We start from the raw sequence: 55,643 nt of genomic DNA, 5'->3' as shown, positions 1-55,643 counted from the left end.
ATTGGCGCCAACATCGCCGCGGAACTTGTAGCTCGGCTTGACGCCATTGACCCCGGCGGAGAACTGGAAGCCCGACAGCTGCGTCATGCCAGCCGGATTGAAGAAAATGGTACTGGCGTTGTCGGCCACCGCTGCCGAACCGGCATACGCCGTGCCCAGACCGCTGGCATTCTGCTCCCAGAGCTGAAAAGCCGAGGCCGAAGCGGCGCCGGAAAAGGCAATCAGCAACAGGGCCGGCACGGTACGCAACGTCATTTTCTTCATTACTTCACTCCCTCGAAGGCGGGCATATTGATTAACCGCCCGATTTTATTACATTTTCAAGCCTTTTCGGCTGGAAGCTGGCGCTTCTTGCCGGCGGCGTCGATCGCCACGTAGGTCAGCTCGGCTTCGGTCACCTTGACGACAACCGGATCGGCGTAATTGCGTTCGGCATAGACCTCAACCTTGACCGTGATCGAGGTCGCGCCAACCCGCACGATATCGGCATAAAGACTGACGATATCGCCGACCGAAACCGGCTGCTTGAACAGGAAGGAATTGACCGATACCGTCGCCACCCGACCGCGCGCCCGGCGCATGGCGGGAATCGCACCGGCTACGTCGACCTGGGCCATGACCCAGCCGCCGAAAACGTCGCCGTTCTGATTGAGATCGGCCGGCATCGGCACGACACGCAGCGTGGAATGCTTTTCCGGCAGGGTGAGACGGTCGACGTCCATGATTTGCCCAATTTCAAAATAAAAGCGGATTTTCGCGGAAAGCGGCCAGTTTTCATATACTGGCGAGTCGAGCAAATTCCAGCAAAGCAGATCCCCATGCGTCACAGCACCGCCCTCCCCAAGCCACCGGCTGGTCAGCCCCTGCCCGAGCGCCATGTCTGGCTGACCTTGCGCACGCTGTTCCCCTATCTCTGGCGCTATCGCCTGCGCGTTCTCGCCGCGCTCGGCTGCCTGGTCGGCGCCAAGGTCGCCAATGTCGGCGTACCGATGATCTTCAAGGAGATGATCGATGGCCTCTCCGGCCAGCAACAGCTGCTCGCGCTGCCCGCCCTGCTGCTGGCGCTGTACGGCCTGCTACGCTTCTCCACGGCAATGTTCACCGAGCTGCGCGAAATCCTCTTTGCCCGCGTCACCCAGCGCGCCGTCCGCCAGGTTTCGCTGGAAGTGTTCGGCCATTTGCACTCGCTGAGCCTGCGCTTTCATCTCGAGCGCCAGACCGGCGGCGTGTCGCGTGACATCGAGCGCGGCTCGCGCTCGATCTCCAGCCTGATTTCCTACACGCTGTATTCCATCCTGCCGACCCTGGTCGAAATCGGCCTCGTGCTCGGCATCCTGTTCGTCAAGTACGACATCGGCTACGTGCTGATCACGCTCGTTTCGCTGCTCGCCTACATCGTGTTCACGGTCAGGGTCAGCAACTGGCGCATCGACATCCGGCGTGCCGTTAATGAAAACGACTCGGCCGCCAACAGCCGGGCGGTCGACAGCCTGCTCAACTACGAAACGGTCAAGTACTTCAACAACGAAGCCTGGGAAGCCCGCCGTTACGACGAGCAACTGCTCAAATGGGAAGACGCGGCAACCCGCAGCCAGACCACGCTCGCCTTCCTCAATCTCGGCCAGCAGGCGATCATCGCGCTCGGCGTCACCGCCATGATGTGGCGCGCTGCGAGCGGCGTCGTCGCCGGCACGATGACGATCGGCGACCTTGTACTGGTCAATGCCTTCCTGATCCAGCTCTACATGCCGCTCAATTTCCTCGGCATCGTCTACCGCGAAATCCGCCAGGCGCTGACCGACATCGAGCGCATGTTCAACCTGCTCAAGACCGATCGTGAAATCGCCGACGCCCCGGATGCGCGAGAGCTGCCGGGCGGCCCGCTGCAGATCAATTTCGATGCGGTCGACTTCGCCTACGAGCCGGAAAGGGCGATCCTGAAAAAGCTCAGTTTCGCCGTCGAGCCGGGCAGAACGGTGGCCGTGGTCGGTCACTCCGGGGCCGGCAAATCGACCCTGTCACGCCTGCTCTATCGCTTCTACGACGTCAGCGGCGGCGCCATCCGGATCAACGGGCTCGACCTGCGCAGTCTAAAACAGACCAGCCTGCGCGCCGCGATCGGCATCGTGCCGCAGGACACCGTGCTGTTCAACGACAGCATTTTCTACAACATCAACTATGGCCGCCCCGAGGCGAGCCGCGAGGAAGTCATCACCGCGGCGCGCGCGGCGCAACTGCACGACTTCATCGAGTCGCTGCCGCAGAAATACGAAACCAGGGTCGGCGAGCGTGGCCTCAAGCTTTCCGGCGGCGAAAAACAGCGCGTCGCGATTGCCCGCGCCCTGCTCAAGAATCCGCCCATCCTGATTTTCGACGAAGCCACCTCGGCCCTCGACTCAGCCACCGAGCGCGCCATCCAGGGCCAGCTCGAACTGGCCGCCGTCGGCCGGACGACCCTGACCATCGCGCACCGCCTGTCGACGGTGATGAACGCCCACGAAATCCTGGTCATGAGTGACGGCCGCATCATCGAGCGTGGCACGCACGCCGCCCTGCTCGAAGCGGGTGGCAGCTATGCCCGCATGTGGACCTTGCAGCAACAGGAAGACCAGACCACCCCGGACGCGCGATAATCGCCGTTTGAGAATTTCGGAAGCCGCCCCGTCAATGTCACGCCATCAAATTACCGCAACAAGTGATCGACGCAACGCGGCGCGCTGGTTGTGGTCATTGCTGGTTTTCGTACTACTGGCCGGCGCGACGCTGGCCGCCTGGCGCTGGCAGTCGGATATCGTCAACGCCGCGCGCGAGGAAAGCAACATCCGCGAAAGCGCGGCCCAAACCGCCGAAATCCGCAACCACCTGCGGCTGCAAGGCCAGTTCCTGCGCTCGCTGCAAGCCTTTGCAACCGCCAACGGCGGGCAGGATTCTGCTGCGTGGCAACGTTTCACCAAGGAAATCGACATTGCCCGCAATCTGACCGGGCTGTTTGCATTTGCCTATGCGCCAGCGGTCTACCCTGCTGAACGGGCAAAATTCCTTGCCGCCAAAGCAGCGGGCGGGCACCGCGATTTCCAGATTTATCCGCCCGCAGGCGATGAGCTTGCATTACCCGTCACTTTTATCGCGCCAGACAACCAGGATTTGCGATCGGCCATCGGCTTCAACCTGCTCTCCGAAAATATCCGGCGAGAAGCGATAGAACAGGCCATCGCCAGCCACGACATCATCCTGTCCGGCCCCATCACACTGATTATCGACCAGAAGGCTCAGCGCACCAGTTTTCAGCTGATTCAGGCGGTCTACCGTCCCGGCATGCCGCTCAACAACGTGGCTGAACGGCGCCTTGCCTTCAGTGGCGTCGTGCTTTGCGCCTACCATGTCGATGAGTTCATTGCCTCGCTTAGCCACAACCGGCACAGCCAGTTCGGCCTGAAAATATACGATGACGGCGGCAATTACCGCCCCGATCCGCCGGTTCCTCCGCAACTGATGTTCACTTCGCAAACCGCCAGCGAAGCGGAGACGAGCGAGCAGATCCTGCATCACGAGATCGATTTCGGCGGCCGCAACTGGATACTGCATTATGGCCAGGCTCGAATACAGGAAGCCGCGGGAGGATTCGATACGGCCAAGCTGATCCTCTACGGTGGCCTGCTCGCCAGCCTGTCGCTCGCCTTTCTGGTCTTCCATCAGGCCAGCCAACGCCAGCGAGCAGAACGCTATGCCCGGCGAATCACGGCCGATCTGAGACATTCGGAAGAGCGCCTTCGCCTGGCCAATGCCGGCTCCAATGACGGCTTGTGGGACCAGAACCTGCAGACCGGCGAAGACTACATGTCACCCCGCATGGCGGAAATATTCGGGTTTCCCGCCACCGCCATGCCGGATTCGGTGGCCGCCTACATCGAGCGCATTCATCCGGTCGATGCCGGCAAACGCCGACTTGCCCTGCGCCGTCACTTCCGCGAGCAGACCGCGTTCGATGTCGAACTGCGCATCATCAAGCCGCACAACGCGGAAGGCTGGGTACGAATCAGGGGCGAAGCGGTACGCGACAGCACCGGCAAGCCGATCCGGATTGCCGGATCGGTGTCCGACATTACCGAGCGCAAGGATTTCGAGGCGGCACTGCTCGCCGCCAATCTTCTGATGCAATCCGTTCTCGACGCCGCGACGGAAGTTGCCATCATTTCCTGCCAACCGGATGGCCTGATTACCGTATTCAACAAGGGAGCCGAAAAAATGCTCGGCTACTCCGCCACGGAGATGCTTGGCCAGCAAACACCGCTGATCATCCATGACCCGCAGGAGGTCGCCAGTCGCGCAACCGAGCTGAGCGAGGAACTCGGCGAGCCTGTTGCAGGCTTTGACGCTTTTGTCGCAGTCGCCCGACTGCACGAGTCGGAGCAGCGCGAATGGAGTTATATCCGCAAGGATGGCCGGCGCCTGAGCGTGGTCCTCGTGGTCACCACCCAGCGCAACATTTCTGGTGAAATCTGCGGCTATCTGGGTATTGCCGTCGACATTTCGGACCGCAAGGAGGCGCTACGCGAGCTGCAGCTACACCGCGACCACCTGCAGGAACGCGTTGCCGAACGGACAATCAGGCTCAATGAGGCGCTCCGCCAGGCGCAGGGTGCCAATATTGCCAAATCGGAGTTTCTCGCCAACATGTCCCACGAGTTGCGCACCCCGATGCACGCCATCCTGAGTTTTTCCGAGCTGGGCAAGGACAGGGCCGATGCCAGCAATCACGAAAAGCTCGCCCAGTATTTCAGTCGGATTGGCCAAAGCGCGCAGCGCCTGCTGGCACTCATCAATGAACTGCTCGATCTCTCCAAGCTGGAGGCCGGACGCACCAAGCTTGACCACAAGGCAACCGAGTTGCTTGCTTTGGTCAAACATGCCTGCGCCCAACTCGACTCGCTGTTGCAGACCCGCAAACTGACTCTGGCGATCGACTGCACAACGCTGCAAAGCGAAGTGATCTGTGACCCACTGCGCATCGAGCAGGTGATCCACAATCTGATGGCCAATGCGATCAAGTTTTCCCCCTCTGGAGGCCACATCGCAATACAACTGTTCGCGAGCCAGTTGCCCGACGGTCAACCCGATGAAAATGGCAAAATTCAGCCGGCACTAGGTATCCGTTTCATTGATCAGGGCCTGGGCATTCCGCCTGACGAACTGGAGAGCATTTTCGGCAAATTCGTCCAGAGCCGGCTTACCAAGACCGGAGCGGGTGGTACCGGCCTCGGGCTGGCGATCTGCCGGGAGATAGTTGTGCTGCACCGTGGTACGATTGTTGCCGGAAATAGCGCCGGGGGCGGAGCCTGTTTTACCGTTACCTTGCCACTCAATCCCTGGACAGATTAGTCGGGCCGACATGAACAAATCACGGGTACTGGTTGTAGACGACGAGGAGTTGAACCTCGAAATTCTTTGCGAATACTTCGACAGCGAGAACAATTTTTCCTTGCGCACCGCCGCTGATGGCGAGGCCGCCTGGCAGATCCTGCTTGATCCGGCCGAAAGCTTCGATGTCATCCTCCTTGACCGCATGATGCCGGGTCTGGATGGCATCGGCTTGCTGCGGCGCATCAAGGAAACACCACGTCTCGCCGACATTCCGGTCATCCTGCAAACAGCGGCCGACACCGCCAGCGAGATTCGCGAAGGGCTGGAAGCCGGGGCTTATTACTACCTGACGAAGCCTTACCGACGTGACGCACTGTTTGCGATCGTACATGCCGCACTGACTGACGCCAAAGCCCACGACTCCTTGCGCCGGCGGCTCAATGACCACATTAATTCGCTGCAATTCCTGACCCAGGGCGATTTTTCCATTCGCACCATCGAAGAGGCCGGCCAACTCGCTTCCTTCATCGCCCAGGCCTGCCCCGATGCCGACCGCGCCGTACTGGGCATCTCCGAACTGCTGATCAATGCGGTTGAACATGGCAACCTCGGCTTGAGTTACCAGGAAAAATCAACACTCAAACTCGAAGACTGCTGGCAAGCGGAAATCGATCGTCGCCTGGCGCTTCCCGACAATGTCGCCAAGCGGGTAAAAATCAATTTCATCCGTAGCACCAATGACATCACCCTGCGCATCACGGATCAAGGCAGCGGATTTGCCTGGCAGGACTTTCTCGAATTCTCGCCCGAACGTGCTTGCGACCCGAATGGCCGGGGGATTGCCCTCGCCCGCATGATGAGCTTTGCCAGCATCAGCTATGAAGGTTGCGGCAATATCGCGGTAGCCACCATTCCTTCCGACTCTCCAAAGAATTAGGATTTACTGCCGATCATGAGTCAGGTAATGAACAAGATGAAGGTGCTGGCGGTTGATGACAACCGGACCAACCTGCATATTCTTCAGGTCTTTCTGAAGAAACTGGGACACGATGTCATTCTTGCCGAAAACGGCGAGGAAGCCGTGCGCCGCTTTGAGGCCGATGCCCCCGATCTGGTCCTGCTCGACATCATGATGCCGATCATGGATGGCTTCGAAGCCGCACGCCGCATCAAGGGAATGACGCGTGAGCGGTGGACGCCCATCATCTTCCTGTCGGCCCTCAATCGTGATGAAAACCTGGTCGAAGGACTCGATGCCGGCGCGGACGACTATCTGACCAAGCCGATCAACTTCGTCGTACTTGAAGCCAAGTTGCGCTCGGTGCAACGCTCGCTCGGCATGCAACAGGAATCCATCGACTCACTGCGCCGCGTTCAGACCATTTCCGACAACGTTCTGGACACCATTATCACGGTCGATGAAAAAGGTACCATTGCGTCGGTCAACCGCTCCGCGACGCGCACTTTCGGCTGGCAGGTCAGCGAGTTGATCGGCCAGAACGTCAATATACTGCTGCCGGAACCTTATCGCAGCGAGCACGACGGCTATATGGCCCGCTATGCGGCCAAGGGGTTTGGCACCGTGATCGGTACTGAACGCGAACTCGAAGCCCTGCACAAGGATGGCCACCATTTTCCGGTAACTCTCGGGATCAACGAGATCATTCTCGATAACAAGAGAATGTTCATCGGCGTGATCCGGGACATTTCGGATCGCAAGATTGCCGAACAAAAGCTGCACGAAAATGCGCGCTTGCTGCAGGCCTACTACGACCAGACCCAGAATGAACAACATCTCGCCATGCGCCTGATGGAGAAGCAGTTGCATCGGCATGGGCTCACCGACGAGCGCCTCAAATACAAAGTGATTGCGGCCGAAAGCTTCAGTGGCGACATCGTGGCCGCAAGTCGCTCCCCGGAAGGGCGCTTTTACGCCCTCCTCGCCGATGCAACCGGTCATGGTCTGACGGCGGCCATCAGCGCGCTGCCTGTGCTGGCAATTTTTTATCGCCTTGCCCGACGCAACCATACCGTGCGCGAAATCATTCTCGAACTCAACCAGCAGTTGAAAGAATCGATGCCGGTTGGACGCTTCGTTGCAGCGACCCTGGTTTGTCTGGATGAAGAGGCTAGAACCGGCGAAATCTGGGTGGGCGGAACCCCGGAAGCTTTCCTGTTCGACCGCTGGGGGCGCTCCGAAAAAGTCTTCGCGCCAGCGAATTTGCCACTCGGCATTGTCAGCAATGAAGAGATGGATTGCCAACCGGTCAACTTTACCTGGAGCGCAGAAAGCCAGATCGTTCTTTGTTCGGATGGCCTGCTCGAAGCACGCAACCGGGAAGGCGCCCAATTCGAGGTTTCCGGAATCACCAACGCCGTCGCCAACACCTCGCCAAGTGCCCGCTTCGAACAAATCGACGCTGCGCTAACCAAGCACCTTGATGGAATGCTGGCGACCGATGACGTATCGCTGATGGTCATTGATTGCCCGTGACACGGGAAATGTGAACGAAAAAAAGGCCGGGAATTCCCGGCCTTTTCAATTTTGTCTGAAATGCTTATTCAGCAGTTTCATCCACTTCCACAGCCTCTGCAGGCTCCGGACGATCAAGCAGCTCGACAAAAGCCATCGGCGCATTGTCGCCAACGCGGAAGCCACACTTCAGGATGCGAAGGTAGCCACCCGGACGCGTTGCGTAACGCGGGCCGATTTCGGCGAACAGCTTGACCACGATTTCGCGGTCACGCAGACGGTCAAAGGCCAGACGCTTGTTAGCCAGCGTCGGCTTCTTGCCGAGGGTGATGATCGGTTCAACAACACGGCGCAGTTCCTTGGCCTTCGGCAACGTGGTCTTGATGGCCTCGTGCTTGAGCAGGGAAACAGTCATGTTGCGCAGCATCGCCAGGCGATGGCTGCTGGTACGGTTGAGTTTGCGAAGTCCCAAACGGTGACGCATGGTTAATCCTTTCTATGTTCTGCAGGCGTCCCTTGACGGCCCGAGCCGGAAAAGGTCCTTAGACCTTTTCCAGACCGGCGGGCGGCCAATTTTCCAATTTCATGCCTAGAGTCAAGCCACGTGCGGCGAGCACTTCCTTGATCTCGTTCAACGACTTGCGACCCAGATTCGGAGTCTTGAGAAGTTCATTCTCGGTACGCTGAATAAGATCGCCGATGTAGTAAATGTTCTCGGCCTTGAGACAGTTCGCAGAGCGAACGGTCAGTTCGAGATCATCAACCGGACGGAGCAGGACCGGATCAACCTGGGCCGGCTTGGAAGCCTCGGCCACAGGAGCGGTACCTTCCAGATCGGCGAAGACGGAGAGTTGTTCCATCAGCACGCGAGCAGCGTAGCGAATGGCCTCTTCCGGCTCGACAACACCGTTGGTTTCGATATCAACGATCAGCTTGTCCAGATCGGTACGCTGTTCGACGCGAGCGCTTTCAACAGCGTAGGCAACGCGACGGATCGGGCTGAACGAAGCGTCCAGCACGAGCTTGCCGATGGTCTTGGAATCGCCCAGATTACGAACGTTACCCGGGACATAGCCGCGACCCTTCTCGACCTTGATGTCCATGGTCAGCTTGCCGCCAGGAGAAAGGTGAGCGATCACGTGTTCCGGATTGATGATTTCGACGTCATGCGGCAATTCGATATCGCCGGCACGAACAGCGCCTTCACCTTCCTTGACCAGATTGAGCGTTACCACATCGCGGTTGTGCAACTTGAATACGATACCCTTGAGGTTCAGAAGGATGTCAACGACATCTTCCTGAACACCATCAACGGTGGAGTACTCGTGAAGCACACCCTCGATACCGACTTCGGTCGGTGCGTAACCCGGCATGGACGACAACAGGATGCGACGCAGGGCATTGCCCAGGGTGTGACCGTAGCCGCGTTCGAACGGCTCCATCACAACCTTGGCTTGCACCGGCGAAACGCTCTGCACATCGATAATGCGGGGTTTCAGAAGTCCACTGCTTTGCATGGGCTAAATTCCTCAGCTCAGTGATTACTTCGAGTAAAGTTCGATGACGAGACCTTCGTTCAGGGTCGACGGCAGCTCGGAGCGCTGCGGCATGGCCTTGAACGTTCCCTTGCCTTCCTTGACATCCACGGCAACCCATTCCGGGAAACCACGGGACTCGGCAGCTTCGAGAGCAGCCTTGCAACGCAGGGAAGCACGGGCACGGTCGGTCAGTTGCACCACGTCACCCGGTTTGACCAGGAACGACGGGATGTTGACGCGCTTGCCGTTAACCAGAACGCCGTTGTGACGAACGATCTGACGGGACTCGGTGCGCGAAGCACCAAAGCCCATGCGGTAAGCAACGGAGTCGAGACGAGCTTCGAGCAGTTGCAGAAGGTTTTCACCAGTCTGACCCTTGCGGCGATCAGCTTCGGCGAAAGTCCTGCGGAACTGGCCTTCCAGCACGCCGTAGACACGACGGATTTTTTGCTTTGCACGCAGGTGAACGCCGTAGTCAGACAGACGGGCACCAGACTTCTGGCCGTGTTGGCCAGGTGCATAAGAACGACGCTCAATGGCGCACTTGTCGGTGAAGCACTTTTCGCCCTTGAGGAAAAGCTTTTCGCCTTCGCGGCGGCACTGACGGCATTTCGGATCGAGATTACGAGCCACTTGTCTTTCTCCTTAAATGCGGCGCTTTTTGGGCGGACGGCAACCGTTGTGCGGCACCGGCGTCACGTCGGAAATGGAGGTGATTTTCATGCCCAGTGCGTTGAGCGCACGGACAGAGGATTCACGACCAGGACCGGGGCCCTTGATGCGAACTTCAACGTTCTTGACGCCACATTCCTGAGCAGCCTTACCGGCGGCTTCAGCAGCAACCTGAGCAGCGAACGGGGTCGACTTGCGCGAACCGCGGAAGCCGGCACCACCGGACGTTGCCCAAGACAGCGCATTGCCTTGACGGTCGGTAATGGTAATGATGGTGTTGTTGAAAGAGGCGTGGATGTGGGCAATGCCCTCGGCCACGTTCTTCTTAACTTTTTTGCGAACTTTGGTAGCAGTCTTAGCCATGTTCTGTCCCTATTACTTCTTGCCAGCGATGGCTTTGCGCGGGCCCTTGCGGGTACGTGCATTCGTACGGGTGCGCTGGCCACGGCAGGGCAAGCCCTTGCGATGGCGCAGACCACGGTAGCAACCGAGGTCCATCAGACGCTTGATGTTCATGGTGACTTCGCGGCGCAGATCACCTTCAACAGTGAACTTGCCTACTTCATCACGCAAACGATCCATGTCCGCATCGGACAGGTCTTTCATTTTGGTAGAACGAACGATACCGGCCGCGTCACAGATTTTTTGTGCGCGGGTACGGCCGATGCCAAAAATCGCAGTGAGAGCGATTTCTGCATGCTGATGGTTCGGAATGTTTACCCCTGCAATACGGGCCATTGAATCACTCCACTATTTCGAAAATTAACAAATGCCGGACAATGTCAGGGAATTAACCTTGACGCTGCTTATGACGCGGGTCCTTGCAAATGACACGTACGACACCCTTGCGACGGATGACTTTGCAGTTGCGGCATACGCGCTTCACTGAAGGTTGCACTTTCATGTTTCACTCCTCGTCTGCGGGGCTTGGAAGCAGCCGTGTTTCCTTACCCTGCGGTTTATTGCGTAGAGAATCTTTACTTGGCGCGGAAAACTATCCGCGCCTTGGTTAAATCGTAAGGCGTCAGTTGCACGGTAACCTTGTCACCGGGGAGGATGCGGATGTAGTGCATACGCATCTTCCCGGAGATAAAACCGTGCACGATATGGCCATTTTCCAGCTTCACCTTGAAGGTGGCATTCGGGAGGTTTTCTACGACCTCCCCCAGCATTTCAATGTAATCTTCCTTGGCCATACGTTTTTACTTGATCATTGGCGATCCCTTGAAATTGGCTTTCTTCAAGAGACTTTCATATTGGTGCGACATGACATAAGCCTGGACCTGGGACATGAAGTCCATGGTCACGACCACGATAATCAAAAGCGAAGTACCGCCGAAATAAAACGGAACGTTCCACTTCAGAATCAAAAATTCGGGCAACAAACAAACGACGGTAATGTATGCAGCACCAATCAGAGTCAGGCGCATCAAAATCTTGTCGATGTAGCGCGCAGTTTGCTCGCCCGGACGGATCCCGGGAACGAAAGCACCGCTCTTCTTCAGGTTGTCAGCGGTCTCTTTCGAATTGAAGACCAGCGCCGTGTAGAAAAAACAGAAGAAGACAATAGCGGCAGCGTACAGCATGACATAGATAGGCTGACCAGGGGAAAGCGTACCCGCGACGTCCTTCAACCAATGCATCGAATCGCTAGAACCGAACCAGCCAGCAACCGTTGCCGGGAAGAGAATGATCGACGAAGCAAAGATCGGCGGAATAACGCCTGACATGTTCAGTTTGAGCGGCAGATGCGAGCTCTGACCGCCATAAATCTTGTTGCCAACCTGGCGCTTGGCGTAATTGACCAGAATCTTGCGTTGACCGCGCTCGACAAACACCACGAAGGCAGTAACAACGACAACGAGCAAGCAGATGACCAGCGCAGTCAGCGGATGCATAGCACCGGTACGAACGAGTTCGAGCAGGCCGCCGATGGCATTTGGCAGGCCGGCGGCGATACCACCAAAGATGATGATCGAGATACCGTTACCCAAGCCACGCTCGGTAATTTGTTCTCCGAGCCACATGAGGAACATGGTTCCGGTAACCAGCGTGGTAACCGTCGTCAAGCGAAACAGGAAACCAGGATCGGAAACCAGCCCCGGCTGGGCCTCCAGTGCAACAGCAATACCCAAGCCCTGGAAAACGGCAAGAGCCAGCGTACCGTAACGAGTGTATTGCGTAATCTTGCGACGCCCGGCTTCACCTTCTTTTTTGAGAGCTTCCAGTTGCGGGCTGGCTACACTCATCAACTGCATGATGATCGAAGCCGAAATGTACGGCATGATCCCCAGCGCAAAGATGGTGAAACGCGACAGGGCACCCCCCGAGAACATGTTGAACATGCCCAGGATGCCGCCCTTCTGCGTATTGAAGAGATCGGAAAGAACGTTGGGATCAATCCCGGGAACCGGAATGTGCGCGCCAATGCGATACACAACCAGAGCACCGAGCAGGAACCAAAGGCGGCGCTTCAGATCGCCGAATTTACCGCCCTTGCCAACAGTATTGGGATTTGCTGCCAACGTTCTACCTCTTCGTCTTACTCAGCGACCGCGCCGCCGGCGGCTTCGATTGCAGCCTTGGCACCCTTGGTGGCACCAACGCCCTTGAGCGTCACCTTACGGGTGATAGCGCCCGACAGGATGACTTTGGCAGCCAGTGCATCACCAGGAACGATGCCGGCTGCTTGCAACGACAGCAGGTCGATTTCGTCGATCGGCAGGCGATCCAGGTCAGTCAGACGAACTTCGTAGTGACGGGCACGGGTCATGGAATTGAAACCGCGCTTCGGCAGACGACGTTGCAAAGGCATTTGACCGCCTTCGAAACCGACCTTGTGGAAACCGCCGGAACGGGATTTCTGGCCCTTGTGACCACGGCCACAAGTCTTGCCGAGGCCGGAACCGATGCCGCGACCAACGCGCTTGGCGGCCTTCTTGGAGCCTTCAGCGGGCTTGATGGTGTTCAGACGCATGGCTTAACCCTCAACCTTAACGAGATACTGAACCTTCTGGATCATGCCGCGGACAGCCGGCGTATCTTCCAGTTCAGCGGAACTGTTCAGCTTGCGCAGCCCCAGACCGCGCACGGTGGCGCGATGGTCCTGCTTGGTGCCGATGATGCTCTTGACGAGCGTCACTTTGATTTTCTTGTCAGCCATGCCTTACCCCTGGATCTGTTCGACCGAGAGACCGCGCTTGGCGGCGATTTCGGCCGGCGTGTTGACCTTCGACAAACCGTCGATGGTAGCGCGCACGATGTTGTAGGGATTGGTCGAGCCGTGGGCCTTGGCAACAACGTTGGTCACGCCAACGACTTCGAAGACAGCGCGCATTGCGCCGCCAGCGATGATGCCTGTACCTTCAGGAGCCGGCTGAATCATGACGGTGGTTGCACCGTGACGACCCATCACGGTGTGATGCACCGTACCGCTCTTCAGGCTGACTTTGGCCATCTTGCGACGCGCCTCTTCCATTGCCTTTTGCACGGCAACCGGCACTTCGCGGGACTTGCCCTTGCCCATGCCGATGCCACCGTCGCCGTCGCCGACCACCGTCAAAGCTGCGAAACCGAGGATGCGACCGCCCTTCACCACTTTGGTGACGCGGTTAACCGCAACCATCTTCTCGCGCATGCCGTCATCACGCTCTTCAGCTTGCTGCGGCTTCTTGTTTCTTTCAGGTTTAGCCATTTTCTAACCTTATCCTTTCGCGGCGATCAGAACTTCAGACCGGCTTCACGCGCAGCTTCCGCCAACGCTTGAACACGACCATGGTACTGAAGACCGGAACGATCAAAAGCCACCTGCTCAATACCAGCGGCCTTGGCGCGCTCGGCAATCAGCGTGCCAATCTTGGTGGCAGCAGCCTTGTTACCGCCGTTCGGGAGGTCCTTGCGAACATCCTTATCCAGCGAGGAAGCCGATGCCAGAACTTCGCCACCAGTGGCAGAAATGATCTGTGCATAGATGTGCAGGTTCGTGCGATTAACGCACAGACGCACAGCCTTGAGCTCGGCAATTTTGGCCCGGGTTTGGCGGGAACGGCGCAGACGCGCTTGTTTCTTATTAAACATATGCCACCCTTACTTCTTCTTGGTTTCCTTGATGACCACCACTTCGTCCGAGTACCGAACGCCCTTGCCCTTGTAGGGCTCCGGCTTGCGATATGCACGAACTTCGGCGGCAACCTGGCCGACCTGCTGCTTGTCCGAACCCTTGATCAGGATTTCGGTCTGGGTCGGACACTCAACTTTCACACCAACAGGCATCTTGTGCGCCACGGGATGCGAGAAGCCGAGCGACAGGTTCAGGACATCGCCCTGAGCCTGGGCGCGGTAACCCACGCCAACCAACTGCAGCTTTCTTTCAAAACCCTTGGAAACACCGGTCACCATATTGTTGAGGTTGGCACGCATGGTGCCCCACATGGCGCTGCCATTTACAGCACCTTCAACTTTGGAAACCTGGACGCTTTGACCCTCAACAACAACCTGAACTGAGGGGTGGGCGGCGGTCTTGAGGATGCCCAGAGGGCCCTTGACCGTAATCTGCTCACCAACCGTCACTTCAACGCCGACGGGGACGACAATAGGATTCTTACCAATACGAGACATGGTTCCTCCGTTATGCCACGATGCAAAGAACTTCGCCGCCAACCTTGCTGGCACGAGCCTTGCGATCAGTCATGACACCCTTGGGCGTGGAAACAATCGCCACACCAAGACCGTTCATGACACGGGGAATATCGTCACAACCCTTGTAAATACGCAGACCAGGCTTGGAAACACGCTCGATACGCTCGATAACCGGGCGACCTGCGTAGTACTTCAAACCAATCTCAAGAGTTGCCTTACCATCAGCTTCGCGAACAACGAACTCGTCAACGTAACCTTCGTCCTTGAGGACGGCTGCAATAGCAACCTTCACCTTGGAAGACGGCATGGAGACAGACGCCTTCTCGGCGAGCTGGGCGTTACGGATGCGAGTCAGCATGTCCGCGATAGGATCGCTCATAGCCATTTCTGAATCTCCTCTTACCAGCTGGCTTTAACAACACCCGGAACTTCGCCACTGAAGGCGAGCTCACGAATCTTGTGACGGCACAGACCGAATTTACGGAAAACACCACGCGGACGACCGGTCAGCTGGCAGCGGTTGCGCAAACGAGACGGGCTCGAGTTACGCGGCAGAGCCTGAAACTTCAGACGAGCGTCATAGCGCTCCTGGTCAGAGAGGCTTGCATCGTTGATTATCGCCTGGAGTGCAGCACGCTTTTTAGCGAACTGCGCCACCATTTTGCGGCGCTTTTCTTCACGGTTGATCAGAGCAAGTTTTGCCATGACTGCCTCAATTCTTGAACGGGAACTTGAACGCTGCGAGCAGAGCTTTCGCTTCTGCATCGGTCTTTGCGGTCGTGGTGATACTGATATTCATGCCCCGGAGAGCATCGATCTTGTCGTACTCGATTTCCGGGAAAATGATCTGTTCTTTGACGCCCATGTTGTAGTTACCCTGGCCATCAAAGCCCTTGCCGGAGATACCACGGAAGTCGCGAACACGCGGCAAAGCGACGGTAACCAGACGATCAAGGAACTCGAACATGCGGGGACCACGCAGGGTAACCATACAACCGATCGGATAACCATCACGAATCTTGAAGCCAGCAATGGACTTGCGGGCCTTGGTCGTAACCGGCTTCTGACCTGCGATCTTCTGCATGTCGCCAACGGCATTCTCGAGTACTTTTTTGTCAGCCACAGCCTCACCAACACCCATGTTCAGGGTGATCTTGGTGATACGCGGCACTTCCATCACTGACTTGTAGCCGAATTGCTTCGACATGTCGCCAACGACGGTTTCTTTGTAAAACTGCTGCAAACGCGCCATGACTGCTCCTTATGCGTTTACCAGTTCGCCGTTCGACTTGAACACGCGAACCTTGCGGCCATCTTCGAGCGCCTTGAAGCCGACACGGTCAGCCTTCTTGGTCGCGGGATTGAAGAGCGCAACATTGGAGAGATGAATCGGCATATCTTTGTCAACGATGCCACCAGCCACACCCTTAACAGGATTCGGCTTAACGTGCTTCTTGGCACGATTGACACCCTCAACGAGCACATGCTCTTCACCGACACGACTCAGCACAGTACCGCGCTTGCCCTTGTCTTTACCGGTAATGACGACGACGTCGTCACCTTTACGAATCTTTTCCATGTATTTCTCCTTACAGCACTTCAGGAGCCAGGGACACGATCTTCATGAAGCGCTCGGTACGCAGTTCGCGGGTTACCGGGCCAAAGATGCGCGTGCCGATCGGCTCGAGCTTGTTGTTGAGAAGAACGGCGGCATTGCCATCAAAGCGCACCAGCGAGCCATCCGGACGACGAACACCCTTGGCGGTACGAACCACCACAGCGTTGTAAACATCACCCTTCTTGACACGACCACGCGGGGCAGCATCCTTGATGCTGACCTTGATGATGTCACCAATGCCCGCATAGCGACGCTTGGATCCACCCAGCACTTTGATACACATTACTGAACGTGCGCCGGTGTTATCGGCGACATCCAGAGTTGTCTGCATCTGAATCATTTAAATTTACTCCAACTTAATCCGCTTGCGCGGTCAGTCTTGGAACCCGTACGGGTCGAACACCTTTGCCGTGCCCAGAACTGGCCAGCAGCAAAAAAGAAGCCGGATTATACCGGCCTCTTTTAAACTACGCAAGCGTTTATGGAAACTTTCGTCAGACGACGATCGCTTTTTCCAGAACGCTGGTCACTGCCCAGGTCTTGGTACGGGACATCGGACGGGTTTCGACGATCTCGACGAGATCGCCTGCACGGGCCGTATTGCCTTCGTTATGGGCATGGTACTTCTTCGAACGGACCATGATCTTGCCGTACATCGGGTGCTTGACCTTACGTTCGACGAGGACGGTAACCGTCTTCTCCATCTTGTCGCTAACGACACGACCGATCAGAGTGCGCTTGATACTGGAGGTCTCGCTCATTGCTGCACCGCCTTTTCACGGATAAGCGTGCGGACGCGAGCAATGTCGCGACGCACCTTGGACATTTGGCTGGTATTGGACAGCTGCTGGGTAGCAAGCTGCATACGCAGACCGAACTGGGCCTTCAGAAGGTCCAGCAATTCCTTGTTGAGCTCGTCCACGCTCTTGGTTCTCAGTTCACTAGCTTTCATGATTACCCCAGATGACGAGTCACGAAGGTGGTAGCAATCGGCAACTTGGCAGCAGCAAGGGCAAATGCCTCGCGAGCCAGCGCTTCATTGACACCATCCATCTCATAAAGCACCTTGCCCGGCTGGATTTCGGCAACCCAGTACTCCGGATTACCCTTACCGTTACCCATACGAACTTCCGCCGGCTTCTTGGAAATCGGCTTGTCCGGGAAAATACGGATCCAGATACGGCCGCCACGTTTAATGTGACGGGTCATGGCACGACGAGCTGCTTCGATTTGACGCGCAGTCAGACGACCACGGCCAATGGCCTTAAGGCCCCATTCGCCGAAGGAAACCTTCGTACCACGGGTCGCCAGACCTTCATTGCGGCCTTTGTGCTCCTTGCGGAACTTGCGACGATTCGGTTGCAGCATTTAGGCACCTGCCTTTCTTACACGCTTGGCCGGAGCGCCGTCACCTTCCGGCTTTTTCACCGTACGGGTACGCGGCTTGTCGCCTTCCGGCTTACCCGGATTACGACGCGGCTTGCGATCATCAGCCACCGGCTCAACAACTTCCGGCTGCTCGTTGCGATCAAGCATGTCACCCTTGTAAACCCAGACCTTGATACCGATGATGCCGTACGTGGTCAGAGCTTCAGAGGTTGCATAGTCGATATTGGCGCGCAGCGTATGAAGTGGCACGCGACCTTCGCGATACCACTCGCTACGAGCGATTTCAGCACCGTTCAAACGACCAGCGCTCATCACCTTGATGCCCTGGGCACCAAGACGCATTGCATTCTGCATCGCACGCTTCATTGCGCGACGGAACATGATGCGCTTTTCGAGCTGCTGGGCGATCGAATCAGCAATCAGCTGAGCATCGATTTCCGGCTTGCGGATTTCTTCGATTGACACATGAACAGGAACGCCCATGATGCGCTGAAGATCCGTACGCAGTTGTTCGATGTCCTCACCCTTCTTGCCGATGACCACGCCCGGACGAGCGGAGAAAACGGTAACGCGAGCATTCTTGGCCGGACGCTCAATCAGGACACGACCAACCGAAGCGTGAGCGAGCTTACGCTTGAGATATTCGCGAACCTTGATGTCTTCGTTCAGCATGCCCGGGAAGTCCTTGCTGGCTGCATACCAGCGCGAACTCCAGTTCTTGGTGACGGCCAGACGGAAGCCAGTCGGATGTATTTTCTGTCCCATGGCTATTCCTTAGTTACCAACGGTCAGATAGATATGGCAGGTCGGCTTTACGATCCGATTGCCACGACCCTTGGCGCGCGCGGTAAAGCGCTTGAGCACCATGCCTTTTTCGACGTAGATGATTTTCACCTTGAGTTCGTCGATATCAGCGCCGTCATTGTGTTCGGCGTTGGCGATAGCCGACTCCAGAACCTTCTTGACGATACCAGCTCCCTTTTTCGGGGAGAATGCCAGGATGTTCAGAGCCTGACCAACCGGCTTGCCACGCACCAGATCAGCAACGAGGCGACCTTTTTGCGCAGAGAGGCGTACGCCCCGCAGACTTGCACGAGTTTCCATGTCAGCTCCTTACTTCTTGGCCTTTTTGCCGGCGGTGTGACCCTTGAACGTCCGGGTCAGCGAGAACTCGCCGAGCTTGTGACCGACCATATTTTCGGTGACGAACACCGGAATATGCTGCTTGCCATTATGAACAGCGATCGTCAGACCGATAAACTCGGGGAGGATCGTCGAACGACGCGACCAGGTCTTGATCGGGCGCTTGTCGCTTGTGGCGCGAACTGCTTCGACTTTGTCGATCAGATACGCATCAACAAACGGGCCTTTTTTGAGAGAACGTCCCATTTCCTACCCCTTAACGCTTATGACGGCGCTGAACGATCATGCTGTCCGTGCGCTTGTTGCTGCGAGTGCGGTAACCCTTGGTAGGCTGACCCCACGGGTTAACCGGCACACGACCTTCGCCAGTACGACCTTCACCACCACCGTGCGGGTGATCAACCGGGTTCATGGCAGTACCACGAACAGTCGGGCGAATACCACGCCAACGCATAGCACCGGCCTTGCCGAACTTGCGAAGGTTGTTTTCTTCGTTACCAACTTCACCGATTGTGGCGCGACACTCAACATGAACGCGACGCACTTCGCCGGAGCGCAGACGGATCTGCGCATAGGTACCTTCACGTGCCAGCAACTGAACCGACGTACCGGCCGAACGGGCCAACTGAGCCCCTTTGCCTGGCATCATTTCGACGCAGCAAATGGTGGTACCGACCGGAATATTGCGAATCGGAAGTGCATTACCGGACTTGATCGGAGCTTCGGAGCCGCTCATGATCTGCTGACCGACAACCATGCCCTTGTTGGCAATCACGTAACGACGCTCGCCATCGGCGTAGCAAACCAAAGCGATATTGGCAGTACGGTTCGGGTCATACTCAAGACGCTCAACCTTGGCCGGAATACCGTCCTTGTTGCGCTTGAAATCGATGACACGATAGGACTGCTTGTGACCGCCACCTTGGTGACGAACCGTGATACGACCATTGTTGTTGCGACCGGCATTACCCGACTTCGCCTCAACCAGGGCAGCAAACGGCTTACCCTTGTGCAGATTCGGATTGACGACCTGCACCACGGCACGACGGCCGGGGGAAGTCGGCTTGACTTTAACGAGTGCCATTAGGCATTCCCCCCTTCAACAAAATTAATTTCCTGGCCCGGCTTCAGACTCACGTAGGCTTTCTTCCAGCCCTTGCGACGACCAACCGACCCCTTGAAACGCTTGACCTTGCCCTTGACGTTGGCGACCTGAACGGACTCAACCTCAACCTTGAACAACAACTCGACCGCGGCCTTGATTTCCGGCTTGGTAGCATCGGAAGCAACACGGAAGATTACTTGCTCATACTTCTCGGCAATGTAGGTAGCCTTTTCGGAGATTTGCGGCGCCAGCAGCACCTGCATCAGACGTTGTTGGTTCATCCCCACATCTCCTCGAACTTGGCCACTGCATTCTTGGTAACCAAAACCTTGGCAAAGCGAACCAGAGAGACCGGATCAGCTTCCTGAGCTTCAAGCACCAGAACATTCGGCAGGTTGCGCGACGAGAGGTACAGATTCTCGCTGAGCACATCCGTAACCACCAGAAGATTGCCTTCCAGACCCAAGGTCTTCAGCTTTTGCGAGAAGAGTTTGGTCTTGGGAGCATCAATGGTCAGATCGTCGATGACGACCAAGCGACCTTGACGGGCCAACTCGGAGAGAATCGCGGCCATACCGGCGCGGAACATCTTCTTGTTAACCTTCTGGCTGAAATTTTCTTCGGGCGAATTCGGGAAAATCCGACCGCCCCCACGCCACAACGGACTGCCATTACTACCAGCACGAGCACGACCCGTACCCTTTTGGCGCCACGGCTTGGTGGTGGTATGACGAACTTCCGAGCGATCCTTCTGCTGACGATCACCGGAGCGCGCATTGGCCTGATAGGCCACAACGATCTGGTGCACCAACGCTTCATTGAAGTCGCGACCGAAAAGCACGTCGGAAGCCTGCAGCTTTGCAGCTTCTTGTCCCTGCTCGTTAATTACATTGAGTTCCATGTCGCCCCCTTAAGCCTTGACTGCCGGACGCACGACAATGTCGGCACCCTTGGCACCAGGAACGGCGCCACGAACCAGCAGAAGCTGACGCTCGGCATCGACGCGAACAACCGTCAAGCCCTGCATCGTGGACTGCACATCACCCATATGACCAGCCATGCGCTTACCCGGGAAAACACGACCCGGATCCTGCGCCATACCAATGGAACCCGGCGCGTTATGCGACAGCGAGTTACCGTGGGTAGCACGGTTGGAACTGAAGTTGTGACGCTTGATGCCGCCCTGGAAACCCTTACCGATGGAAGTGCCGGTCACATCCACTTTTTGCCCTTCGGCGAAAATGGTGACAGCAATCTGATCGCCAGCCTTGAAAGTGGCCAGCTGCTCAGCATCGATACGGAACTCCTTGAGGACATGCCCGGCTTCCACACCCGCCTTGGCCAGATGGCCAGCAATGGGCTTGGAAACGCGGGAGGCACGGCGCTTGCCGAAACCGACCTGAATGGCTGCGTAGCCATCGATCTCCGGCGTTTTTACTTGGGTCACGCGATTGTTGGACACGTCAAGCACAGTTACCGGAATGGAAGCACCATCCTCAGCAAAAATGCGAGTCATGCCAACCTTGCGACCAACAAGGCCTAGACTCATGGTTATTCTCCTCATCGCCGGCTGCGATTGGCCGGTCGATGTAAAACAACAAATGGGCAGCCAGTGACGGCCACCCCCGAAAGGCGCGGATTATATCCGCAACCCTTTATTACTGCAACTTGATTTCGACGTCCACACCAGCCGGCAGATCCAGCTTCATCAGCGCGTCAACCGTCTTATCGGTCGGATCAACGATATCCATCAGACGAAGATGGGTACGAATCTCCAGCTGATCACGCGAAGCCTTGTTGACGTGCGGCGAACGCAGGATGTCAAAACGCTGCTTGCGGGTCGGCAGCGGCACCGGACCACGAACAACGGCGCCAGTGCGCTTGGCCGTCTCAACGATTTCCTGAGCGGATTGATCGATCAAACGATAATCGAAAGCCTTGAGACGGATACGGATTTTCTGGTTTGCCATTTTGTTTTCCAAAGAACGATGGGGTGAAGCTCCCCTCACCCCGATTTTTCACAAAGAACGAATTACTCGATGATCTTGGCGACAACACCGGCGCCAACGGTACGACCACCTTCGCGGATAGCGAAGCGCAGACCATCTTCCATGGCGATCGGAGCAATCAGCTTGACCGTCATCTGGATGTTGTCACCCGGCATAACCATTTCAACGCCTTCCGGCAGCGAAATCGCACCGGTCACGTCGGTCGTGCGGAAGTAGAACTGCGGACGGTAGTTGTTGAAGAACGGGGTATGACGACCGCCTTCGTCCTTCGACAGAACATACACTTCGCCGGTGAAGTGGGTGTGCGGGGTGATCGAACCCGGCTTGCACAGCACTTGACCACGCTCAACATCTTCACGCTTGGTACCGCGCAGCAGTGCGCCAACGTTATCGCCAGCCTGACCTTGGTCGAGCAGCTTGCGGAACATTTCAACACCAGTACAGGTGGTCTTGACGGTCGGACGGATACCGACGATCTCGATTTCTTCACCAACCTTGACAATGCCGCGCTCGATACGACCGGTCACCACAGTACCGCGACCAGAGATCGAGAAGACGTCTTCAACCGGCATCAGGAACGGCAGATCAACAGCGCGCTCCGGGGTCGGAATGTAGGAATCCAGCGCATCGGCCAGACGGAAGATCGACGGCTCGCCGATTTCGGACTGGTCGCCTTCCAGAGCCTTCAGAGCAGAACCATGAACGATCGGGGTGTCATCACCCGGGAAGTCGTACTTGGAGAGCAGCTCGCGCAGTTCCATTTCGACCAGCTCGAGCAGCTCGGCATCATCAACCATGTCGCACTTGTTCATGTACACCAGAACGTACGGCACACCAACCTGGCGAGCCAGGAGGATGTGTTCGCGAGTCTGCGGCATCGGGCCGTCAGCAGCGGAACAAACCAGAATGGCGCCGTCCATCTGGGCAGCACCGGTAATCATGTTCTTGACGTAGTCGGCGTGGCCCGGGCAGTCAACGTGGGCGTAGTGACGATTCGCGGTTTCGTATTCGACGTGCGCGGTATTGATGGTAATACCACGAGCCTTTTCTTCCGGCGCCGCATCAATCTGGTCGTATGCCTTGGCAGCACCACCAAACTTGGCAGCCAGCACCGTGGTGATCGCAGCCGTCAGGGTCGTCTTGCCGTGGTCAACGTGACCAATCGTGCCGACGTTTACGTGCGGCTTGGTACGTTCAAATTTCTCTTTTGCCATTATCGGTTCTCCAGCAATTACTTCTTGTTAATGACAGCCTCAGCGACGTTCTTCGGCGCTTCGGTGTAGTGCTTGAATTCCATCGAGTAGGTCGCACGACCTTGCGACAACGAACGCAGGGAGGTCGAGTAACCAAACATTTCGGACAGCGGCACTTCAGCCTTGACGAGCTTGATGCCACCAACCTGATCTTCCATACCCTGGACGATGCCACGGCGGGAAGAAAGGTCGCCCATCACGTTACCCATGTAGTCTTCCGGGGTTTCGACCTCAACCGCCATCATCGGCTCGAGCAGCGTCGGGCTGGCTTTCTTCATGCCTTCCTTGAAAGCCATGGAAGCAGCCATACGGAAGGCGTTTTCGTTCGAGTCAACGTCGTGGTAGGAACCATCGAACAGCGTGAACTTGACATCAACAACCGGGAAGCCAGCCAGAACACCACTGGTCACGGCATCGCGCAAGCCCTTGTCAACCGCCGGGATGAATTCACGCGGAACAACACCGCCCTTGATGGCATCGACGAATTCGTAACCCTTACCAGCTTCGTTCGGTTCAATCTTGAGCCAGACGTGACCGAACTGACCACGACCACCAGACTGCTTGACGAACTTGCCTTCCTGCTCAACCGACTTCTTGATGCATTCGCGGTAAGCCACCTGCGGAGCACCGACGGAAGCATCAACGTTGAATTCGCGGCGCATACGGTCAACCAGAATTTCCAGGTGCAATTCACCCATACCTGAAATAATGGTTTGGCCAGATTCTTCATCGGTACGCACACGGAAGGACGGATCTTCCTGCGCCAGACGACCCAGCGCCAGACCCATCTTTTCCTGGTCGGCCTTGGTCTTCGGTTCGACGGCAACGTGAATCACCGGCTCCGGGAAGATCATGCGCTCAAGGGTAATGACCTTTTGCGGATCGCACAGCGTGTCGCCGGTGGTGGCCTCTTTCAGACCCACGGCAGCAGCGATGTCGCCAGCGCGCACTTCCTTGATTTCTTCGCGCTGATTGGCGTGCATCTGCAGGATGCGACCCAGACGCTCCTTACGACCCTTGACCGGGTTGTAGACGGTATCGCCAGAGTTGATCACACCGGAATAGACGCGGAAGAAGATGAGCTGACCAACGAACGGGTCGGTCATGATCTTGAACGCCAGAGCGGAGAAAGCCTCGTCATCAGCTGCACGACGCTCGCCTTCAGTTTCATTCTCGAGAATACCCTTGACCGGCGGGATATCAATCGGCGACGGCAGCAACTCGATCACAGCGTCAAGCATGCGCTGCACACCCTTGTTCTTGAACGCGGTACCGCACAACATCGGCTGGATTTCGCAGGCAAGAGTACGGGTACGCAAACCAAGAATGATGTCGGCTTCGGAAAGCTCGCCATTTTCCAGGTAACGATTCATCAGCTCTTCAGAGGCCTCGGCAGCCGCTTCAACCATCTGCTCACGCCAATCATTAGCATCATCAACCAGATCAGCCGGAATATCGCGGGCTTCGTACTTCATGCCCTGCGAAGCCTCATCCCAGAAGATTGCCTTCATTCTGATCAGATCAACGACACCCTCGAACTTTTCCTCAGCACCGATCGGAATAACGATAGGCACGGGATTAGCTTTCAGACGCAGCTTGAGCTGATCGACCACCTTGAAGAAGTTGGCACCGGAACGGTCCATCTTGTTCACGAAAGCCAGACGCGGCACGCCGTACTTGTTGGCCTGACGCCAAACGGTTTCCGACTGCGGCTGCACACCACCGACCGCACAATAGACCATGCAGGCAGCGTCGAGAACACGCATGGAGCGCTCAACTTCAATCGTGAAGTCAACGTGCCCCGGAGTATCGATGATATTGATGTGGTGCGGCTGGAACTGCTTGTCCATGCCACTCCAGAAGCAGGTGGTAGCAGCGGAAGTAATGGTGATGCCGCGCTCTTGTTCCTGCTCCATCCAGTCCATGGTGGCGGCGCCATCATGAACTTCACCGATCTTGTGATTCACACCGGTGTAGAAAAGGATACGTTCTGTCGTCGTCGTCTTGCCGGCGTCGATGTGCGCGCTGATACCGATATTGCGGTAGCGCTCGATGGGAGTTTTACGTGCCACGTTAAAGCCCTTTGAAATTAGAAGCGGAAGTGAGCAAAAGCCTTGTTGGCTTCAGCCATACGGTGCACTTCGTCACGCTTCTTGACGGCGCCGCCGCGATTTTCAGCAGCTTCCAGCATTTCGGCAGCCAGACGCTGACCCATGGACTTTTCCGAACGCTTGCGAGCGGACTCGCGCAACCAGCGCATGGCCAAAGCAGCACGACGCGCCGGACGAACTTCAACCGGCACCTGGTAGTTGGCACCACCAACACGACGGGACTTAACCTCGACCATCGGCTTGACGTTACCCATGGCTGCACTGAACACTTCGAGCGGATCCTTGCCACCCTTGGTGGTAATGATCTCGAAAGCGCCGTAAACAATACGCTCGGCAACCGACTTCTTGCCGCTTTGCATGATGGCGTTTACAAACTTGGAGACTTCGACATTACCGAACTTCGGATCCGGCAGAATGTCACGCTTAGGTACTTCACGACGACGGGGCATATTAACCTCTTAATAAACACGATTCAGTTGAAAAGCCGGGCTAGGGTTCTACCCTCCCGGCCTCTCCCGACCACCCAAAAAGGCGGCCACTTACTTAAGCTGCCTAATGAATCAGGCAGCCTTCGGACGCTTGGCCCCGTACTTGGAACGGGACTGCTTACGATCTTTGACGCCCTGGGTATCCAGGGAGCCGCGCACGGTGTGGTAACGCACACCCGGCAAATCCTTGACACGACCGCCACGGATCAGGACCACAGAGTGTTCCTGCAGGTTGTGACCTTCACCGCCGATGTACGAAATGACTTCAAAGCCATTCGTCAGGCGAACCTTGCAAACCTTACGGAGAGCGGAGTTCGGCTTTTTCGGGGTGGTGGTGTAAACACGGGTGCAAACGCCACGTTTTTGCGGGCATTTTTCCAGAGCAGGCACCTTGCTCTTGGTGACCTCGGCAACGCGCGGCTTGCGCACGAGCTGGTTGATAGTCGGCATATCGAACTTCCTTCAACGGCCGGGCACTCAGCGGTGCACGACGGCAATTTTGTTATCCAAAGCGGAGACAATGATTAGTCACCGCCGACAAAGACCATAGATTTTATGGTTGATCAACCCCCATGTCAACGAAACATGGGGATTGCTTACAAACTCAAGATGCCTGATCGGCTTCCTGAACAACAACTTCGTCTGCTGCCTCCAAGCGGATAGCCGAGGTATCGCCGGCCGCCGCAGCCTTCCGGGCACGGTGATAAGCGAGACCGGTACCAGCCGGGATAAGACGACCAACGATAACGTTTTCCTTCAGACCGCGCAGTTCATCACGCTTGCCCATGATCGCAGCTTCGGTCAGGACGCGTGTCGTTTCCTGGAAGGAAGCGGCAGAGATGAAGGAGTCGGTCGACAAGGAGGCCTTCGTAATACCGAGCAACATGTGCTCGAAGTTGGCCGGCAGTTTGCCTTCAGCCAGGACGCGATCATTTTCGGCCAGCAGTTCAGCACGTTCGACTTGTTCGGACTTGATGAACTTGGTATCACCCGGCTCGGTAATCGCAACACGACGCAGCATCTGACGCACGATCACTTCAATGTGCTTGTCGTTGATCTTCACGCCTTGCAGACGATAAACGTCCTGAACTTCGTCGGTGATGTAACGCGCCAGCGCCTCGACACCTTGCAGACGCAGAATATCGTGCGGATCCGGTTCACCTTCGACGATCTTTTCGCCCTTGTTGACGACCTGACCATCGTGAACCAGCACGTGCTTGTCCTTGGAAATCAGGAATTCGTGAACATTGCCGTCCAGATCGGTGATCACCAGACGCTGCTTGCCCTTGGTGTCCTTGCCGAAGCTGATCGTACCGGTATATTCGGCCAATACCGAAGCATCCTTCGGCGTACGGGCTTCGAACAACTCGGCAACCCGTGGCAGACCACCGGTAATGTCGCGAGTCTTGGCAGACTCTTGCGGCATACGGGCCAGCACATCGCCGACACCAACCTGTTGTCCATCGAGCACGGAAATAATCGAGCCAACCTGGAAGGCGATCGAAACGTGATGGTCGCTGCCGGCAATACGAACTTCCTGACCATTTTCGTCGAGAAGCTTGACCACCGGGCGCAGCCCCTTGGTTGCGGCCTTGCCGCCACGCTTGTTGTCGATAACAACCAGCGTCGAGAGGCCGGTCACATCATCAACCTGCTTGGCAACAGTGACACCCTCTTCGACATTTTCGAAGCGAACGGTACCGGCATACTCGGTCACGATCGGGCGGGTATGCGGATCCCAGGTTGCCAGCTTGATACCAGCCTTGACAACCTTGCCATCATCGACAGCCAGCATAGCGCCGTACGGAACCTTGTGGCGTTCGCGCTCGCGACCATGATCGTCGGTAATCAACACTTCGCCGGAACGGGAAATGACGACCTTTTCACCCTTGGCGCTGGTGACATAGCGCATGGTCGCGGTAAAGCGGACCGTACCGGCCGACTTCGACTCGACCTGGGAAGCAACAGCTGCCCGGGAAGCCGCACCACCGACGTGGAAGGTACGCATGGTGAGCTGGGTACCCGGCTCGCCGATCGACTGGGCAGCAATAACACCGACCGACTCGCCAGCATTGACCATCGAACCGCGACCGAGGTCACGACCGTAGCACTTGGCGCACAAGCCGTAACGCGTATCGCAGGTCAGCGGGGTACGAACCTTGACTTCATCGATACCGAGCTTGTCGATCAGATCGACCAAGTCTTCGTCGAGCATGGTGCCCGAGAAAATGACTGTTTCCTGGGTTTCGGGATCAACCAGATCGTCGACCGTAACGCGACCAAGAATCCGCTCGCGCAGCGCCTCGATCACTTCACCGCCTTCGACCAAGGCCTTCACGGCAAAACCGTTCTTGGTGCCACAATCATCTTCGGTGATGACCAGATCCTGCGTCACATCGACCAGACGACGGGTCAGGTAACCGGAGTTGGCGGTCTTCAGTGCCGTATCAGCCAGACCCTTACGAGCGCCGTGGGTCGAAATGAAGTACTGAAGAACGTTCAGACCTTCGCGGAAGTTGGTCGTAATCGGGGTTTCGATAATCGAGCCATCCGGTTTCGCCATCAGGCCGCGCATACCGGCCAACTGACGAATCTGGGCTGCGGAACCGCGAGCACCGGAGTCGGCCATCATGTAGATGGAGTTGAACGAGTCCTGCTTGACCTTCTTGCCGTAACGGTCAATGGTCTCTTCATGGCCGAGTTCGTCCATCATGACCTTGGCGACCTGGTCGCCCGTACGACCCCAGATATCGACGACCTTGTTATAACGCTCACCATTGGTCACCAGACCGTTGGTGTACTGGATCTCGATTTCCTTAACTTCGGCTTCGGCAGCAGCAATGATCTCGTGCTTCTTGGCAGGCACGCGCATGTCGTCCGAACAGAAGGAGATACCGGCGCGGGTTGCCAGGGCGTAGCCGTTCTGCATCAGCTTGTCGGCGAAAACCACCGTTTCCTTCAGGCCGCAACGACGGAAGGATTCGTCGATCAGCTTGGAGATTTCCTTCTTCTTCAGGGCGCGGTCAATGCTCTTGAACGGCATGCCCTTCGGCAGGATCTTGGAAAGCAGGGCGCGACCGGCCGTGGTCTCAACGCGAACGATTTTCTCGTCCCATTCGCCGTCGACCGCTGCGGGCTCGTATTGCGGAATGCGAACCGAAATGCGCGAGTGCACATCAAGCTCGCCGGCCGCCATGGCACGTTCGATTTCATTGGTGTTGGCAAAGTACATGCCTTCACCCTTGCCGTTTACCTTTTCGCGGGTCGCGTAGTACAGACCCAACACGATATCCTGCGACGGAACGATGATCGGCTGGCCGTTGGCAGGCGACAGCACATTGTTCGAGGCCAGCATCAGGGTACGGGCTTCCATCTGCGCTTCGAGCGACAGCGGAACGTGGACAGCCATCTGGTCACCGTCGAAGTCGGCGTTGAACGCCGCGCAGACGAGCGGATGCAGCTGAATGGCCTTGCCTTCGATCAGGGTCGGTTCGAATGCCTGGATACCGAGACGGTGCAGGGTCGGCGCACGGTTCAGCATGACCGGATGTTCGCGGATGACATCTTCGAGGATGTCCCAAACGACCGGTTCCTGGCCTTCGACCATCTTCTTGGCTTGCTTGATGGTGGTGGCGTAGCCAAGCACTTCCAGCTTGTGGAAGATGAAGGGCTTGAACAGCTCCAGGGCCATCAGCTTGGGCAGGCCGCACTGATGCAGCTTGAGCTGCGGACCGACCACGATGACCGAACGGCCGGAGTAGTCGACGCGCTTACCCAGCAAGTTCTGACGGAAACGACCGCCCTTGCCCTTGATCATGTCGGCCAGCGACTTCAGCGGACGCTTGTTAGCGCCAGTCATTGCCTTGCCGCGACGGCCGTTGTCGAGCAGGGAGTCAACCGACTCCTGCAGCATGCGCTTTTCATTGCGCACGATGATTTCCGGGGCCTTGAGCTCGAGCAGACGCTTCAAACGGTTGTTACGGTTGATGACGCGACGATACAGGTCATTCAGATCGGAGGTCGCGAAGCGGCCGCCATCCAGCGGCACCAGCGGACGCAGATCCGGCGGCAGCACTGGCAGGACTTCGAGGACCATCCAGTCCGGCTTGATGCCGGACTTCAGGAAGCCTTCGAGAATCTTCAGACGCTTGGCCAGCTTCTTGTTCTTAGCTTCGGAACCGGTGACTTCGAGTTCGGCGCGCAGCGATTCGACTTCGCTCGGCAGATCGAGATTGCGCAGCAGTTCGCGGATACCTTCGGCACCCATCAGAGCATGGAATTCATCGCCATGCTCTTCCATCATTTCCAGATACTGTTCTTCGGTCAGCAACTGGCTGCGTTGCAGATTCGAGACCATGCCCGGATCAGTCACCACATAGGCTTCGAAGTACAGGACGCGTTCGATATCGCGCAGCGTCATGTCGAGCACCATGCCAAGACGCGACGGCAGGGACTTCAGGAACCAGATATGGGCGGTCGGCGAGGCCAGTTCGATGTGACCCATGCGGTCACGACGCACCTTGGCCAGCGTCACTTCGACACCGCACTTCTCGCAGATCACGCCGCGATGCTTCAGGCGCTTGTACTTGCCGCACAGGCACTCGTAATCCTTGATCGGGCCAAAGATCTTGGCGCAGAAAAGGCCGTCGCGTTCCGGCTTGAAGGTACGGTAGTTGATGGTTTCCGGCTTCTTGACTTCACCGTAGGACCAGGAACGGATCTTTTCGGGCGAGGCGAGACCAATGGTAATCGCGTCAAATTCCTCTTCGGCGGTTACCTGCTTGAATAGATCGAGCAATGCTTTCATCGTTTAACTCCCAGCCCTAAATCAGTAACGTTCCAGATCGATATCGATCGCCAGCGAACGGATTTCCTTGACCAACACATTGAAGGATTCCGGCATGCCGGCTTCAATCCTGTGCTCGCCCTTGACGATGTTTTCGTACACCTTGGTACGACCATTCACGTCATCGGACTTCACGGTCAACATTTCCTGCAGCACATAAGATGCGCCGTAGGCTTCAAGGGCCCACACTTCCATTTCACCGAAGCGCTGACCACCGAACTGCGCCTTGCCGCCCAGCGGCTGCTGGGTAACCAGGGAGTACGGACCGGTCGAACGGGCATGCATCTTGTCATCAACCAAGTGATGCAGTTTCAGGTAGTGCATGTAGCCAACCGTGACCTGACGCTCGAACGGCTCACCCGTACGACCATCAAACAAGGTCATCTGACCGGACGACGGCATACCGGCAAGAGCCAGCATAGCCTTGATTTCGCTGTCCTTGGCACCATCGAACACCGGGGTGGCGAACGGCACACCATTCGTCAGATTGCCTGCCATTTCGACAATTTCAGCATCGCTCAGTTCATCCAGGTTTTCCTGTTTGCCGCTGGCGTTGTAAATCTTGTCGAGGAAGGCACGCAGATCCTGGACCGCAGCCTGGGCACGGAGCATCGCACCAATCTGATGCCCCAGTCCCTTGGCAGCAAGACCGAGGTGAACCTCAAGAATCTGACCGACGTTCATCCGCGACGGCACACCAAGCGGATTCAGCACGATGTCGACCGGGCTGCCATCTTCCATGTGCGGCATGTCTTCAACCGGGAGGATGCGCGAGACGACACCCTTGTTACCGTGACGACCGGCCATCTTGTCACCCGGTTGCAGGCGACGCTTGACGGCAACATAGACCTTGACCATCTTTTGCACGCCCGGCGGCAATTCGTCGCCCTGCGTCAGCTTCTTGCGCTTGGCTTCGAAAGCGGAGTCGAAGTCCTTGCGAGCCTGCTCCAGACCATCCTTGACCTGCTCGAGCTGCTGGGCAATTTCGTCGTCAGCCAGACGAATATCAAACCAGTGATGCGGATCCATGCCATCCAGATAGGCCTGATCAATGGTTGAACCCTTGGACAGCTTCTTCGGACCGCCGTTGGCCTTCTTGCCAATAATCAGACGCTCGATACGCGCAAAAGCGTCGCGCTCGACGATGCGCATCTGGTCAGCCAGATCGAGCTTGTAGTGACGCAGGTGCTCGTCGATGATCGACTGGGCACGCTTGTCGCGCTCAATGCCTTCGCGGGTGAAGACCTGGACATCAATGACGGTACCGGCGATGCCGGACGGCACGCGCAGCGAGGTGTCCTTAACGTCGGAGGCCTTTTCACCGAAAATCGCGCGCAAGAGCTTTTCTTCCGGCGTCAGCTGGGTTTCGCCCTTGGGCGTGACCTTGCCGACGAGTACGTCAGCGGCTTCAACTTCTGCGCCGATATAAACGATACCGGAGTCATCCAGACGCGACAGTTGCGACTCGCCCAGCGAAGCGATGTCACGGGTGATTTCCTCGGGACCAAGCTTGGTATCACGAGCCACGACCGTCAGTTCCTCGATATGAATCGAGGTGTAGCGATCTTCGGCAACAACACGCTCGGAGATCAGGATCGAGTCTTCGAAGTTGTAGCCGTTCCACGGCATGAAGGCGATCAGCATGTTTTGACCAAGAGCGAGTTCGCCCTTATCGGTCGACGCACCGTCGGCCACCACATCGCCACGGGCGATCTTGTCGCCAACACGAACCAGCGGACGCTGGTTGATATTGGTGTTCTGGTTAGAGCGGGTGTACTTGACCAGGTTGTAGATATCGACACCGACTTCACCGGCGACAGTTTCGTCGTCATTGACGCGAACCACGACACGGCCGGCATCAACGTAATCGACCATACCGCCGCGGCGAGCAACAACGGCAGTACCTGAGTCAACCGCCACAGTGCGTTCGATACCGGTTCCGACCAGCGCCTTTTCCGGACGCAGGCAAGGCACGGCCTGACGTTGCATGTTGGCGCCCATCAGCGCGCGGTTCGCATCGTCATGCTCAAGGAACGGAATCAGCGAGGCTGCGACAGAAACGATCTGGCCCGGAGCCACGTCCATGTATTGGACACGAGCCGGTTCAGCCAGAATGGTTTCGCCCTTTTCGCGACAAGTCACCAAGTCATCGGACAGACGGTTGTTTTCGTCGAGCGCGGCATTGGCCTGGGCGACGACGTAATTACCTTCTTCGATTGCCGACAGGTATTCGATATCGTTGGTCACCTGACCGTCATTTACCTTGCGGTAAGCAGTTTCGATGAAGCCGTAATCATTGACGCGAGCGAACAAGGCCAGCGAGTTGATCAGACCGATATTCGGACCTTCCGGCGTTTCGATCGGGCAGACGCGACCGTAGTGGGTCGGATGCACGTCGCGCACTTCGAAGCCGGCACGCTCGCGCGTCAAACCACCCGGGCCAAGTGCGGAAACACGACGCTTGTGCGTGATTTCCGAAAGCGGATTGGTCTGGTCCATGAACTGAGACAACTGGCTGGAACCGAAGAACTCCTTGATGGCAGCACTGATCGGCTTGGCGTTGATCAGGTCATGCGGCATCAGATTGTCGGATTCAGCTTGCGACAAGCGCTCCTTGACCGCACGCTCGACGCGCACCAGGCCGGCACGGAACTGATTCTCGGCCAGTTCGCCAACGGAGCGAACCCGACGATTACCAAGGTGATCGATGTCGTCGATCTCACCGCGGCCATTACGCAACTCGACAAGAATCTTGATGACTTCGACGATGTCACGCGGCGACAGGGTCAGTTGTTCGCGCACTTCGACATTCGCACCAAGCGGCTTGATCTTTGCTGCCAGAGATTCGGCAGCTTCCTTGGTCAGATTTTCGGAAAGAGCACGCGGACCGTAAGGCATCAGACCAACCAGATCCTGGATGGCGGCCAGCGGGAATCCGGAGCCCTCGGCAAGATTACGCAGGGCTGCTTCGGCCTTCGAAGCCAGACTACGAACCATGACCTTGTATTCAATGACATCCTGGCGAGCCAGGCGGCGATTGAACTTCATCCGGCCAACGCCGGAGAGGTCATAACGCTCGTCAGAATAGAACAGACCGTTGAACAAGATTTCAACAGCTTCTTCCGTCGGCGGCTCGCCCGGACGCATCATGCGATAGATCGCGACACGAGCAGCCTGACGCGAGGCCGTTTCGTCGGCACGCAGGGTATTGGAGATAAAGGCACCGCGATCCAGATCGTTCGTGTACAGCGTCTCGACGGTGGTGATCTCGGCTTCACGCAACTTGGCCAGCAAGGTTTCCGTAATTTCGTCATTCGCGTTGGCGACGACTTCACCGGTTGCCTTGTCGATGATGTTCCTGGCGATTACACGACCAATGATGAAGTCTTCCGGCACTACGATCTGCTTCAGAGAAGCTGCACCGATATCGCGAATGTGCTTCGCGGTAATGCGCTTGTCTTTCGCAACGATGACCGTGCCATCCGGCCCGACGAAGTCGAAACGGGCAACCTCGCCACGCAAGCGCTCGGGAACCAGGGTAAATTCGACATTCTCCTGCCCAAGCAGGAAGGTATCGAAGTCGAAGAACTCGCTGAGGATTTCTTCTGAAGACATGCCGATCGCCTTGAGCAGCGTCGTAACCGGCATCTTGCGGCGACGGTCGACACGGAAAAAGAGCGTATCTTTCGGATCAAACTCAAAATCCAGCCACGAACCACGGTAAGGAATAACGCGCGCAGAAAACAGCAATTTGCCCGAGCTGTGGGTCTTGCCACGATCATGCTCGAAGAAGACGCCCGGCGAGCGATGCAACTGCGAGACGATGACACGTTCAGTACCATTGATCACAAAGGATCCATTGGTGGTCATGAGCGGAATTTCGCCCATGTACACTTCCTGTTCCTTCACTTCCTTGACCGTGTCAGGCGCTTCGCGATCCATGATCACCAGACGCACACGAGCACGCAGGGAAGAAGCGAAGGTCAGACCACGTTGCTGGCACTCGGTTACATCAAACGCCGGTTCGCCAAGCATGAAGCTGACGAATTCAAGGCGTGCATTTCCGGAGTGCGAGACGATCGGGAAAATCGAGGTGAACGCTGCTTGCAAGCCTTCATTTTTGCGCTTTTCAGCTGGGACTTCCGCCTGCAAAAAAGCGGTAAAGGACTCGAGCTGGGTCGCAAGCAGGAAGGGAATGTCAAGCACGCTGGCGCGCTTGGCAAAGCTCTTACGGATGCGTTTTTTCTCGGTGAAGGAGTAAGTCATGGTAACTCCGTGAGGATGAAATCAAACATGGAACCTGTCGAAACAGGCAAACGCAAACGGGCTCGCCTCCCGCAGGGGGAAGAGGAGAGCATCGCTTGCGTTTGCCGGTTGGCGTTATTCAAGTTCGTTTCTGGTTTAGTAAAGCCTGAATTACAAAGCACAAAAGGGCTGGCGGTAAACCGCCAGCCCGGACAGCGAAAGTCGATTACTTGACTTCGACCTTGGCGCCAGCTTCTTCCAGTTGCTTCTTGAGGGCTTCTGCATCAGCCTTCGAGACGCCTTCCTTGACAGCCTTCGGAGCGCCATCAACCAGATCCTTGGCTTCCTTGAGGCCCAGGCCGGTAACGGCACGGACGACCTTAATAACTTCAACCTTCTTGTCGCCCGGACCGAGCAGCATGACGGTGAATTCGGTCTGCTCTTCAGCGGCAGCAGCTGCAGTAGCCGGGCCGGCAACGGCGACGGCAGCAGCGGAAACGCCAAACTTCTCTTCGAATGCCTTGACCAGGTCATTCAGTTCCATAACGGTCAGGGAGCCAACGGCTTCCAGGATGTCTTCTTTGCTAATTGCCATTTCAATAAACTCCTAAATCAGTTCGTATGCGGTGAGGATTAAGCGGCAGCTTCTTCGCGTTGCTTAGCCAGTGCATCCAGGCCGCGGACAAAGCCGGCAACCGGAGCTTGCATGACGTACAACAGCTTGGAGAGCAACTCTTCGCGGCTCGGCACGGAGGCGAGCGCCTGCACACCGGCTTTGTCGAGCACCTTGCCAGCGTAAGAGCCAGCCTTGAGCACGAGCTTGTCGTTGGTTTTCGCGAAGTCGTTGAGGACTTTCGCAGCGGCCACGGGGTCAGCAGATACGCTATAGATCAGCGGACCGACCATTTGGTCAGCCAGGTCGGCGAACGAAGTGCCCGCGACCGCGCGACGAACCAAAGTATTTTTCAACACACGTAGATACACACCAGACTCGCGTGCCTTTTTACGCAGCACAGTGAGGTCAACAACCTCAATGCCACGGTATTCGGCAATCACGATAGTCTCTGCGTTGGCCACTTGTGCCGACACCTCAGCTACAACCGCTTTTTTGTCGTTCAGATTGAGACCCACAGGTCTTTCCTCCTTTCAAGTCATAACACGACGGGAAGAATTTCCCGCCGCACCTACGGCGACCTGAACCAGAAGCTATGCTGTCCGTTTCCGGCCAGCAGAAAATCTTGTTCTGGGACACCGTCTGCGCAGGGTGCTTTCGCGATTAAGCCCCGTTACCAGAGCGCCTGCGGTCTTTGACGATCTACAGGCAGTCCTCGTTAGACGACTGCCTGTAGCCCAAAGTACTTTTTAGCCAACCAGCGTAGCCTGATCGACGCGAACACCGGGGCCCATCGTGGCAGCAACAGCAACTTTGCGAAGATACTGACCCTTGGAGGTAGCAGGCTTCGCCTTTTGCAGCGCATCAATCAGCGCCTTCAGGTTGGTTTCGAGATTTTCGACCGAGAAAGAAGCGCGACCGATCGTGGCATGAATGATACCGGCCTTGTCGGTACGATACTGAACCTGACCAGCCTTGGCATTCTTGACAGCGGTAACCACATCCATGGTGACCGTACCAACCTTCGGGTTCGGCATCAGACCACGCGGACCAAGAACCTGACCGAGTTGGCCGACGACCTTCATGGCGTCAGGCGTCGCGATAACCACGTCGAAATCCAGCTTGCCGGCCTTGACGTCAGCAGCCAGATCGTCGAAACCGACGACTTCGGCGCCAGCAGCACGGGCAGCCTCAGCCTTTTCGCCCTGGGCGAAAACAGCAACGCGCACCGACTTGCCGGTACCAGCCGGCAACACGACGGAGCCGCGAACGACCTGATCCGACTTGCGAGCATCAACGCCGAGATTGACAGCCACGTCGATCGATTCGTCGAACTTGGCGGTCGCAGTTTCCTTAGCCAGCGTCAGAGCTTCCTGAACCGGATAGAGCTTCATTGCAACGATCTTGCCCTGTTGGGCCTTTTGTTTTTTCGTGAGCTTAGCCATGATTACAGACCCTCAACCGTGATACCCATGGAGCGGGCGGAACCAGCGATCGTACGAACGGCAGCATCCATATCGGAAGCAGTCAGATCGGGCATCTTGGTCTTGGCGATTTCTTCAGCCTGGGCACGGGTAATCTTGCCAACCTTGTCGGTATGCGGCTTGGCCGAACCAGACTTGATACCAGCAGCTTTCTTGATCAGGATCGTTGCCGGCGGGGTCTTCATCACGAACGTGAAAGACTTGTCGGCAAAAGCAGTGATCACGACAGGAATCGGCAGACCCGGCTCAACGCCTTGCGTCTGGGCATTGAATGCCTTGCAGAATTCCATGATGTTCAGGCCGCGCTGACCCAGCGCCGGACCAATAGGGGGGGACGGATTTGCTTTGCCTGCCGGCACTTGCAGCTTGATGTAGCCAATAATTTTCTTGGCCATAATGACTCCTAACTCGTGAGTTGTAGCGCGCTTTTAGTCTTTTTATCGACTGACTCACGCTCCTCTTGCCGGAACAAAGGGTCTCCGGCTAACCCTTGAATCTTCAGCTCAGGACTTTTCAACCTGGGCGAACTCCAACTCAACCGGCGTAGCACGACCGAAAATGGTCACAGAAACGCGCAGGCGATTTTTTTCATAGTTAACATCTTCGACCGAGCCATGGAAGTCGGTGAAAGGACCTTCCTTGACACGAACGACCTCGCCAACCTCAAACAGCACCTTGGGACGTGGCTTTTCAACCCCCTCCTGCATCTGCTGCATGATTTTTTCAACTTCTTTTTCAGAAATCGGAGTCGGACGATTAGCGGTACCACCAACAAAACCCGTAACCTTTGGCGTGTTTTTCACCAAGTGCCAAGAGTCGTCGTCCATTTCCATTTCGCACAGCACATAGCCCGGAAAGAACTTGCGCTCGGAGATGGACTTCTGACCACCCTTCATCTCAACAACTTCTTCGACCGGAACAAGAATCCGACCGAACTTATCTTGCATATCCAAGCGGGTAATGCGCTCCTGAATGGCGCGCATTACACTTTTCTCGAAGCCGGAGTAGGCATGTACGACATACCAGCGTTTGCTCATGATTTCTTCCAGCCCAGCACGAGATCATAAAGAACCCACTCGAGGCTCTTGTCAGTCAGATAGAGGAACACGGCCATGACAACAACGAAGGCAAATACTGCACCGGTTGTCTGCATGGTTTCCTTGCGAGAAGGCCACACAACCTTCTTTGCTTCAACAACAGCCTCGTTGGCAAATGCAAAAAAACGCTGACCCGGCTCAGTTTTCCAGGCAACGGCACTTGCAAGCGCCAGCCCGACGAGAACCGCAAGGACGCGCAAAATCATTGCCTGCTCGGAGAGCAGGTAGAAACCAGCCACGCCAGCTGCCAGAATAACCAGCGCCAGCGCAAACTTGATCTTGTCAGCCATGACGTTCGCGATCTTTAAAGAGAGTGGCAGGGGCGGAGGGAATCGAACCCCCGACCTACGGTTTTGGAAACCGTTGCTCTACCAATTGAGCTACACCCCTGCTGCAGAAAAACCAAAGCGCCTCGGTTTCCCGAAGCGCCTCAATTACAAAATCGATCGATTACTCGATGATCTTGGCGACAACACCGGCGCCAACGGTACGACCACCTTCGCGGATAGCGAAGCGCAGACCATCTTCCATGGCGATCGGAGCAATCAGCTTGACCGTCATCTGGATGTTGTCACCCGGCATAACCATTTCAACGCCTTCCGGCAGCGAAATCGCACCGGTCACGTCGGTCGTGCGGAAGTAGAACTGCGGACGGTAGTTGTTGAAGAACGGGGTATGACGACCGCCTTCGTCCTTCGACAGAACATACACTTCGCCGGTGAAGTGGGTGTGCGGGGTGATCGAACCCGGCTTGCACAGCACTTGACCACGCTCAACATCTTCACGCTTGGTGCCGCGCAGCAGCGCGCCAACGTTGTCGCCAGCCTGACCTTGGTCGAGCAGCTTGCGGAACATTTCAACACCGGTACAGGTGGTCTTGACGGTCGGACGGATACCGACGATCTCGATTTCTTCACCAACCTTGACAATGCCGCGCTCGATACGACCGGTCACCACAGTACCGCGACCAGAGATCGAGAAGACGTCTTCAACCGGCATCAGGAACGGCAGATCAACAGCGCGCTCCGGGGTCGGAATATAGGAATCCAGCGCATCGGCCAGACGGAAGATCGACGGCTCGCCGATTTCGGACTGATCGCCTTCCAGAGCCTTCAGAGCAGAACCATGAACGATCGGGGTGTCATCACCCGGGAAGTCGTACTTGGAGAGCAGCTCGCGCAGTTCCATTTCGACCAGCTCGAGCAGCTCGGCATCGTCAACCATGTCGCACTTGTTCATGTACACCAGAACGTACGGCACACCAACCTGGCGAGCAAGGAGGATGTGTTCGCGAGTCTGCGGCATCGGGCCGTCAGCAGCGGAACAAACCAGAATGGCGCCGTCCATCTGGGCAGCACCGGTAATCATGTTCTTGACGTAGTCGGCATGGCCCGGGCAGTCAACGTGGGCGTAGTGACGATTCGCGGTTTCGTATTCGACGTGCGCGGTATTGATGGTGATACCACGAGCCTTTTCTTCCGGCGCCGCATCAATCTGGTCGTATGCCTTGGCAGCACCACCAAACTTGGCAGCCAGCACCGTGGTGATCGCAGCCGTCAGGGTCGTCTTGCCGTGGTCAACGTGACCAATCGTGCCGACGTTTACGTGCGGCTTGGTACGCTCGAATTTTTCCTTAGCCATTCTAGTTCCTCAATAATCAGATAAATAAAAAATCCAGAATCCAAGCCAATCGGTGGTGCCCATGGGCAGGATCGAACTGCCGACCTCTCCCTTACCAAGGGAGTGCTCTACCACTGAGCCACATGGGCCTACCTTAAAACTCCAGCTGTACCGCACATGGAGCGGGTGAAGGGAATCGAACCCTCGTCTTAAGCTTGGAAGGCTTCAGCTCTACCATTGAGCTACACCCGCTTATCCTTTGCCCGCAGCACAGGCCGCTACAGCATTCAATCTGGTGGAGGGAGAAGGATTCGAACCTTCGAAGGCAGAGCCGACAGATTTACAGTCTGTTCCCGTTGACCGCTTGGGTATCCCTCCGGAGAACGCAAGATTATCCTGACAAGACAATCCCGTGTCAACACTTATAAATAGAAAAAGCCGGCACACGGCCGGCTTTCGAACTTCAAGCAGCAATTACTTCTGGGCAAGAACCCAGGCAACCAGCTTCTTGGCTTCGTCTTCAGTCACATTATTCGGCGGCATCGGGATCTCACCCCAGGCACCCTTGCCACCAGCCTTGACCTTGGCTGCGAGCTTGGCAGGAGCAGCCTTGTCGCCCTTGTACTTGGCCGCAACATCCTTGTAAGCCGGGCCAACCAGCTTCTTGTCGATCGCATGGCAGGACATGCAGTTCTTGGCCTTGGCCAAAGCTTCGTCAGCCTGGGCTTGGCCAGCCATCACGATGCCTGCGGCTGCCATCATGGCAATATAAACAGTTTTCATTATCTCGCTCCGATTGTCGGGTTGATGGGTAAATCAGCATGTGATGATAAAACCCTTTTTACTCCCGTGCAAACCGCTTTTGACTTTGCAAAACACCGGAGGCTGATTCAGGCTTTTCTGCTGACACGCAATTAACGCCATCAGTTGCGTTCCGTTGACCCAAAAAATGAAAAGCACTCCCTATTTCACTCCCCGGCACCAATGGCGCCATGCCAGGGATAGCCGACATGGCGCCATTGGTGCCCGTCTTTACTTGCGACGCTGGATCTGCGCCACATTGCGCACAGCGCCCTTGTCGGCCGATGTCGCCATCAGCGCATAGGCTTGCAGCGCGGCCGACACGACCCGTTCACGATCAACCGGCTTCCAGGCATTTTCACCACGAGACTCCATGCTCATCCGACGCTGCGCGAGATCAGCATCGGAAATCGCCAGATGAATACGCCGATTCGGGATATCGATCTCGATCGTATCGCCCTCCTCAACCAGACCAATCGCACCGCCATCCGCTGCCTCAGGCGATGCGTGACCGATGGAAAGACCGGAAGTACCGCCGGAGAAGCGGCCGTCGGTGAGCAACGCGCAGGCTTTGCCGAGACCCATCGACTTCAGGTAGGAGGTCGGGTAGAGCATTTCCTGCATGCCCGGCCCGCCCTTCGGGCCTTCGTAGCGGATCACGACGACATCGCCAGCGACGATTTTCTCGCCCAGAATGGCGTCGACCGCTGCATCCTGACTTTCGAAGACACGGGCACGCCCACTGAATTTCCAGATTGACTCATCGACACCCGCCGTCTTGACGATACAGCCGTCCAGCGCGATGTTGCCGAAAAGTACTGCCAGACCGCCTTCCTGCGAGAAGGCATTGGCCTTGTTGCGAATACAGCCGTGAGTACGATCGAGATCAAGCTCATTGAAACGGCGATCCTGCGAGAACGCGACCTGCGTCGGCACCCCACCCGGCGAGGCCTTGAAAAACTCATGCACTTTCACGTCGTGCTCACGCACCACATCCCAACGATCGATCGCTTCGCCGATGTTCTTGGTATGCACGGTCGGCACATCGCGCGAGATCAAACCAGCCCGATCGAGTTCACCAAGGATGCCCATGATGCCGCCGGCGCGGTGCACATCCTCGATGTGGTACTTGTCGGTCATCGGCGCCACCTTGCACAAGCAGGGAACGGCACGCGAAATGCGGTCGATGTCGGCCATCGTGAAATCAACGCCCGCTTCCTGTGCCGTCGCCAGGATATGAAGCACGGTATTGGTCGAGCCGCCCATCGCAACATCCAGCGTCATGGCGTTTTCAAAAGCGGCTTTGGTGGCGATCGAACGCGGCAGCACCGAAGCGTCATCCTGTTCGTAATAGCGCTTGCACAACTCGACGATCTGGCGACCTGCACGCAGGAAGAGCTGCTTGCGATCGGCGTGCGTGGCAACCACGGTACCATTGCCCGGCAGGCTGAGACCGAAGGCTTCGGTCAGACAATTCATCGAATTGGCGGTGAACATGCCGGAACAGGAGCCGCAGGTCGGACAGGCCGAACGCTCGATCTCATCGAGGTCGGACTGGGACACGGAGTGATCGGCCGCCTTGACCATGGCATCGACCAGATCAAGATGGACAACCTGTCCCTGCAGTTTGACCTTGCCGGCCTCCATCGGCCCGCCGGAAACGAAGATGACCGGGATGTTGAGGCGCATGGCGGCCATCAGCATGCCCGGGGTGATCTTGTCGCAGTTGGAGATGCAAACCATGGCATCTGCACAGTGGGCGTTGACCATGTATTCGACGGAGTCGGCAATCAGGTCGCGGCTGGGCAGCGAATAGAGCATGCCGCTGTGGCCCATGGCGATGCCATCGTCGATCGCGATCGTGTTGAATTCTTTGGCGACACCGCCGGCCGCCTCAATCTCGCGCGCCACCAGTTGGCCCATGTCCTTCAGATGCACATGACCCGGCACGAACTGGGTGAAACTGTTGACCACGGCGATGATCGGCTTGCCGAAATCGCCATCCTTCATGCCGGTAGCGCGCCACAGGGAGCGGGCACCAGCCATGTTGCGACCGTGGGTGGAAGTACGTGAGCGGTATTGCGGCATGGGAATCTCCATCTGAAACATGGCGCCCGAAGTCGTGTAACAAAAGGCGCGAACTATAATCGGCTAATTCTAGCCCACTCTGCGCCTACGATGCTTATCCACCCCCAGTTCGATCCCGTCGCCATCTGGCTCGGCCCTTTGCCCATCCGCTGGTATGGCCTGATGTACCTGCTCGCCTTCGCCCAGTTCATCCTGCTCGGGCGCTACCGGATCAAAACCCGGCCGTCGATCATGACTGCCGAACAACTCGACGACCTGCTGTTCTACGGCATGCTCGGCGTCATTCTCGGCGGTCGACTCGGCCAGGTGCTGTTTTACGAACCCGGCTATTACTTCTCGCACCCGTTCGAGATCATTGCGGTCTGGAAAGGCGGCATGAGCTTTCATGGTGGCTTCCTCGGCGTCGTCATTGCACTCGGCCTGTGGGCAAGAAAGCAGCGCCTGAACTGGCTGGCCGTCACTGACTTTGTCGCCCCGCTGGTGCCGCTTGGCCTGGCCGCCGGACGCATCGGCAATTTCATCAATGGCGAACTGTGGGGCCGCGTCGCCGACGCCAACCTGCCCTGGGCGATGGTCTTCCCGCAAGCCGGCGACCTGCAGCCGCGCCACCCGTCGCAGCTCTACCACGTCGGCCTCGAAGGCCTGGCCCTGTTTCTCATCCTCTGGCTCTACGCCGGCAAAAACCGCCCGCGTGGCGCGTTGACCGGTGCGGGGCTGGTTGGCTACGGCTGTTTCCGCTTCATCACCGAATACTTCCGCGAACCGGATGCCGGCATTTTCGGGCAGTCCTACACGATCAGCATGGGCCAGTGGCTGTCGCTGCCGATGATCGCGGTGGGCATCCTGCTCCTTGTTCTGGCTTACCGGAAGCAGCATTGAGGCGACGCTTCCGCTCGCCGGCGAAGACTTTATAATTATGGATTACGTTATCCATTCACAGACAGGAATCCAGTCATGACACGTCCCTTCAAGGTTCTCGGCATCCAGCAAATCGCCATCGGCGGTCCGTCCAAGGAAAAACTGCGCACCCTGTGGGTCGAGAAATTCGGCCTGGAAATCACCAGCACCTTCGTTTCCGAACGCGAGAACGTCGATGAAGACATCTGCGCCATGGGCACCGGCCCGTTCAAGGTCGAAGTCGATCTGATGCAGCCGCTCGATCCGGAAAAGAAGCCGGCCGTACATGCCACGCCGCTCAATCACGTTGGCCTGTGGATCGATGACCTGCCCAAGGCCGTCGAATGGCTCTCCGCCAACGGCGTGCGCTTCGCTCCGGGCGGCATCCGCAAGGGCGCCGCGGGTTTCGACATCACCTTCCTGCACCCGAAGGGCAACGAGGAATTCCCGATCGGCGGCGAAGGCGTCCTGATTGAACTGGTCCAGGCACCGCCGGAAGTCGTTTCGGCCTTCGCCAAACTGGCTGCGCAATAAGCAACGCATGAACGACGAGCTCCCCGAGGACGACCTCGAGGATTCCCGGGCGGCGCTGGCGCCGACCCTGGAGGCCGCGGCCGCGATCCTGCCCTGGGTGGCCAAGCCGCGGCCCTTGCGCTTCGACGAGAAGCTCAACCAGCGCTGGGTCGCCGCCGCCTGCCGCCTGTCCATCGCCTGGTCGGAACGCCACGGCCAGACGGTCGACGACACCCGGCCGGCGATTTTCGCCCTCTACGGCATTGCCCTGGAAACCGCCGATGCCGACTGCCTGCATCTCGGCGAAGCGCTGGCCAGTGCCAGCGATCTGCTTGAAGACGGCAACCCGGCGCCCCGCCTGATCGCTGCACTCACTGCCACCATCGAATGCCTGGGCGAAGAAGGCGGCCTAGAGCATGTCCTGTTTGCCGAACGTGCCCGCCATTTCGCGCAGCGCCTCGAAGCCAGCATGGCACCGTCAGCCGGCAGCAGCCTGCGCTCACCAGTTCTCGACCGCCTGTTCGTCGGCGAAGCCAGCGAACGCCTCGAGCGCATGCATGACGCCTTGGCCGCCTTGCCGCCGGATGCCTACGCCCTCAAGCTGGAAGCCGACGAAATCGCCCAACAGGCCGAACATCTGGAGCTTTTTGGCATCGTGCATCTGGCCCGTCAGATTGAACGGACGATCCCCGGCCAGGATGGCACCGGCGATCTCGACCAGCCGCAACTGCGCCAGACGATGCAGGATTTGCTGCAGCAGCTCGAAACCGCGATCGCAGCGGTCGACGTCTGAAAAAGGCCGAAAATCACGGCCGCCGGATTTTGCCCGGCGACCGCTGATCGCCTAAAGCTCCGGGCTGCCCGGCATGGTCTTGAAGATGAAGGCGGCGCGCTCGACCTCGACCATCCAGACCAGACCATCGCCATAATGCCCGGTCTGGGCAACCTCGGTAATGCGCCGGAAAATATCCTCGGCCACCTCGTCCGGCGCAACGATCTCGATACGCACCTTGGGCGTGTAATCGGTCAGTTCGTCCTTGATCTTGTTGCGCGCGACATGCCGGCTCGGCGCGCTGCACCCCTCGACCTTGCTCACCGTCATGCCGGGAAAACCCGGCAAGGCCACCAGCGCATCACGCAGGGCCGCCAGCTTGTTGGGGCGGATGACCGCCTTGATCTCTTTCATCGCATCCCCTTGTTCATGCTTCGACCTTTTCGTCGTCAAACCAGCGATAGATGGTCGGCAGGACCACCAGCGTCAATAAAGTTGATGTTATCAGCCCGCCAATGACCACGATGGCCAGCGGACGCTGCACTTCGGAGCCCGGCCCGCTCGAGAACAGGAAGGGAATCAGGCCGAGCATGGCGACCGTCGCCGTCATCATCACCGGCCGGAAGCGCAGGGTCGCGCCTTCGACCACCGCATCGCGCACGCTGCGCCCTTCTTCGCGCAGGCCACGGATGTAGGAGACGAGCACAACACCATTCAGCACGGCAATGCCCCACAGCGCGATGAAACCGACCGAGGCCGGCACCGACAGGTATTCACGACTGACGAACAGGCCGATGATGCCGCCGATCGAGGCAAAGGGCAGCACGGTGATGATCAGCGTGGCAAAACGCAGCGAATTGAACAACAGGAAAAGCAGGAAGAAGATCGCCGCGATGGTGATCGGAATGATTACCATCAGGTGACCCAAGGCCCGCTCCATGTTCTGGAACTGACCGCCCCACTCAAGGTAATAGCCTTCCGGCAGCTTGATCTGATGCTCGACCTTCTGCTGCAGTTCGGCAACGAAACTGCCCAGGTCGCGATCTTTCACATTGACGCCAACCACGATGCGACGCTTGCCCAGCTCGCGCGAGATCTGCGCCGGACCATCGACAACGCTGATCCTGGCGACGTCGGTCAGACGCACTTGGGCGCCGTTACGCGAGGTGATCAGCACGTTCGAGATCGCTTCGACGTTGTTGCGGAAGCTTTCCGGCAAACGCACGACGCCGGGGAAACGCCGCTCGCCCTCGAAGATCTCGGTTGCTTCCTTGCCGCCGATCGCCGTCTCCAGCACATCGTTGACGTCGGAAACATTGAGGCCAAGTCGGGCGATCGCCTGCCGGTCAATTTCGACCGAAAGATACTGTTGACCGCTGATCCGCTCGATACGCAGATCCTGCGCCCCTTGCAGGGTTTGCGCCACCTTGCCGATCTGGCCGGCGAGCTTTTTCAGCTGATCGAGATCATCGCCGAAAACCTTGACGGCGATGTCGGAGCGCACACCGGTGACCATTTCATCGACGCGGTCGGAAATCGGCTGCGCCATGACGACCTGCACGCCGGGCAGTGCCTTGAGCTTGTCGCGCATCGCATCCTGGATGTCGTCCTGCGTCCAGCCCGAAGGCCATTCGCTGCGCGGCTTGAGGCTGACGATCGGCGTCGATTCGTTCGGCCCCTGCGGATCGGCCGGCGACTCGCCACGTCCGACGCCGGAGACGGCCGACTTGACGCCGGGCACCTGCATGACCAGGCGCATCGCCTCCATTTCCATCTTGATCGATTCTTCAAGCGAGATGTTCGGCACGCGATTGATGCCGGGCACCACCGAGCCTTCCTTCATTTCCGGAATGAAGGCGGTACCGAGGAAAGGCAGCACGGCGACAGTCAGCGCAAAGGCGCCGACCGCGGCCGCCACCGTCTTCCGTTCGTTGGCCAGCGCCCAGTGCAGCATCTTGAGATAGCGCTGCTTCATGACCTGGATCAGGCGCGTATCGTGATCGCCATCATGTGCCGGCGGCTTGAGCAGGTAAGTCGACATCACCGGCGTCAGCGTCATCGACAGGGCCAGCGAAATGGCCAGCGCGATGGCAATGGTGTAGGCGAGCGGCGCGAACATCTTGCCTTCCATGCCCTGCAGGGTCATCAACGGCAGGAAGACGAGGATGATGATGCCGACCCCGAAAATCACCGGCGTAGCCACTTCGACAACGGCACGCAGAATCACCCGCAACTGGCTTTCACCGCTCTTGGCCTGGCGCCCAAGCTGCAAGTAGGCATTTTCGACGACCACCACCGAGCCGTCGACCATCAGGCCGATGGCAATCGCCAGACCGCCGAGCGACATCAGGTTGGCCGAAATGCCGAGCTTGTTCATCGCGGTGAAGGTAAGCAGCGGCGTCAGGACCAGGGTCGCGACGACGATCAGCGAGGAACGCACATCGCCCAGGAAGAGGAAGAGCACGACGACAACCAGCACGACGCCTTCGAGCAGCACTTTCGTAACGGTCCACAGCGCCGCATCGACCAATTCCGAGCGATCGTAATAGGCGGCAATCTTCAGGCCATCCGGCAGCATCCCCTTGGCGTTGATCTCGTTAACCCGCTCCTTGATCTTGCTGACCACGGCCTTGGCGTTGCCGCCGGCAATCATCATGACGACACCGCCGACGGCTTCCGTCGTGCCATTCTTGATCACGGCGCCCTGGCGCACCTCGTGACCGATCTTCACCTCCGCCACATCACGGACATAGACCGGCACGCCGTCCTTTTCCTTGAGCACGATGGCGCGCAAATCTTCCAGATCGCGTACCAGACCGACGCCGCGGATCAGGTACTGCTCGGCATACTGCGGCAGCACGCCGCCGCCGGCATTGGCGTTGTTGCGGCCGACCGCCTGGTAGACGTCGCCGACCGACAGCCCGAAGTGACGCAGCTTGTCGGGATTGACCAGCACCTGGTACTGCTTGGCAAAACCGCCCTGCGAGTTGATTTCGGCAACGCCGGGGATCGAACGCAACAGCGGACGCACCACCCAGTCCTGGGCGATCCGGCGCTGCATCAGTTCTTCCTGGGTCAGGGTACGGTCGCCGTCATCCGGGCGTTCCAGCGTGTATTGATAGACCTCGCCCAAACCGGTGGACACCGGCCCGAGCACCGGCGTGATGCCTTCCGGCAGGCGCGAGCCGACTTCGAGCAGACGCTCCATGACCAATTGGCGAGCGAAATAGACGTCGGTCTTGTCATTGAAGACGAGCGTGATCAGCGACAGGCCCGGCTTGTTCAGCGAGCGCATTTCCTCGAGACCGGGCAGGCCGGTCATCGCGACTTCCAGCGGCACGGTGGCGAAACGCTCGACTTCTTCCGGCGGACGTCCCGGCGCCTCGGTCGCAATCTGGACCTGGATATTGGTGACATCGGGGAAGGCATCCACGGACAGCTTGCGCGCCGCATCCAGCCCGAAAAACAGCAGGATGACCGCAATCACCGCGACAATCAGGCGCTGCTTGAGCGCCGCACGAACCAGTGATTCGATCACGAGCCCTCCATTTCCTTGCGATTGCGTTCGTTATTCAGATGGAAGGCGCCTTCGACGACGATCTTTTCCTGCCCCTTGAGGCCGGAAATGACCACTCGCTGCCCACCCTGCTCGGCACCCAGCTTGACCTTGAGCAGTCGGAACACGCCCTCACCTTCAGCCACAAAGACATGGTCTTCGTCGCTTTCGCGAACCACGGCACTGGCTGGCACCACCAGACGTTCGACCGGCTTCGCCTCGATCAGCATCGAAGCCAGCATGGCCGGCTTGAGGCGACCGGCACGGTTATCCAGTTCGGTACGCACAAGTACCGTCCGGGTTTCCGGATCGATGGTCTGACCGACGTAGATCAGCTTGCCGACCAGCTTTTCATGCCCCAGGGCCGGCACCTCGATACTGACCGCCTGACCTTCCTTGACCTGACTGACCTGCTGTTCCGGCACCTGGGCCACCGCCCACAAGCGCGACAGATCGGCCACCACGAACAGCGCATCGGCCGGCTGCACCACCTGGCCCTGGGCCAGCTTGCGCTCGACGACGACGCCACTCAGGGTCGCCACCACCGGCGTCACGGAATTGACCGCCCCCTGCTTGCCGAGGCGGTCGATCGCGGCCGGTGACACACCGAGCAATTGCAACTGGTCGGCGGCCGCCCGCGTTTCGGCGACCGAGATCTGATGTTCGCTTTCGCGGCGCTGCAATTCAGCGGCACCGATCACGTCAGCCTCGAACAAGGCCTTGGCCCGCTCGGCATTGCGCCGGTTCAGTTCAAGCTGGGCACGCGCCTTGAGATAGGCCAGTTGCTGACTGGACAGCTCGCTGCTGTTCAGACTGGCCAGCACATCACCCTTCTTGACCGACTGGCCAAGCAAGGCATCGATATCGGTTACGCGTCCGGTAATGGTCGCGCCGATGCGCGCCAGGCGTTGCTCGTCGAAACTGATCTGACCGGCAACCCGCAAGGTCTCCGCGACCGGTTGCTTGCTCACATCGGCCAGCTTGAGCTGACCCAGCAATTCCTGGCCCGGCGTAACCAGAGCCGGATCAGCCGGCGGAGCCGCCACGCCCTTGCCGCTTTCCTTGTTACAACCTGCCAGCAGCGCAGCGGTCAACATCACCAGAAGTACTTTTTTCATTCCTTGCTTCCCCCGGGCAGCGCCCGCAGTCTTTCGATTTCCACCCAGGCCGCAGCCAGTTCAAAGCGCGCAGCAATCAACTCGGCCCGCGCGGCACGGAATACACGTTGCGCGTCCAGCACTTCGATGAAGCCGCGCTCGCCGAAGCGATAAGCAGCTTCGGCTACCTTCAGAGCCGCCTCGGCCTGGCGGACGATGCCAGACTCCAGCGCGGTGACCTGGGTCTGGGCGATTTCGTATTGCTGCACGGCAACCTGCAGCGTCTGGCCCAGCGCAAACTGCTGCGCCTCCAACTCGTTGCGGGCACGTGACAACTGTGCGGCGGCTTCGCCGACCGGACCGCTACGCCGGTCCCAGATCGGAATGGAGACCACGACACCGAACTTCGAGGTACGCATATCGGGGTCTTCGTCGTAACTGGCCTTGAGTGCCAAATTTGGCCAACGCTGCCCGCGCTCCAGATCAAGCTGGCGCTGGGCACGCACCATTTCGGCGCGCGCACGCGCCAGATCGGGGCTCGAATCCGTCAATTGCTTCTGCAAACCATCGAGCGGCAACAAGGCCGGCACATTGCGCAAGCTGCCGCTGACCGCAAAGTCTTCAGGCAGGGCTGCGCCAACCATCTGGCGCAACAGCGAACGCGCCTGCTGCACACGGAATGCCGCAGCCTGCGACGTCTTTTGCGCATTGAGCGCTTCCGCATCAGCCTTGATCAGTTCGAAACGCGGCGCTTCGCCGACCTCGACCCGCTTGGCAATGCGCGAGCGCACGCCTTCCATGAGCTTGGCATCTTCACGGGCATTCAACAATTCAGCCTGACGACGCAGCAACTCGAAATAGCGGCTGCGCAGACGGGCCAGCAGATCGGCTTCAAAGGCCCGGTTGCCGGCAGTTGTCACTTCCAGACTGGCCAGCGCGGTATCGATTCGCGCGGCACGTTTCCAGGGCATGTCGAGCGGCTGGGTCAGGCTGACACTACGTGCATCGCCGGTGTTGCCGCCCGGACTGCGCGCCCGTGCCGTCCCGCCCAGATATTCAAGTTCGGGATTGGGAAAGGCACTGGCACTGTCCACCGCATAGCGCGCCGCCGTCACCTGGTCACGCGCCGCCATGATCGAACGACTGGACTCCATAGCCAGCACTTCGAGTTGATTCAGGTCATATTCGGGCTGGGCAAAAGCCAGCGTTGCACTCAGCCCGCAAGTCAGAATCAGTATTTTTTTAAATTGCATCATGAGTTTTGTTTAGCAATCCGCATGCCATCGAGGCGCAGGGCTTAACGGCCTCCCAGTGCAGCAATACGTTCTTCCAGCGGCGGATGGCTGGAAAACAGCGCCATCCAGCCCTGGCCGCCAGCAATGCCGGAAGCGGCCATGTTCTGCGGCAGGGACTCGGTATGCATGCTGCCCAGACGGCGCAGCGCGTTCTGCATCGGCAGCGGCGAACGCAGCAGCTGCGCAGCACCGGCATCGGCGCGGAACTCACGCTGGCGCGAGAACCAGGCAACGATGATGCTGGCCAGGATACCGAAGACCACTTCGCAGATCATGCTGGTCACCATGTAGCCGATGCCCGGGCCGCTGCTCTCCTCGTCATTGCGGCGCAGGAAGGAGTCGACCGCGTAGCCGACAACACGCGACAGGAAGACAACGAAGGTATTGACCACGCCCTGGATCAGGGTCAGCGTCACCATATCGCCATTGGCGATGTGGGCAACTTCATGCGCCAGCACCGCCTCGACTTCTTCACGCGTCATGCCCTGCAGCAGGCCGGTCGACACGGCGACCAGCGAACTGTTTTTCGTGGCGCCAGTCGCAAAGGCATTCGGCTCACCGTCATAGATGGCCACTTCCGGCATCGGCAGACCAGCCCGTTCGGCAAGGCGCGCGACCGTGTCGACCAGCCAGACCTCGGTCGAGGAGGACGGCGCTTCAATGACGCGGGCACCGGTACTCCACTTGGCCATGCTTTTCGACATCAGCAGCGAAATGAAGGCGCCGCCAAAGCCGATCACACCTGCGAACACAAGCAGCATGCCGAGATTGAGTCCGTTGGCGGTCAGGAAGCGATTGACGCCAAGCAGGCTGGTGACCAGGCTGAGCACCAGCATCACGGCGAAGTTGGTGGCAAGGAAGAGCAGAACACGTTTCATGGTGAACTCCCGAAAATAAACTGAGGGGCGCATTCTATTGCGTTGCACAAAACCAAAAAACCGGAGCAAAATTGACAGACACTTCGGTTTTTTCTGCAGAACGAATTTCTATGCTCAACTACAAACATCTTCATTACTTCTGGGTCGTTGCCCAGGAAGGCAGCATTACGCGCGCTGCGGAACGCCTTGGCGTTGCCGTCCAGACGATCAGCGGGCAATTGTCGCTACTGGAACGCCAGCTCGGCAAGGCCTTATTCAACAGCCAGGGACGCGGCCTGGTCCTGAGCGACGCGGGGCGCCTGGCGCTCGGTTACGCCGACCAGATTTTCCAGCTGGGCGACGCCTTGGGCGAGGCGGTGCGCAACTCCGACAGCGAATCGACGCTGCGCCTGCGCGCCGGCATTACCGACGGCATTCCCAAGCTGCTCGCCTATCGCTTGCTCAGCTCGGTCACCAGCATGCCGCTCGATATCCGCCTGGTTTGCGACGAGGGCGAGTTCGAAACCCTGCTCGCCGACCTCGCACTGCACCGCCTCGATGTCGTGCTAACCGACCGCGCCGCACCGGTCGGCGGCAACCTGAAGGTATTCAGCACCCGGCTGGGCGATTTCGCGACCGGGCTTTTTGCCATTCCGGAACTGGTCGACCGCTACGCACCCGACTTCCCGCACAGCCTCAACGGCGCGCCCATGCTCCTGCCCACCCGCCACAACGCACTGCGCGGCCGCATCGACCGCTGGCTGGAAGGTGCCGGCATCCGCCCGAAAATCGTTGGCGAATTCGAGGACAGCGCCCTGCTCAACACCTTCGGCCGCGGCGGCCTGGGCATTTTCCCGGCGCCGCTGGTTCTCGCCGACCAGATCGAGGCCTCGTTCAATGCCCGTCCGCTCGGCGCCATGGAGGCAGTCAGCGAACAGATCTACGCGATCTCCAACGAGCGTCGTATCCGCCACCCGGCGATCGAGGTTCTCTGTGCTGCCTCGCCACTGGGCGCCACGACGCCGGGGGTATAATTTCCGCCCCCAACGTAAAACAAAGCAAAAAAACCATGCCGCTGTTTCGCAATATTCTTGTCCTTGCCCTGAGCCTCGTTTGTGCCGGCTCGGCGCTCGCCCAGCAACAACCCGTACCCCCTGCCCTCGCCGCCAAATCCTGGCTGCTGCTGGAAATGGGCTCCGGCCAGATGTTGACCGCCGAGAAGCCCGACGAACGTCTCGAACCCGCTTCGCTGACCAAGCTGATGACGGCCTACCTGACCTTCTCGGCCATCCACAAGAAAACCATCGCCCTCACCCAGCCTCTGCCGGTTTCGGAAAAGGCCTGGCGCACCGGCGGCTCCAAGATGTTCGTCCGGGTCGACACGCAAGTTCCGGTTGAAGACCTGATCAAGGGCATGATCGTCCAGTCCGGCAACGATGCCTGCGTCACGCTGGCCGAAGCCATCGCCGGCAGCGAGGACAACTTCGCGCAGATGATGAACCGCGAAGCACAACGCCTCGGCATGAAGTCCTCCAGCTTCCGCAACTCGACCGGCCTGCCCGATCCCGAGCACTACACCACGGCGCGCGACCTCTCCATCCTGGCCGGCGCGTTGATCCGCGACTTCCCCGAGGAATACAAGAAGTATTACTCGATGAAGGAATTCACCTACAACGGCATCACCCAACCGAACCGCAACCGCCTGCTCTTCATCGACCCCAGCGTCGATGGCGTCAAGACCGGCCACACCGATGCCGCCGGCTACTGCCTGATTTCCTCGGCCCTGCGCGACAAGCGCCGCCTGCTCTCGGTCGTGCTCGGCACGGCTTCGGATTCGGCGCGCGCCACCGAGTCGCTCAAGCTGCTCAACTGGGGCTTCCTCTCCTACGATGCCGTGACGCTGTTCGCGAAAGAGCAGCCGGTCGCCGCGCTGCGCGTCTGGAAGGGTCAGCAAAGCCAGGTCAAGGCCGGTTTCACCAACGACATGGCGATTGCCGTGCCCAAGGGCTACGCCGAATCGGTGAAGTCCGAATTCGTTGCCGAGCCGCGTCTGATCGCGCCGATCGAGCTGGGCCAGAAGCTGGGCACGCTGAAAGTCAGCGTCGACGGCAAGCCCTATGGCGAATATCCGGTCGTTGCTCTTGAAAAAATCGAAATCGGCAACATCTTCATCCGTATCCTCGACAGCATCCGCCTCTGGTTCAACTGACCCCATGACCCCTTACGTCGCCGACCCGGTTTATCTGAATGGCCAGTTCCTGCCGCTCGCCGCGGCCGGCATCTCGCCGCTCGACCGCGGTTTCCTGTACGGCGACGGGGTTTATGAAGTCATTCCGGTCTATTCCCGGCGCGCCTTTCGCATCGATGAACACCTCAAGCGCCTGCAGGCGACGCTGGACGGCATCAAGCTGGCCAACCCGCTGCCGGTCGACGCCTGGAAAGAGGTCGTTTTCAAGCTGATCGCCAGCGCGCCCTGGGACGACCAGTCGATCTACCTGCAGGTGACACGCGGCGCCGACGACAAGCGCGACCACGCCTTTCCGCCGGCCACCGTCACGCCGACCGCCTTTGCTTTCGCCTCACCGCTGGTTACTACGCCAGCCGAGGTCAGGGCCAGAGGCGTTGCTGCGATCACGGTGCCCGACCTGCGCTGGAGCCGCTGCGACCTCAAGGTCATCTCGCTGCTCGCCAACGTGCTGGCCCGTCAGCAGGCGGTCGAACAGGGCTGTGCCGAAGCATTGCTGCTGCGCGACGGCTGGCTCAAGGAAGGCGCCGCCTCGAACATTTTCGTGGTCAGGGACGGCGTGCTGCTGGCGCCGCCCAAGACGCAGCTGATGCTGCCCGGCATCACCTACGACGTGATCCTCGAACTCGCAGCCCAACATGGGCAGGCGCTGGAAGTGCGCGAAATCAGCGAAACTGAACTTCGCGCCGCGGATGAGGTCTGGATGACCTCATCGACCAAGGAAATCCTGGCGATCACGACGCTGGACGGTCAACCGGTCGGACATGGCAAAAATGCCGGCCGCCCCGGCCCGGTCGGCGAACAGATGTGGCAGTGGTACCAGGACTTCAAGAACACGGTAATGCGTAAAGGCTGACATGGCATCGTACAAGGACACCCTCCTCGAATTTCCCTGCGACTTTCCCCTCAAGATCATGGGCAAGGCGCACGACGAGCTTTCCCAGGTGGTACTGAGCATCGTCACCCAGCACGCCCCCGATTTCGACGGCGCAACCATGGAAATGCGCGCCAGCTCCGGCGGCAACTACATCAGCCTGACCTGCACCGTGGTCGCCACCTCGAAGCCGCAGCTCGATGCGCTGTACACCGACCTGAGCGGCCACCCGCTGATCAAGGTCGTCCTCTAAGCCTCCGTGACACCCACCGTCAAACACCTGGGCCGGGTCGACTACGAGCCGACCTTCCAGGCCATGCAGGCGTTCACCGCCAACCGTACGGCCGCAACGCCGGACGAGCTGTGGATCGTCGAACACCCGCCGGTCTATACCCTGGGCCAGGCCGGCAAGCCGGAGCACATCCTGCGCGATGTCGGCATCCCGCTGGTGCAGATCGACCGCGGCGGCCAGGTCACCTACCACGGGCCCGGCCAGGTCGTCATTTATCTGCTGCTCGATCTGGCGCGCCTGAAAATCAAGGTGCGCGAACTGGTTACCGCCATCGAACAGGCGGTCATCGACCTGCTTGGCAATTACGGCGTCACGGCCGAGCGGCGCGACGGCGCGCCCGGCGTCTATGTCGGTGCCGCCAAGGTCGCCGCGCTCGGCCTGCGCATCCGCAACGGCTGTTCCTACCACGGCGTTTCGCTCAACGTGGACATGGACCTGAGCCCGTTCGAAGCGATCAATCCCTGCGGCTACCCCGGCCTGCAGGTCGTGCAGACCAAAGACCTGAATATTCCGCTCACCGTCGGCGAGGCGGGCGAGCAACTCTCGCAGCAACTGCTGCTGCAACTGGAAAGACAACATGGCTGAAAACGAGATCAAGGGCGGCGCCAAGCAAAAAGGCGTCAAGCAAAAGGGCGAACTGAAGACGGCGCGCA

The 55,643-nt window shown here is 58.2% G+C and carries 64 protein-coding genes and 4 tRNA genes (2 of these 68 only partly in view); 13 read left to right on the top strand and 55 right to left on the bottom strand.

Going from position 1 to position 55,643, the window contains the following annotated elements:
• Together KIG99_RS11795 and KIG99_RS11790 are read right to left on the bottom strand one after the other, a co-directional pair.
• Positions 1 to 264: the start of an OmpP1/FadL family transporter gene (locus tag KIG99_RS11795; protein WP_226460319.1), read on the bottom strand. The gene continues 918 nt to the left of window position 1, outside the view; 264 of the gene's 1,182 nt are visible here — the first part of the coding sequence; its start codon is at positions 262 to 264; its stop codon lies beyond the left edge, outside the window.
• Positions 265 to 320: 56 nt separating this feature from the next.
• Entirely contained in the window at positions 321 to 722 is a 402-nt protein-coding gene (locus KIG99_RS11790; RefSeq protein WP_226460318.1) for an acyl-CoA thioesterase, read from the bottom strand.
• Positions 723 to 818: 96 nt separating this feature from the next.
• Between KIG99_RS11790 and KIG99_RS11785 the strand changes: the two genes are divergently transcribed.
• From KIG99_RS11785 to KIG99_RS11770, 4 genes are read left to right on the top strand one after another with little or no spacing between them, the layout of a single operon-like run.
• Positions 819 to 2,633 (top strand): ABCB family ABC transporter ATP-binding protein/permease, encoded by a 1,815-nt coding sequence (locus KIG99_RS11785; RefSeq protein WP_226460317.1) that lies wholly within the window; start codon positions 819 to 821, stop codon positions 2,631 to 2,633.
• A gap of 34 nt (positions 2,634 to 2,667) precedes the next feature.
• Positions 2,668 to 5,379 (top strand): CHASE domain-containing protein, encoded by a 2,712-nt coding sequence (locus KIG99_RS11780; RefSeq protein ID WP_226460316.1) that lies wholly within the window; start codon positions 2,668 to 2,670, stop codon positions 5,377 to 5,379.
• Positions 5,380 to 5,389: 10 nt separating this feature from the next.
• Complete coding sequence (locus tag KIG99_RS11775) at positions 5,390 to 6,298, top strand: response regulator (protein ID WP_226460315.1); 909 nt, start codon at positions 5,390 to 5,392, stop codon at positions 6,296 to 6,298.
• 15 nt (positions 6,299 to 6,313) lie between these two features.
• Positions 6,314 to 7,855 (top strand): SpoIIE family protein phosphatase, encoded by a 1,542-nt coding sequence (locus KIG99_RS11770; protein WP_226460314.1) that lies wholly within the window; start codon positions 6,314 to 6,316, stop codon positions 7,853 to 7,855.
• Between the two features lie 64 nt (positions 7,856 to 7,919).
• Here the strand turns inward: KIG99_RS11770 and rplQ are convergent, their stop codons facing one another.
• The 48 genes from rplQ to ilvD all read right to left on the bottom strand — a co-directional run bounded on the left by rplQ (position 7,920) and on the right by ilvD (position 42,592).
• Positions 7,920 to 8,318 carry a 50S ribosomal protein L17 gene (gene rplQ, locus KIG99_RS11765; RefSeq protein ID WP_226442117.1) on the bottom strand — a complete coding sequence of 133 codons (399 nt, stop codon included), beginning with the start codon at positions 8,316 to 8,318 and terminating at the stop codon, positions 7,920 to 7,922.
• 58 nt (positions 8,319 to 8,376) lie between these two features.
• Positions 8,377 to 9,351 (bottom strand): DNA-directed RNA polymerase subunit alpha, encoded by a 975-nt coding sequence (locus tag KIG99_RS11760; RefSeq protein WP_226442116.1) that lies wholly within the window; start codon positions 9,349 to 9,351, stop codon positions 8,377 to 8,379.
• 24 nt (positions 9,352 to 9,375) lie between these two features.
• Positions 9,376 to 10,005 carry a 30S ribosomal protein S4 gene (rpsD, locus tag KIG99_RS11755; RefSeq protein ID WP_226442115.1) on the bottom strand — a complete coding sequence of 210 codons (630 nt, stop codon included), beginning with the start codon at positions 10,003 to 10,005 and terminating at the stop codon, positions 9,376 to 9,378.
• 12 nt (positions 10,006 to 10,017) lie between these two features.
• Positions 10,018 to 10,407: a 30S ribosomal protein S11 gene (rpsK, locus tag KIG99_RS11750; protein WP_011286111.1), complete on the bottom strand. Its 390-nt coding sequence runs from the start codon at positions 10,405 to 10,407 to the stop codon at positions 10,018 to 10,020.
• Between the two features lie 12 nt (positions 10,408 to 10,419).
• Positions 10,420 to 10,782, bottom strand: a complete 363-nt coding sequence (gene rpsM, locus KIG99_RS11745; RefSeq protein WP_117607664.1) for a 30S ribosomal protein S13 — start codon at positions 10,780 to 10,782, stop codon at positions 10,420 to 10,422.
• Between the two features lie 52 nt (positions 10,783 to 10,834).
• Entirely contained in the window at positions 10,835 to 10,948 is a 114-nt protein-coding gene (gene rpmJ / locus KIG99_RS11740) for a 50S ribosomal protein L36 (protein WP_028994206.1), read from the bottom strand.
• 73 nt (positions 10,949 to 11,021) lie between these two features.
• Entirely contained in the window at positions 11,022 to 11,240 is a 219-nt protein-coding gene (gene infA / locus KIG99_RS11735; RefSeq protein WP_226442114.1) for a translation initiation factor IF-1, read from the bottom strand.
• A gap of 6 nt (positions 11,241 to 11,246) precedes the next feature.
• The gene (gene secY, locus KIG99_RS11730) at positions 11,247 to 12,569 is read right to left on the bottom strand and encodes a preprotein translocase subunit SecY (RefSeq protein ID WP_226442113.1); all 1,323 of its coding nucleotides are present in this window, start codon (positions 12,567 to 12,569) and stop codon (positions 11,247 to 11,249) included.
• Between the two features lie 17 nt (positions 12,570 to 12,586).
• Positions 12,587 to 13,021 carry a 50S ribosomal protein L15 gene (gene rplO / locus KIG99_RS11725; RefSeq protein WP_226460313.1) on the bottom strand — a complete coding sequence of 145 codons (435 nt, stop codon included), beginning with the start codon at positions 13,019 to 13,021 and terminating at the stop codon, positions 12,587 to 12,589.
• Between the two features lie 3 nt (positions 13,022 to 13,024).
• Positions 13,025 to 13,207, bottom strand: a complete 183-nt coding sequence (gene rpmD, locus KIG99_RS11720; RefSeq protein WP_226418153.1) for a 50S ribosomal protein L30 — start codon at positions 13,205 to 13,207, stop codon at positions 13,025 to 13,027.
• 3 nt (positions 13,208 to 13,210) lie between these two features.
• A complete protein-coding gene (rpsE, locus tag KIG99_RS11715) occupies positions 13,211 to 13,738 on the bottom strand; it encodes a 30S ribosomal protein S5 (RefSeq protein WP_226460312.1) in 528 nt (175 codons plus the stop codon).
• A gap of 26 nt (positions 13,739 to 13,764) precedes the next feature.
• Positions 13,765 to 14,121 carry a 50S ribosomal protein L18 gene (gene rplR, locus KIG99_RS11710; protein ID WP_226442110.1) on the bottom strand — a complete coding sequence of 119 codons (357 nt, stop codon included), beginning with the start codon at positions 14,119 to 14,121 and terminating at the stop codon, positions 13,765 to 13,767.
• A gap of 9 nt (positions 14,122 to 14,130) precedes the next feature.
• Positions 14,131 to 14,661 carry a 50S ribosomal protein L6 gene (rplF, locus tag KIG99_RS11705; RefSeq protein ID WP_226460311.1) on the bottom strand — a complete coding sequence of 177 codons (531 nt, stop codon included), beginning with the start codon at positions 14,659 to 14,661 and terminating at the stop codon, positions 14,131 to 14,133.
• A 10-nt stretch (positions 14,662 to 14,671) separates the two neighbouring features.
• Positions 14,672 to 15,067, bottom strand: coding sequence for a 30S ribosomal protein S8 (gene rpsH / locus KIG99_RS11700; protein WP_226442108.1), 396 nt, complete (start codon positions 15,065 to 15,067; stop codon positions 14,672 to 14,674).
• 14 nt (positions 15,068 to 15,081) lie between these two features.
• Complete coding sequence (gene rpsN, locus KIG99_RS11695; RefSeq protein ID WP_226460310.1) at positions 15,082 to 15,387, bottom strand: 30S ribosomal protein S14; 306 nt, start codon at positions 15,385 to 15,387, stop codon at positions 15,082 to 15,084.
• A gap of 7 nt (positions 15,388 to 15,394) precedes the next feature.
• Positions 15,395 to 15,934, bottom strand: coding sequence for a 50S ribosomal protein L5 (gene rplE / locus KIG99_RS11690; RefSeq protein ID WP_226442106.1), 540 nt, complete (start codon positions 15,932 to 15,934; stop codon positions 15,395 to 15,397).
• A 9-nt stretch (positions 15,935 to 15,943) separates the two neighbouring features.
• Positions 15,944 to 16,261, bottom strand: a complete 318-nt coding sequence (gene rplX, locus KIG99_RS11685) for a 50S ribosomal protein L24 (RefSeq protein WP_226442105.1) — start codon at positions 16,259 to 16,261, stop codon at positions 15,944 to 15,946.
• Between the two features lie 10 nt (positions 16,262 to 16,271).
• Positions 16,272 to 16,640, bottom strand: coding sequence for a 50S ribosomal protein L14 (gene rplN / locus KIG99_RS11680; protein WP_028994194.1), 369 nt, complete (start codon positions 16,638 to 16,640; stop codon positions 16,272 to 16,274).
• Positions 16,641 to 16,794: 154 nt separating this feature from the next.
• Positions 16,795 to 17,061, bottom strand: coding sequence for a 30S ribosomal protein S17 (rpsQ, locus tag KIG99_RS11675; protein WP_226442104.1), 267 nt, complete (start codon positions 17,059 to 17,061; stop codon positions 16,795 to 16,797).
• Positions 17,058 to 17,252: a 50S ribosomal protein L29 gene (gene rpmC / locus KIG99_RS11670; protein ID WP_027456670.1), complete on the bottom strand. Its 195-nt coding sequence runs from the start codon at positions 17,250 to 17,252 to the stop codon at positions 17,058 to 17,060. Before rpmC ends, rpsQ begins: the two co-directional genes overlap by 4 nt.
• Positions 17,253 to 17,254: 2 nt before the next feature.
• On the bottom strand, positions 17,255 to 17,668 hold the full coding sequence (rplP, locus tag KIG99_RS11665; protein WP_150429715.1) for a 50S ribosomal protein L16: 414 nt from the start codon (positions 17,666 to 17,668) through the stop codon (positions 17,255 to 17,257).
• Positions 17,669 to 18,454, bottom strand: a complete 786-nt coding sequence (rpsC, locus tag KIG99_RS11660) for a 30S ribosomal protein S3 (RefSeq protein ID WP_226460309.1) — start codon at positions 18,452 to 18,454, stop codon at positions 17,669 to 17,671.
• 9 nt (positions 18,455 to 18,463) lie between these two features.
• Positions 18,464 to 18,793, bottom strand: a complete 330-nt coding sequence (rplV, locus tag KIG99_RS11655; protein ID WP_168657806.1) for a 50S ribosomal protein L22 — start codon at positions 18,791 to 18,793, stop codon at positions 18,464 to 18,466.
• 9 nt (positions 18,794 to 18,802) lie between these two features.
• On the bottom strand, positions 18,803 to 19,078 hold the full coding sequence (rpsS, locus tag KIG99_RS11650; RefSeq protein WP_066879986.1) for a 30S ribosomal protein S19: 276 nt from the start codon (positions 19,076 to 19,078) through the stop codon (positions 18,803 to 18,805).
• Positions 19,079 to 19,088: 10 nt separating this feature from the next.
• Positions 19,089 to 19,916 (bottom strand): 50S ribosomal protein L2, encoded by an 828-nt coding sequence (gene rplB, locus KIG99_RS11645; protein ID WP_226442102.1) that lies wholly within the window; start codon positions 19,914 to 19,916, stop codon positions 19,089 to 19,091.
• Entirely contained in the window at positions 19,916 to 20,218 is a 303-nt protein-coding gene (gene rplW, locus KIG99_RS11640) for a 50S ribosomal protein L23 (protein WP_226442101.1), read from the bottom strand. The genes rplB and rplW overlap by 1 nt, the downstream gene beginning before the upstream one ends.
• The gene (gene rplD, locus KIG99_RS11635) at positions 20,215 to 20,838 is read right to left on the bottom strand and encodes a 50S ribosomal protein L4 (RefSeq protein WP_226442100.1); all 624 of its coding nucleotides are present in this window, start codon (positions 20,836 to 20,838) and stop codon (positions 20,215 to 20,217) included. The genes rplW and rplD overlap by 4 nt, the downstream gene beginning before the upstream one ends.
• A 9-nt stretch (positions 20,839 to 20,847) precedes the next feature.
• On the bottom strand, positions 20,848 to 21,486 hold the full coding sequence (gene rplC, locus KIG99_RS11630; RefSeq protein WP_226442099.1) for a 50S ribosomal protein L3: 639 nt from the start codon (positions 21,484 to 21,486) through the stop codon (positions 20,848 to 20,850).
• A 109-nt stretch (positions 21,487 to 21,595) separates the two neighbouring features.
• Positions 21,596 to 21,907 (bottom strand): 30S ribosomal protein S10, encoded by a 312-nt coding sequence (gene rpsJ, locus KIG99_RS11625; protein WP_011286086.1) that lies wholly within the window; start codon positions 21,905 to 21,907, stop codon positions 21,596 to 21,598.
• 62 nt (positions 21,908 to 21,969) lie between these two features.
• On the bottom strand, positions 21,970 to 23,160 hold the full coding sequence (gene tuf, locus KIG99_RS11620; protein ID WP_226460302.1) for an elongation factor Tu: 1,191 nt from the start codon (positions 23,158 to 23,160) through the stop codon (positions 21,970 to 21,972).
• A gap of 17 nt (positions 23,161 to 23,177) precedes the next feature.
• Entirely contained in the window at positions 23,178 to 25,271 is a 2,094-nt protein-coding gene (gene fusA / locus KIG99_RS11615) for an elongation factor G (protein WP_226460308.1), read from the bottom strand.
• A 17-nt stretch (positions 25,272 to 25,288) separates the two neighbouring features.
• The gene (rpsG, locus tag KIG99_RS11610; RefSeq protein WP_119489312.1) at positions 25,289 to 25,759 is read right to left on the bottom strand and encodes a 30S ribosomal protein S7; all 471 of its coding nucleotides are present in this window, start codon (positions 25,757 to 25,759) and stop codon (positions 25,289 to 25,291) included.
• A gap of 111 nt (positions 25,760 to 25,870) precedes the next feature.
• Entirely contained in the window at positions 25,871 to 26,248 is a 378-nt protein-coding gene (rpsL, locus tag KIG99_RS11605; RefSeq protein ID WP_066879509.1) for a 30S ribosomal protein S12, read from the bottom strand.
• 154 nt (positions 26,249 to 26,402) lie between these two features.
• Positions 26,403 to 30,605, bottom strand: coding sequence for a DNA-directed RNA polymerase subunit beta' (gene rpoC / locus KIG99_RS11600; RefSeq protein WP_226460307.1), 4,203 nt, complete (start codon positions 30,603 to 30,605; stop codon positions 26,403 to 26,405).
• 21 nt (positions 30,606 to 30,626) lie between these two features.
• Positions 30,627 to 34,910 carry a DNA-directed RNA polymerase subunit beta gene (gene rpoB / locus KIG99_RS11595; protein ID WP_226460306.1) on the bottom strand — a complete coding sequence of 1,428 codons (4,284 nt, stop codon included), beginning with the start codon at positions 34,908 to 34,910 and terminating at the stop codon, positions 30,627 to 30,629.
• Between the two features lie 205 nt (positions 34,911 to 35,115).
• On the bottom strand, positions 35,116 to 35,484 hold the full coding sequence (rplL, locus tag KIG99_RS11590) for a 50S ribosomal protein L7/L12 (RefSeq protein ID WP_226460305.1): 369 nt from the start codon (positions 35,482 to 35,484) through the stop codon (positions 35,116 to 35,118).
• Between the two features lie 38 nt (positions 35,485 to 35,522).
• Entirely contained in the window at positions 35,523 to 36,020 is a 498-nt protein-coding gene (gene rplJ / locus KIG99_RS11585) for a 50S ribosomal protein L10 (RefSeq protein ID WP_226442093.1), read from the bottom strand.
• A 231-nt stretch (positions 36,021 to 36,251) separates the two neighbouring features.
• Positions 36,252 to 36,947 (bottom strand): 50S ribosomal protein L1, encoded by a 696-nt coding sequence (rplA, locus tag KIG99_RS11580; protein ID WP_226460304.1) that lies wholly within the window; start codon positions 36,945 to 36,947, stop codon positions 36,252 to 36,254.
• Positions 36,948 to 36,949: 2 nt separating this feature from the next.
• Positions 36,950 to 37,381, bottom strand: a complete 432-nt coding sequence (gene rplK, locus KIG99_RS11575; RefSeq protein ID WP_226442091.1) for a 50S ribosomal protein L11 — start codon at positions 37,379 to 37,381, stop codon at positions 36,950 to 36,952.
• A 108-nt stretch (positions 37,382 to 37,489) separates the two neighbouring features.
• Positions 37,490 to 38,023, bottom strand: coding sequence for a transcription termination/antitermination protein NusG (gene nusG, locus KIG99_RS11570; protein WP_226442090.1), 534 nt, complete (start codon positions 38,021 to 38,023; stop codon positions 37,490 to 37,492).
• A complete protein-coding gene (gene secE / locus KIG99_RS11565) occupies positions 38,020 to 38,373 on the bottom strand; it encodes a preprotein translocase subunit SecE (protein ID WP_226460303.1) in 354 nt (117 codons plus the stop codon). The genes nusG and secE overlap by 4 nt, the downstream gene beginning before the upstream one ends.
• A gap of 24 nt (positions 38,374 to 38,397) precedes the next feature.
• Positions 38,398 to 38,473 (bottom strand) — tRNA-Trp (locus tag KIG99_RS11560).
• A 60-nt stretch (positions 38,474 to 38,533) separates the two neighbouring features.
• Positions 38,534 to 39,724: an elongation factor Tu gene (tuf, locus tag KIG99_RS11555; protein ID WP_226460302.1), complete on the bottom strand. Its 1,191-nt coding sequence runs from the start codon at positions 39,722 to 39,724 to the stop codon at positions 38,534 to 38,536.
• 53 nt (positions 39,725 to 39,777) lie between these two features.
• Positions 39,778 to 39,852: transfer RNA gene (locus KIG99_RS11550), tRNA-Thr, on the bottom strand.
• A 29-nt stretch (positions 39,853 to 39,881) separates the two neighbouring features.
• A tRNA-Gly gene (locus KIG99_RS11545) sits at positions 39,882 to 39,955 on the bottom strand.
• 41 nt (positions 39,956 to 39,996) lie between these two features.
• A tRNA-Tyr gene (locus KIG99_RS11540) sits at positions 39,997 to 40,081 on the bottom strand.
• 96 nt (positions 40,082 to 40,177) lie between these two features.
• Positions 40,178 to 40,486 carry a c-type cytochrome gene (locus tag KIG99_RS11535; protein ID WP_226460301.1) on the bottom strand — a complete coding sequence of 103 codons (309 nt, stop codon included), beginning with the start codon at positions 40,484 to 40,486 and terminating at the stop codon, positions 40,178 to 40,180.
• Between the two features lie 249 nt (positions 40,487 to 40,735).
• A complete protein-coding gene (gene ilvD / locus KIG99_RS11530; RefSeq protein WP_226460300.1) occupies positions 40,736 to 42,592 on the bottom strand; it encodes a dihydroxy-acid dehydratase in 1,857 nt (618 codons plus the stop codon).
• Between the two features lie 90 nt (positions 42,593 to 42,682).
• Here ilvD and lgt point away from each other — a divergent pair, with 90 nt between their 5' ends.
• The 3 genes from lgt (at position 42,683) to KIG99_RS11515 (ending at position 44,795) form a co-directional block, all read left to right on the top strand.
• On the top strand, positions 42,683 to 43,471 hold the full coding sequence (gene lgt / locus KIG99_RS11525; protein WP_226460299.1) for a prolipoprotein diacylglyceryl transferase: 789 nt from the start codon (positions 42,683 to 42,685) through the stop codon (positions 43,469 to 43,471).
• A 75-nt stretch (positions 43,472 to 43,546) separates the two neighbouring features.
• Positions 43,547 to 44,023 carry a VOC family protein gene (locus KIG99_RS11520; RefSeq protein WP_226442084.1) on the top strand — a complete coding sequence of 159 codons (477 nt, stop codon included), beginning with the start codon at positions 43,547 to 43,549 and terminating at the stop codon, positions 44,021 to 44,023.
• A gap of 7 nt (positions 44,024 to 44,030) precedes the next feature.
• Entirely contained in the window at positions 44,031 to 44,795 is a 765-nt protein-coding gene (locus tag KIG99_RS11515; RefSeq protein WP_226460298.1) for a hypothetical protein, read from the top strand.
• A 51-nt stretch (positions 44,796 to 44,846) separates the two neighbouring features.
• On the opposite strand, the gene KIG99_RS11510 is transcribed toward KIG99_RS11515, so the two are convergent.
• From KIG99_RS11510 to htpX, 5 genes are read right to left on the bottom strand one after another with little or no spacing between them, the layout of a single operon-like run.
• On the bottom strand, positions 44,847 to 45,188 hold the full coding sequence (locus KIG99_RS11510; RefSeq protein WP_226460297.1) for a P-II family nitrogen regulator: 342 nt from the start codon (positions 45,186 to 45,188) through the stop codon (positions 44,847 to 44,849).
• A gap of 13 nt (positions 45,189 to 45,201) precedes the next feature.
• Positions 45,202 to 48,312, bottom strand: coding sequence for an efflux RND transporter permease subunit (locus tag KIG99_RS11505; protein ID WP_226460296.1), 3,111 nt, complete (start codon positions 48,310 to 48,312; stop codon positions 45,202 to 45,204).
• On the bottom strand, positions 48,309 to 49,448 hold the full coding sequence (locus KIG99_RS11500) for an efflux RND transporter periplasmic adaptor subunit (RefSeq protein WP_226460295.1): 1,140 nt from the start codon (positions 49,446 to 49,448) through the stop codon (positions 48,309 to 48,311). Before KIG99_RS11500 ends, KIG99_RS11505 begins: the two co-directional genes overlap by 4 nt.
• Positions 49,445 to 50,683, bottom strand: coding sequence for a TolC family protein (locus tag KIG99_RS11495; protein WP_226460294.1), 1,239 nt, complete (start codon positions 50,681 to 50,683; stop codon positions 49,445 to 49,447). Before KIG99_RS11495 ends, KIG99_RS11500 begins: the two co-directional genes overlap by 4 nt.
• A gap of 41 nt (positions 50,684 to 50,724) precedes the next feature.
• Complete coding sequence (gene htpX, locus KIG99_RS11490; RefSeq protein ID WP_226460293.1) at positions 50,725 to 51,600, bottom strand: protease HtpX; 876 nt, start codon at positions 51,598 to 51,600, stop codon at positions 50,725 to 50,727.
• A 110-nt stretch (positions 51,601 to 51,710) separates the two neighbouring features.
• On the opposite strand from htpX, the gene KIG99_RS11485 reads away from it, so the two are divergent.
• The 6 genes in view from KIG99_RS11485 to lipA are tightly spaced (at most 35 nt apart) and all read left to right on the top strand, a layout consistent with a single transcriptional unit that may run on beyond the window.
• Positions 51,711 to 52,613: a LysR family transcriptional regulator gene (locus tag KIG99_RS11485; RefSeq protein WP_264180413.1), complete on the top strand. Its 903-nt coding sequence runs from the start codon at positions 51,711 to 51,713 to the stop codon at positions 52,611 to 52,613.
• A 35-nt stretch (positions 52,614 to 52,648) separates the two neighbouring features.
• On the top strand, positions 52,649 to 53,788 hold the full coding sequence (locus KIG99_RS11480) for a D-alanyl-D-alanine carboxypeptidase family protein (protein WP_226460292.1): 1,140 nt from the start codon (positions 52,649 to 52,651) through the stop codon (positions 53,786 to 53,788).
• 4 nt (positions 53,789 to 53,792) lie between these two features.
• Positions 53,793 to 54,680, top strand: coding sequence for a D-amino acid aminotransferase (locus tag KIG99_RS11475; RefSeq protein WP_226460291.1), 888 nt, complete (start codon positions 53,793 to 53,795; stop codon positions 54,678 to 54,680).
• 1 nt (position 54,681) lies between these two features.
• Positions 54,682 to 54,951: an HP0495 family protein gene (locus tag KIG99_RS11470; RefSeq protein WP_226460290.1), complete on the top strand. Its 270-nt coding sequence runs from the start codon at positions 54,682 to 54,684 to the stop codon at positions 54,949 to 54,951.
• Between the two features lie 6 nt (positions 54,952 to 54,957).
• Complete coding sequence (lipB, locus tag KIG99_RS11465; protein WP_226460289.1) at positions 54,958 to 55,575, top strand: lipoyl(octanoyl) transferase LipB; 618 nt, start codon at positions 54,958 to 54,960, stop codon at positions 55,573 to 55,575.
• Positions 55,568 to 55,643, top strand: the beginning of a protein-coding gene (gene lipA, locus KIG99_RS11460) for a lipoyl synthase (RefSeq protein WP_226460288.1). Its footprint extends 896 nt past the window's final position; the window shows 76 of its 972 coding nt (coding positions 1–76); its start codon is at positions 55,568 to 55,570; its stop codon lies off the right edge, out of view. Before lipB ends, lipA begins: the two co-directional genes overlap by 8 nt.

The organism is Quatrionicoccus australiensis (assembly GCF_020510425.1).
In the GTDB taxonomy this organism is placed as follows: Bacteria; Pseudomonadota; Gammaproteobacteria; order Burkholderiales; family Rhodocyclaceae; genus Azonexus; species Azonexus australiensis_A.
The sequence above is the reverse complement of the archived record's forward strand: the minus strand, read 5'-3'. Positions and strand labels throughout refer to the sequence as shown.

Coding starts and splice junctions, on each gene's coding strand:
- rpsH (WP_226442108.1), bottom strand. CDS start 15,067: ATGGCTATGAGCGATCCTATCGCGGACATGCTGACTCGCATCCGTAAC.
- rpmD (WP_226418153.1), bottom strand. CDS start 13,207: ATGGCTGACAAGAAAATCAAAGTGACGCTCGTCAAGAGCATCATCGGC.
- rplP (WP_150429715.1), bottom strand. CDS start 17,668: ATGCTGCAACCGAATCGTCGCAAGTTCCGCAAGGAGCACAAAGGCCGC.
- rplO (WP_226460313.1), bottom strand. CDS start 13,021: ATGCGTCTGAACACCATCAAGCCCGCTGAAGGCTCCAAGAAGGCCGCC.
- KIG99_RS11780 (WP_226460316.1), top strand. CDS start 2,668: ATGTCACGCCATCAAATTACCGCAACAAGTGATCGACGCAACGCGGCG.
- tuf (WP_226460302.1), bottom strand. CDS start 39,724: ATGGCTAAGGAAAAATTCGAGCGTACCAAGCCGCACGTAAACGTCGGC.
- KIG99_RS11760 (WP_226442116.1), bottom strand. CDS start 9,351: ATGCAAAGCAGTGGACTTCTGAAACCCCGCATTATCGATGTGCAGAGC.
- rplV (WP_168657806.1), bottom strand. CDS start 18,793: ATGGAAACTCGTGCAAGTCTGCGGGGCGTACGCCTCTCTGCGCAAAAA.
- rpsM (WP_117607664.1), bottom strand. CDS start 10,782: ATGGCCCGTATTGCAGGGGTAAACATTCCGAACCATCAGCATGCAGAA.
- rplL (WP_226460305.1), bottom strand. CDS start 35,484: ATGGCAATTAGCAAAGAAGACATCCTGGAAGCCGTTGGCTCCCTGACC.
- KIG99_RS11775 (WP_226460315.1), top strand. CDS start 5,390: ATGAACAAATCACGGGTACTGGTTGTAGACGACGAGGAGTTGAACCTC.
- secE (WP_226460303.1), bottom strand. CDS start 38,373: ATGGCTGACAAGATCAAGTTTGCGCTGGCGCTGGTTATTCTGGCAGCT.
- KIG99_RS11495 (WP_226460294.1), bottom strand. CDS start 50,683: ATGATGCAATTTAAAAAAATACTGATTCTGACTTGCGGGCTGAGTGCA.
- KIG99_RS11785 (WP_226460317.1), top strand. CDS start 819: ATGCGTCACAGCACCGCCCTCCCCAAGCCACCGGCTGGTCAGCCCCTG.
- rpsN (WP_226460310.1), bottom strand. CDS start 15,387: ATGGCAAAACTTGCTCTGATCAACCGTGAAGAAAAGCGCCGCAAAATG.
- rpoB (WP_226460306.1), bottom strand. CDS start 34,910: ATGACTTACTCCTTCACCGAGAAAAAACGCATCCGTAAGAGCTTTGCC.
- rpsK (WP_011286111.1), bottom strand. CDS start 10,407: ATGGCTAAGACTGCTACCAAAGTTCGCAAAAAAGTTAAGAAGAACGTG.
- rplD (WP_226442100.1), bottom strand. CDS start 20,838: ATGGAACTCAATGTAATTAACGAGCAGGGACAAGAAGCTGCAAAGCTG.
- lgt (WP_226460299.1), top strand. CDS start 42,683: ATGCTTATCCACCCCCAGTTCGATCCCGTCGCCATCTGGCTCGGCCCT.
- KIG99_RS11475 (WP_226460291.1), top strand. CDS start 53,793: ATGACCCCTTACGTCGCCGACCCGGTTTATCTGAATGGCCAGTTCCTG.
- rpmJ (WP_028994206.1), bottom strand. CDS start 10,948: ATGAAAGTGCAACCTTCAGTGAAGCGCGTATGCCGCAACTGCAAAGTC.
- rplQ (WP_226442117.1), bottom strand. CDS start 8,318: ATGCGTCACCGTTTGGGACTTCGCAAACTCAACCGTACCAGCAGCCAT.
- infA (WP_226442114.1), bottom strand. CDS start 11,240: ATGGCCAAGGAAGATTACATTGAAATGCTGGGGGAGGTCGTAGAAAAC.
- rpsG (WP_119489312.1), bottom strand. CDS start 25,759: ATGCCCCGTCGTCGTGAAGTACCTAAGCGTGACATTCTGCCGGATCCG.
- rpsC (WP_226460309.1), bottom strand. CDS start 18,454: ATGGGACAGAAAATACATCCGACTGGCTTCCGTCTGGCCGTCACCAAG.
- KIG99_RS11790 (WP_226460318.1), bottom strand. CDS start 722: ATGGACGTCGACCGTCTCACCCTGCCGGAAAAGCATTCCACGCTGCGT.
- rplA (WP_226460304.1), bottom strand. CDS start 36,947: ATGGCTAAGCTCACGAAAAAACAAAAGGCCCAACAGGGCAAGATCGTT.
- rplF (WP_226460311.1), bottom strand. CDS start 14,661: ATGTCTCGTATTGGTAAGAATCCTATTGTCGTCCCCGTCGGCGTTGAA.
- rpsJ (WP_011286086.1), bottom strand. CDS start 21,907: ATGGCAAACCAGAAAATCCGTATCCGTCTCAAGGCTTTCGATTATCGT.
- rplB (WP_226442102.1), bottom strand. CDS start 19,916: ATGGCACTCGTTAAAGTCAAGCCGACTTCCCCCGGCCGTCGTGCCGTG.
- KIG99_RS11515 (WP_226460298.1), top strand. CDS start 44,031: ATGAACGACGAGCTCCCCGAGGACGACCTCGAGGATTCCCGGGCGGCG.
- KIG99_RS11485 (WP_264180413.1), top strand. CDS start 51,711: ATGCTCAACTACAAACATCTTCATTACTTCTGGGTCGTTGCCCAGGAA.
- rplX (WP_226442105.1), bottom strand. CDS start 16,261: ATGGAAAAGATTCGTAAAGGTGACGACGTCGTCGTCATTACCGGTAAA.
- rpmC (WP_027456670.1), bottom strand. CDS start 17,252: ATGAAAGCTAGTGAACTGAGAACCAAGAGCGTGGACGAGCTCAACAAG.
- nusG (WP_226442090.1), bottom strand. CDS start 38,023: ATGAGCAAACGCTGGTATGTCGTACATGCCTACTCCGGCTTCGAGAAA.
- KIG99_RS11510 (WP_226460297.1), bottom strand. CDS start 45,188: ATGAAAGAGATCAAGGCGGTCATCCGCCCCAACAAGCTGGCGGCCCTG.
- tuf (WP_226460302.1), bottom strand. CDS start 23,160: ATGGCAAAAGAGAAATTTGAACGTACCAAGCCGCACGTAAACGTCGGC.
- rplK (WP_226442091.1), bottom strand. CDS start 37,381: ATGGCCAAGAAAATTATTGGCTACATCAAGCTGCAAGTGCCGGCAGGC.
- rplW (WP_226442101.1), bottom strand. CDS start 20,218: ATGAACCAACAACGTCTGATGCAGGTGCTGCTGGCGCCGCAAATCTCC.
- rpsS (WP_066879986.1), bottom strand. CDS start 19,078: ATGGGACGTTCTCTCAAAAAAGGCCCGTTTGTTGATGCGTATCTGATC.
- rplR (WP_226442110.1), bottom strand. CDS start 14,121: ATGTTTAATAAGAAACAAGCGCGTCTGCGCCGTTCCCGCCAAACCCGG.
- htpX (WP_226460293.1), bottom strand. CDS start 51,600: ATGAAACGTGTTCTGCTCTTCCTTGCCACCAACTTCGCCGTGATGCTG.
- KIG99_RS11480 (WP_226460292.1), top strand. CDS start 52,649: ATGCCGCTGTTTCGCAATATTCTTGTCCTTGCCCTGAGCCTCGTTTGT.
- rplC (WP_226442099.1), bottom strand. CDS start 21,486: ATGAGTCTAGGCCTTGTTGGTCGCAAGGTTGGCATGACTCGCATTTTT.
- rplN (WP_028994194.1), bottom strand. CDS start 16,640: ATGATTCAGATGCAGACAACTCTGGATGTCGCCGATAACACCGGCGCA.
- KIG99_RS11500 (WP_226460295.1), bottom strand. CDS start 49,448: ATGAAAAAAGTACTTCTGGTGATGTTGACCGCTGCGCTGCTGGCAGGT.
- KIG99_RS11535 (WP_226460301.1), bottom strand. CDS start 40,486: ATGAAAACTGTTTATATTGCCATGATGGCAGCCGCAGGCATCGTGATG.
- KIG99_RS11470 (WP_226460290.1), top strand. CDS start 54,682: ATGGCATCGTACAAGGACACCCTCCTCGAATTTCCCTGCGACTTTCCC.
- rplE (WP_226442106.1), bottom strand. CDS start 15,934: ATGGCGCGTTTGCAGCAGTTTTACAAAGAAACCGTCGTTGGCGACATG.
- KIG99_RS11770 (WP_226460314.1), top strand. CDS start 6,314: ATGAGTCAGGTAATGAACAAGATGAAGGTGCTGGCGGTTGATGACAAC.
- rpsQ (WP_226442104.1), bottom strand. CDS start 17,061: ATGAGCGAGACCTCCAGTATCAAGCGCACTCTGATCGGTCGTGTCGTT.
- rpoC (WP_226460307.1), bottom strand. CDS start 30,605: ATGAAAGCATTGCTCGATCTATTCAAGCAGGTAACCGCCGAAGAGGAA.
- KIG99_RS11520 (WP_226442084.1), top strand. CDS start 43,547: ATGACACGTCCCTTCAAGGTTCTCGGCATCCAGCAAATCGCCATCGGC.
- rpsL (WP_066879509.1), bottom strand. CDS start 26,248: ATGCCGACTATCAACCAGCTCGTGCGCAAGCCGCGCGTTGCCGAGGTC.
- rpsE (WP_226460312.1), bottom strand. CDS start 13,738: ATGGCTAAACCTGAAAGAAACAAGAAGCCGCAGCAAGCTGAAGAGCGT.
- ilvD (WP_226460300.1), bottom strand. CDS start 42,592: ATGCCGCAATACCGCTCACGTACTTCCACCCACGGTCGCAACATGGCT.